This window comes from bacterium (assembly GCA_020444325.1).
In the GTDB taxonomy this organism is placed as follows: Bacteria; Bacteroidota; Ignavibacteria; order SZUA-365; family SZUA-365; genus BM516.
This window is the reverse complement of the sequence record JAHLLD010000018.1, coordinates 1-47,242: the sequence shown is the minus strand read 5'-3', so window position 1 is coordinate 47,242 and position 47,242 is coordinate 1. Positions and strand designations below refer to the sequence as shown.

35 protein-coding genes and 2 tRNA genes are annotated in these 47,242 nt (G+C 56.1%); 22 read left to right on the top strand and 15 right to left on the bottom strand.

The genetic code is table 11. From position 1 onward, the window contains the following. Positions 1–1,991 (bottom strand): S1 RNA-binding domain-containing protein (locus KQI65_17460; protein MCB2206534.1); only part of this gene is annotated, 1,991 nt, incomplete at its 3' end. A gap of 223 nt (positions 1,992–2,214) precedes the next feature. Beyond that, a complete protein-coding gene (locus tag KQI65_17455) occupies positions 2,215–3,039 on the bottom strand; it encodes a 2,3,4,5-tetrahydropyridine-2,6-dicarboxylate N-succinyltransferase (GenBank protein MCB2206533.1) in 825 nt (274 codons plus the stop codon). Between the two features lie 170 nt (positions 3,040–3,209). Between KQI65_17455 and KQI65_17450 the strand changes: the two genes are divergently transcribed. Genes KQI65_17450 through KQI65_17430 form a run of 5 tightly spaced genes read left to right on the top strand, consistent with a single transcriptional unit; the run spans position 3,210 to position 8,329 of the window. Then, complete coding sequence (locus KQI65_17450) at positions 3,210–3,995, top strand: hypothetical protein (GenBank protein MCB2206532.1); 786 nt, start codon at positions 3,210–3,212, stop codon at positions 3,993–3,995. A gap of 8 nt (positions 3,996–4,003) precedes the next feature. After that, positions 4,004–4,939: a hypothetical protein gene (locus KQI65_17445; GenBank protein ID MCB2206531.1), complete on the top strand. Its 936-nt coding sequence runs from the start codon at positions 4,004–4,006 to the stop codon at positions 4,937–4,939. Beyond that, complete coding sequence (locus KQI65_17440; protein ID MCB2206530.1) at positions 4,936–5,484, top strand: cob(I)yrinic acid a,c-diamide adenosyltransferase; 549 nt, start codon at positions 4,936–4,938, stop codon at positions 5,482–5,484. Before KQI65_17445 ends, KQI65_17440 begins: the two co-directional genes overlap by 4 nt. A gap of 1 nt (position 5,485) precedes the next feature. Then, positions 5,486–6,103, top strand: a complete 618-nt coding sequence (locus KQI65_17435) for a deoxynucleoside kinase (protein MCB2206529.1) — start codon at positions 5,486–5,488, stop codon at positions 6,101–6,103. A 3-nt stretch (positions 6,104–6,106) separates the two neighbouring features. Continuing rightward, positions 6,107–8,329, top strand: coding sequence for a TonB-dependent receptor (locus tag KQI65_17430; GenBank protein MCB2206528.1), 2,223 nt, complete (start codon positions 6,107–6,109; stop codon positions 8,327–8,329). Between the two features lie 258 nt (positions 8,330–8,587). Here KQI65_17430 and KQI65_17425 read toward each other — a convergent pair whose 3' ends face one another. The 3 genes from KQI65_17425 to KQI65_17415 all read right to left on the bottom strand — a co-directional run bounded on the left by KQI65_17425 (position 8,588) and on the right by KQI65_17415 (position 9,588). Next, on the bottom strand, positions 8,588–9,340 hold the full coding sequence (locus tag KQI65_17425) for a tetratricopeptide repeat protein (GenBank protein ID MCB2206527.1): 753 nt from the start codon (positions 9,338–9,340) through the stop codon (positions 8,588–8,590). A gap of 78 nt (positions 9,341–9,418) precedes the next feature. Further along, a tRNA-Leu gene (locus tag KQI65_17420) sits at positions 9,419–9,502 on the bottom strand. 11 nt (positions 9,503–9,513) lie between these two features. Then, a tRNA-Lys gene (locus KQI65_17415) sits at positions 9,514–9,588 on the bottom strand. A gap of 160 nt (positions 9,589–9,748) precedes the next feature. On the opposite strand from KQI65_17415, the gene KQI65_17410 reads away from it, so the two are divergent. After that, positions 9,749–10,387, top strand: coding sequence for an HAD-IA family hydrolase (locus KQI65_17410; protein ID MCB2206526.1), 639 nt, complete (start codon positions 9,749–9,751; stop codon positions 10,385–10,387). A 44-nt stretch (positions 10,388–10,431) separates the two neighbouring features. On the opposite strand, the gene KQI65_17405 is transcribed toward KQI65_17410, so the two are convergent. Further along, positions 10,432–10,971 carry a hypothetical protein gene (locus tag KQI65_17405; protein ID MCB2206525.1) on the bottom strand — a complete coding sequence of 180 codons (540 nt, stop codon included), beginning with the start codon at positions 10,969–10,971 and terminating at the stop codon, positions 10,432–10,434. A gap of 78 nt (positions 10,972–11,049) precedes the next feature. Between KQI65_17405 and KQI65_17400 the strand changes: the two genes are divergently transcribed. From KQI65_17400 to rsmB, 10 genes are all read left to right on the top strand, one after another. Next, complete coding sequence (locus KQI65_17400; protein MCB2206524.1) at positions 11,050–11,565, top strand: GAF domain-containing protein; 516 nt, start codon at positions 11,050–11,052, stop codon at positions 11,563–11,565. A 195-nt stretch (positions 11,566–11,760) separates the two neighbouring features. After that, positions 11,761–13,065 carry an oligosaccharide flippase family protein gene (locus KQI65_17395; protein MCB2206523.1) on the top strand — a complete coding sequence of 435 codons (1,305 nt, stop codon included), beginning with the start codon at positions 11,761–11,763 and terminating at the stop codon, positions 13,063–13,065. A gap of 73 nt (positions 13,066–13,138) precedes the next feature. Continuing rightward, on the top strand, positions 13,139–17,134 hold the full coding sequence (porU, locus tag KQI65_17390) for a type IX secretion system sortase PorU (protein ID MCB2206522.1): 3,996 nt from the start codon (positions 13,139–13,141) through the stop codon (positions 17,132–17,134). Positions 17,135–17,203: 69 nt separating this feature from the next. Beyond that, on the top strand, positions 17,204–18,376 hold the full coding sequence (gene porV / locus KQI65_17385) for a type IX secretion system outer membrane channel protein PorV (protein MCB2206521.1): 1,173 nt from the start codon (positions 17,204–17,206) through the stop codon (positions 18,374–18,376). A gap of 135 nt (positions 18,377–18,511) precedes the next feature. Further along, positions 18,512–21,790, top strand: a complete 3,279-nt coding sequence (locus tag KQI65_17380) for a hypothetical protein (GenBank protein ID MCB2206520.1) — start codon at positions 18,512–18,514, stop codon at positions 21,788–21,790. A 45-nt stretch (positions 21,791–21,835) separates the two neighbouring features. Then, positions 21,836–24,937, top strand: a complete 3,102-nt coding sequence (locus tag KQI65_17375; protein ID MCB2206519.1) for a biopolymer transporter Tol — start codon at positions 21,836–21,838, stop codon at positions 24,935–24,937. Between the two features lie 144 nt (positions 24,938–25,081). After that, on the top strand, positions 25,082–27,088 hold the full coding sequence (locus tag KQI65_17370) for a CHASE2 domain-containing protein (protein MCB2206518.1): 2,007 nt from the start codon (positions 25,082–25,084) through the stop codon (positions 27,086–27,088). Between the two features lie 107 nt (positions 27,089–27,195). Further along, on the top strand, positions 27,196–28,122 hold the full coding sequence (locus tag KQI65_17365) for a DUF928 domain-containing protein (protein MCB2206517.1): 927 nt from the start codon (positions 27,196–27,198) through the stop codon (positions 28,120–28,122). A 168-nt stretch (positions 28,123–28,290) separates the two neighbouring features. Then, positions 28,291–29,571 (top strand): hypothetical protein, encoded by a 1,281-nt coding sequence (locus KQI65_17360; protein ID MCB2206516.1) that lies wholly within the window; start codon positions 28,291–28,293, stop codon positions 29,569–29,571. A gap of 21 nt (positions 29,572–29,592) precedes the next feature. After that, positions 29,593–30,975 (top strand): 16S rRNA (cytosine(967)-C(5))-methyltransferase RsmB, encoded by a 1,383-nt coding sequence (rsmB, locus tag KQI65_17355; protein MCB2206515.1) that lies wholly within the window; start codon positions 29,593–29,595, stop codon positions 30,973–30,975. A gap of 78 nt (positions 30,976–31,053) precedes the next feature. Here the strand turns inward: rsmB and ftsH are convergent, their stop codons facing one another. The 7 genes from ftsH to KQI65_17320 all read right to left on the bottom strand — a co-directional run bounded on the left by ftsH (position 31,054) and on the right by KQI65_17320 (position 38,873). Next, positions 31,054–32,994, bottom strand: a complete 1,941-nt coding sequence (ftsH, locus tag KQI65_17350) for an ATP-dependent zinc metalloprotease FtsH (GenBank protein MCB2206514.1) — start codon at positions 32,992–32,994, stop codon at positions 31,054–31,056. A gap of 102 nt (positions 32,995–33,096) precedes the next feature. After that, positions 33,097–34,416, bottom strand: a complete 1,320-nt coding sequence (gene der, locus KQI65_17345) for a ribosome biogenesis GTPase Der (GenBank protein MCB2206513.1) — start codon at positions 34,414–34,416, stop codon at positions 33,097–33,099. Between the two features lie 143 nt (positions 34,417–34,559). Beyond that, positions 34,560–34,721 (bottom strand): hypothetical protein, encoded by a 162-nt coding sequence (locus tag KQI65_17340; protein ID MCB2206512.1) that lies wholly within the window; start codon positions 34,719–34,721, stop codon positions 34,560–34,562. A gap of 9 nt (positions 34,722–34,730) precedes the next feature. Further along, the gene (locus KQI65_17335; GenBank protein ID MCB2206511.1) at positions 34,731–35,984 is read right to left on the bottom strand and encodes an ABC transporter permease; all 1,254 of its coding nucleotides are present in this window, start codon (positions 35,982–35,984) and stop codon (positions 34,731–34,733) included. Next, complete coding sequence (locus KQI65_17330; GenBank protein ID MCB2206510.1) at positions 35,981–37,147, bottom strand: ATP-binding cassette domain-containing protein; 1,167 nt, start codon at positions 37,145–37,147, stop codon at positions 35,981–35,983. The genes KQI65_17335 and KQI65_17330 overlap by 4 nt, the downstream gene beginning before the upstream one ends. Before the next feature lie 103 nt (positions 37,148–37,250). Beyond that, positions 37,251–38,312 (bottom strand): tRNA-dihydrouridine synthase, encoded by a 1,062-nt coding sequence (locus KQI65_17325; GenBank protein MCB2206509.1) that lies wholly within the window; start codon positions 38,310–38,312, stop codon positions 37,251–37,253. A gap of 102 nt (positions 38,313–38,414) precedes the next feature. Then, positions 38,415–38,873: a DUF2147 domain-containing protein gene (locus KQI65_17320; GenBank protein MCB2206508.1), complete on the bottom strand. Its 459-nt coding sequence runs from the start codon at positions 38,871–38,873 to the stop codon at positions 38,415–38,417. Between the two features lie 130 nt (positions 38,874–39,003). Here KQI65_17320 and KQI65_17315 point away from each other — a divergent pair, with 130 nt between their 5' ends. The 5 genes from KQI65_17315 (at position 39,004) to KQI65_17295 (ending at position 43,320) form a co-directional block, all read left to right on the top strand. Further along, a complete protein-coding gene (locus KQI65_17315; protein ID MCB2206507.1) occupies positions 39,004–39,450 on the top strand; it encodes a transcriptional repressor in 447 nt (148 codons plus the stop codon). After that, positions 39,443–39,670, top strand: a complete 228-nt coding sequence (locus KQI65_17310) for a ferrous iron transport protein A (GenBank protein MCB2206506.1) — start codon at positions 39,443–39,445, stop codon at positions 39,668–39,670. Before KQI65_17315 ends, KQI65_17310 begins: the two co-directional genes overlap by 8 nt. A 34-nt stretch (positions 39,671–39,704) precedes the next feature. Next, positions 39,705–41,723 carry a ferrous iron transporter B gene (locus tag KQI65_17305; protein MCB2206505.1) on the top strand — a complete coding sequence of 673 codons (2,019 nt, stop codon included), beginning with the start codon at positions 39,705–39,707 and terminating at the stop codon, positions 41,721–41,723. Between the two features lie 45 nt (positions 41,724–41,768). Continuing rightward, positions 41,769–42,317: a hypothetical protein gene (locus KQI65_17300; GenBank protein MCB2206504.1), complete on the top strand. Its 549-nt coding sequence runs from the start codon at positions 41,769–41,771 to the stop codon at positions 42,315–42,317. Positions 42,318–42,402: 85 nt separating this feature from the next. Further along, positions 42,403–43,320: a hypothetical protein gene (locus KQI65_17295; protein ID MCB2206503.1), complete on the top strand. Its 918-nt coding sequence runs from the start codon at positions 42,403–42,405 to the stop codon at positions 43,318–43,320. Between the two features lie 84 nt (positions 43,321–43,404). Here the strand turns inward: KQI65_17295 and KQI65_17290 are convergent, their stop codons facing one another. After that, positions 43,405–44,646 (bottom strand): DUF1015 family protein, encoded by a 1,242-nt coding sequence (locus tag KQI65_17290; protein MCB2206502.1) that lies wholly within the window; start codon positions 44,644–44,646, stop codon positions 43,405–43,407. Between the two features lie 24 nt (positions 44,647–44,670). Continuing rightward, on the bottom strand, positions 44,671–45,672 hold the full coding sequence (locus KQI65_17285; protein MCB2206501.1) for a D-2-hydroxyacid dehydrogenase: 1,002 nt from the start codon (positions 45,670–45,672) through the stop codon (positions 44,671–44,673). A 208-nt stretch (positions 45,673–45,880) separates the two neighbouring features. On the opposite strand from KQI65_17285, the gene serC reads away from it, so the two are divergent. Beyond that, entirely contained in the window at positions 45,881–46,966 is a 1,086-nt protein-coding gene (gene serC, locus KQI65_17280; protein MCB2206500.1) for a 3-phosphoserine/phosphohydroxythreonine transaminase, read from the top strand. The last annotated feature ends 276 nt before the right edge of the window (positions 46,967–47,242 follow it).

Genomic DNA, 47,242 nt, shown 5'->3' with positions numbered 1-47,242 from the left:
GTCTCATCGGCAGCCGGGGTCTCATCGGCAGCCGGGGTCTCATCGGCAGCCGGGGTCTCATCGGCAGCCGGGGATTCTTCGGTCGGCTGATCGACAGCGGCAGGAGCGGCTTCGGCTGATGCTTCGACGATTTTCTCTGCGGGTGCTTCTTCCTTTGCAGAGGCGTCCTCGGCCGGTTTGTCGGTTTCGGCTGCAGAATTTCCGAACAGCTCTTTCAGACTGTCGAGCTCGTCACCGAGCGTGAAGCCGGATTCGCCGGTGTTGCCGTGGGGTACCTTGAAATCGGAACGGGAATGATCACGGTCACGCGGTTCCGGATCGCCGCCGTCTTCACGGACGATGGAGCCGATGAAGGAATGCTTCTCGGTGTCCATTTCGACGACCTTGATGCGCACTGCGTCACCCACATTGTAGGTTGGAGCGCTCTGACCACGACGGCGGCGTCCGCCCATCTTGCCGCGAGGAACGAAGCAGTCGATATCGAAGTCGAGTTCCACGATAGCGCCGGCTTCCATCAGCTGTTTGATTTTGCCATCGGCTTCGGTATCAGGGGGATAAATGTTCGCAAGGCGCGGCCACGGATCCGGCTGCGTATCTTTGAGGCTGAGTGCGATGCGGCGGTCTTTCGGCCGCACATCCATGATGCGAACTTCAATATCGTCACCCATTTTGACGACTTCCGTCGGGTGCTGAATGCGTTTGGTCCACGAAAGGTCTGAAATGTGCACCATGCCGACGATGCCGGGTTCGAGCTGCACGTAGACACCGAAATCGGTGATGTTCCGAATCTTTCCCGCTACCGTGTTGCCGACGCTGTAATGCTCCTCGGCGTGGGCCCAGGGCGATTCGGTAAATTCTTTCATACTGAGGGCGATGCGTTCGTCCTTCTCGTTAATGTCGACAATGCGCACCTTCACCGTCTCGCCCATGCTGACGACTTCGTTCGGCGTGTTTACGCGTACTTTGCTCAGACGGGAGATGTGAATGAGCCCGTCAACGCCGCCGAGATCGACGAAGGCGCCATAGCTTGTAATCGAAGTCACTTTGCCTTCGACGACCGAGCCTTTCTTGAGCTCGCGCATACGTTCTTTCTTGAGTGCGCGCTTGCGGCTGCACACGTACTTGCGTTTTGAGAAGTCCGTCATTTCGATAACGACGAGATTAACTTCCTGTCCTACCAGCGGTTCGATGTCCGACTGTTCCGCGCGCCCGGAAAGCAGGAACTGTGAACGCGGAACGAACCCTTCCAGACCCTTGTAGCTGACAATGGCGCCACCCGGAATGGCCCGGCTCACGGTAAACGTCAGCATGTCGCTTTCATCATGCGCTTTCTTGAGTTCATCCCAGATGGGCTGCGCTTCCTCGTCCGTCAGTTTCTTCTTGCGAGGTGCGGCCGACGCGGCGTCACTTCCTGCATCACCTTCCGCTTTCTCCGCATCACCTTCCGCTTCCTTCGTGCCGTCTGCAGCAACTGCTGCAGTGGCTCCGGCTGCTGCTGCTTCAGTTGCGGGAGCTGCCGGTGCTGCATCGTCTGTCGCCGCCTCCGCTGCGGGAGCGGTTGTGGCAGCCGTGTCGCCCTGTGCATCCGCGGTCTGCTCTGCGGTCACTTCCGGTTTCACACTTTCCTCCGCTGTGGGCTCGGAGCTCTCTGCAGGCTTTGCTTCTTCGGCAGCCGGGGTTTCTTCGGCAGCCGGGGTTTCTTCGGCAGCCGGGGTTTCTTCGGCTGGCTGGTCGACAGCGGCAGGAGCGGCTTCGGTGCTTGCTGCGGCTTCGGTGCTTGCTGCGGCTTCGGTGCTTGCTGCGGCTTCGGTGCTTGCTGCGGCTTCGGTGCTTTCCGCGGACTCTGCCGGTGTTTCCGGTGTGGCATTCTGCGGCTGGTCGGTGGATGATTCCGCTGCTTCGTTACCCTGGGGTGCGGCAGCGTTCTGATCCTGGTCGCTGTTGTCGGGGAGGTTCTCGGGAGTCTCGTTCCGGGTGGACTCGTCAGTCATTGTGGTTTCCGCTAATAGTGATAAAATCAGGCACCGAGTGCCTCTGTCCAGAGCTGCATCGATACGACGGATGGGAGTCCGTGCATCCTCATCCTTCACACCGATAGTGAACTGAAAAAGTAGTGAATTACTGTTGAAATGGCAATATGGAAATTGTCCGCTACAGTGTCAAGTATCGCCAGCGTCTGCGGTGCCGGGATACGGGTCTGAGGCAGCGTGGCACTCAGCGGAGGCTTTCCTCGAGCGCGGTGGCGGCGTCGGTCTTCTCATCCCTGTACTTGATGATCAGCGGGGTGTACATCTGTAATCCTTCCGTGCGGGCGAATTCGCCGCGCGCGGGACGAGAGCCGGCAACGACGACGGCGTTTTCCGGAATTTCGAGCGGACCATCATTGCTGCGCCGCAGTATGCGGCCGTGAACGCAATCGTATACCGGCGTGGATGCATTGAGAATCACGCCCGTTCCAATGACCGCGCGGCGGCGCACGATGGTGCCTTCATAGATCCCACTGTTTCCGCCTACCATGACGTCATCTTCTATCACCACAGGGACAGCACCGACGGGTTCGAGTACGCCACCTACCTGGACCCCGGCGCTCAGGTGGACACGTTTCCCTATCTGCGCGCAGGAGCCCACGAGGGCGTGGCTGTCGATCATGGTTTGCTCGTCTACATAAGCGCCGATGTTGACGTAGGCGGGCGGCATGATGATGACACCGGGAGCGAGATACGAAGCGTCGCGCACGGTGGTCCCGCCCGGGACAATGCGACGACCGCTCTCCGCGCTGAAACGTTGGACCGGCAATGTGTGTTTGTCGGTGAAATGGAATGTCTCACCTGCAGGAACATCCTGCAGCACTCCGGCACGAAATGCCCAGAGAATGACGTTCTTGACTTCCGTATTGGCGACCCATGCGCCTTCGATATTGCTGGCGGCGCGAATGCGTCCCTCGCGCATCGCATGCCAGACCTCGTCGAGCAGGGCGAGTTCCTTTGTACCGGCGTGTGACGGATCAGCAGCGAGCAGTGTCTGTATGGTTTCCTTCATGGCTATGCAGTCTATGTTGTTGGCAATGTCTTGATTCTAAATATCGCTTGCGGAACAACGCGGGACAAGCCCGGGTTTACAGGATATGCGCCCGTTTTCGATTGCAGGACAGCGCTCTGCATTGCGCCGCCAGAGGGCTTTTCGTAACTTGTTTCAATGGAGAAAACAGCATGAACATATTTCGACTGACACTCGCCGCAGTCTTCGCCGTGAGTCTGGTTTTCAGCAGTGTTGCCGGACAGGGTTCGCTCGAGTGGGAGGAAAACGCGCAATTCGGCGTGGAAATTGGTGGCGACATTGATATTTCCGCCCAGGTATTTCAGCCTACCAACTATCAGCCATACCTGATTCTTACCTCTGAGCGGCTGAAACATCCTGTGCTCATCGATCTCGGGAAAAAGAAAGTCTATCGTCTCAAGACGACTTCCATCAAGGTCGATGGCAGTTTCATTTCCACCAGCGGTATCCCGCGGGGAAGCTCAATCAGCAAGTACCGTATGCACGGTGGTGCCAGCACGTTCAAGGTGGATGGCAAAAAAGTGGCGATGACGATACGGCAAACATTGGTCGGCGAAACTCCTGCTGAAATTATCCTCGCGCACAGTCCCGACTATGCTGTGCGGAAGAAAGCGTACAAGCCCAACAGCAAGTCCATCAGCTTTCTCAAGTCGTACAAAAAGAAAACGGACGTCGTCGTGATGTTCGCCACCTGGTGCTCGACCTGCAAGGTCGTGCTTCCCACCGTACTGCGCGTCTTTGACGATGCCAACAACGAGGCATTCAACGTGCGGTATATCGGTATTGCGATGGGCGGGAACGAGCCGGCTGCGGAGCTGGAGAAATATGGTCACGATTATCCTGCGGTCATCATCATGCAGAATGGGAAGGAACTTGACCGCATTATCGGGGAACCGAACAACCCCATAGAGGACCGCATCGTTAACATTCTACGCTGATACCATTCATGCAGCTTTCATCCAACCGCGTGCTCTTCAGTATCGCACGTGTTCTTGAAATTATCGTGGCCCTGGTATTCCTGCTGGCCGCAGTGATGAAGGCCCTCGACCCACAGGCCTTCGTCGAACAGATTGCGGAGTATCAGATCCTCCCGGATCTCGCGCCGGTTGCGGCATGGTCACTGATCATTGTCGAATGTATCCTGGCCGCTGGTCTCATCGTCAACCTGTATCCGAAGATTGTGCCGCTGCTCACCGCGGGGATTCTCCTGTTCTTCATTGCCATCACCGTGTACGGGATGTCTATCGGACTCGGAGAAAACTGCGGCTGCTTCGGGAATCTGTATCACCGCGGACCCGAGATGGTGATCATTGAGGACAGCCTCATGCTCATTGCCGTCCTCTTTGCCGCCGTCGTGCTGTGGAAGCATAAGGTGGAACGTGTGATGCCGCGATTGGCCGTATCGCTCGCCGTTGGCCTGATTGCTGCCGGAGTCACGGCCGCGAGTCCGGCTATTCCCGCGGACGACCTCGTAACACAGCTGAGTCCGGGAAGCCATTTTGACACCTGGCCCGTCGATGGACTGTACGGAAAGGATCTGAACCAGGGGACGCATGTCGTGTTCCTCTTCACCGTCAAGGCAGACGATGTCGCCTCGCAGGTGCAGCATATGAATGACATCGCGCAGAAGGATGAAGTCGCCTCTGCGGTCGGACTCATTATCGACGGGACCGAGCATCTCACTTCGCTCATGTTCGAATACGCGGCCGCATTTCCCGTTGCGGCAATTGAGCCGCGATTTGCGCGTCCCCTTTACAGGACGTTGCCACGCGTATTCATCCTGCATAACGGCACGGTGGAAGCCACCTGGTCGGATATACCCACTCCGGCTGATGTGATTTCCGCACTCAAACCCTTCAGGAAGGAAGATTCCGCATCGTGAAAATCTACACGAGAACAGGAGACCAGGGCAAAACCGCACTCTTCGGGGGGCGGCGTGTGGGAAAAGACAGCGCCCGCATCGATGCCTACGGTACGGTCGATGAACTCAATGCGCTGCTCGGGTTCGCCCGCGCTTCGGCCGTACATGAGACCGTGCACGGCCTAATCGTGGCGCTGCAGCACGAACTGTTCACACTCGGGGCCGACCTGGCCACACCGCTCGACAGCGAGAATGTCAGCGTTCCGCGCATAGAGCAACAGCATATCGATACCATGGAGCAGCGTATTGATGGACTCGAGGAAGAACTTGAGCCCATTCGGTTTTTCATCCTTCCGGGCGGGACCGAGACTGCTGCCCGCCTGCACATGGCGCGGACTGTATGCCGACGGGCAGAGAGGCTGCTCGTGCATCTCTCCACGCTTGAGGACATCAACGAACTCGATCTGCAGTACGTCAACCGACTTTCTGATTTCCTCTTTGTCCTTGCCCGCTATGCCAACCACACCGCGGGCCAGAAAGATCTGCACTGGCAACAGGACGCTTGATATGTTTATCGCCATCGCCGGAAATATAGGCTCGGGAAAATCCTCACTCACCTCGCTTCTGCACGAGAAATTCGGCTGGGAGCCACATTTTGAATCGGTGGATGACAATCCCTATCTGCCCGATTTTTACAGGGATATGAACCGATGGTCTTTCCATCTCCAGGTGTATTTCCTTTCCAAACGCTTTACGCTGCACCGGGATATTTCTGAGCAGTCGCGTTCCGTGGTGCAGGACAGGTCGATTTACGAGGACGCGGAGATCTTCGCTGTCAATCTCCATAACCTCGGAAGGATGGATGACCGGGATTATGAAAATTATCGTGCCCTGTACGCTGCGATGACATCCTACCTTCGTCCCCCGGATCTCCTGATCTACCTCCGCGCCAGTATCCCGACACTGCAACGGCAGATACGGCTTCGCGGACGCGATTTCGAGCAGGGGATCGACCTGCACTATCTCGAACAGCTCAACGTGCTGTACGAGGACTGGATTTCACGCTATGACGCCGGGGAGGTGCTGACGCTTGACAGTGACGAAACGGATTTCGTGCACGACATGCAGAAGCAGGAAGAGATTCTCTACCGCATTGACCAGGCTGTGCGAAAAAACCGCAGGTAATACATGAAAACAATCCCTTTCAGGATAGCAGTCCAGCTTCTCGTCTGGACTGTGCTATTTCTGGCCACACTTCCCGCAGGCGCGGACGCGCAGAACGCAACATTGCAGGGAAGCGTTACCGATGCCGAGGGCTTGCCGCTGATCGGAGCCAATGTTGCGATCCGTGGAACTGTTCTCGGCGCCGCGACGGATGCGGAGGGTAAATATCGTATTACCCAGCTGTCCGCCGGAAGTTATACCGTGCAGTGCAGCATGATCGGCTATTCGCGCAAAACAGTAGTAGTCGATATCAGTGATGGCGAAACTGCGGTGCACAACTTCACACTGATCGAGAGTGTGATCGAAACCGGGGAGGTGATTGTCACTGCGGGGCGGCATGCGCAGAGTCTCGAGGAAATCCCGGTCAGCATTGCGATCTTCGACGCGGACGATATCGAAGCGCGCGGCATTTACCGGCTGGACAACGCCCTGCGCAAGGTTTCGGGCGTGAACATCACGGAAGACCAGGTGAATATCCGCGGTTCAAGTGGCTACAGCAGGGCCCTCGGGAGCAGGGTACTCCTGCTCGTCGATGGGGCGCCCGTGCTCGCAGGCGATGCCGGGGAAATCAAGTTCGATGTCGTGCCGATGTTTGCTGTTGACCGCATAGAAGTTGTGAAGGGGGCGGGATCCGCGCTGTATGGCTCAAGCGCGCTCGGGGGCGTCATCAACGTGCTGACGCGTGAGCCACGCGAACGCGTTACCAGGGTGCGACTGTACAGCGGGTTCTGGGATACACCGCAGTGGGAGCAGTGGAAATGGTGGGGTGAGAGTCCGCGATACATGAACGGGGTAGACCTCCAGCACGGCGATGCACACGGTGATTTCAGCTATCTGCTCACCGGTGGACTGCGGAACGATCAGTCGTATCGTCAGAACGCGGATTTTGTGCGATGGAATCTCAACGGACGGGCCTGGTACTGCATGTCGCCGTCAGGGAACCTCAATGTTTCCATCAATCACAGCGATGATGACCACGGCAACTGGGTATACTGGCGGGATCTCGAGCATGCACTTCAGCCACCGGTGAACGCGGACCTGTCCGAGCATATTCACAGCCTCAAAACGCAGGCCTCCGTGCAGTACCGTCATACACACAGCTCGCGTTTTGCCTCCATGTTTCGTCTCAACGCCTACCGCACCGCGTATGAGACTACCAGCGACACGTCGGATTTCCGTTTTCGTCCTACCGATCAGACGCAATCCACCGCGTGGCTGCTTGGCGGGGAATACCAGGGGAGTTACACACTCAACGAGGATAATTTCCTGACCTTCGGTGTCGATGCGTCCTACAGCACCGTGGATTCCCGCACCTTTGGCCTGCGTGACGGTGTGACGGTTGCCTGGTATGCACAGGACGACCTTTCCCTGGGGAAGGACTGGCATCTCTCGCTCGGTGCGAGGTATGACCTGACCGCAATCGACTCGCTTGATATCGATGCTCAGCTGAATCCACGTGTGGGACTCACCTACGTCCCGTGGAGCGGTGGACTCGTGCGCGCATCGCATGGCTGGGGCTTCCGGTCGCCTTCCATCGCCGAACGTTTTACCTCCGCCAGCGCGGGTGGCATTCTCACCAAACCGAATCCAGACCTGAAGGCCGAGCGCAGTACCTCATATGAACTGGGATTCAAACAGGACTTCCTCTTCGGAAGCAGTGTCGATGCCGCGCTGTTCTGGAATGATTACGAGAATCTCGTAGAGCCGCGCATTGATCCCGCAGACGGCCGCATCGCATTTCGCAACATCACGCGCGCCCGTATCATCGGATATGAAATCGCGCTTGACCTGCAGCCACTGCCTGATCTTTTTACGATGACCGCCAGTTACACCTACCTCTATCCCCGGGATTTGAGTACGGAGTCCATTCTCAAATACCGTCCACGCCATCTCGTGTATCTTTCGGGAAATCTCACCCTTGGTCCCGTCAGTCTCGGTGCGGATTTCCGCTATGTCTCACGCATGGAGAACATTGACCGCGAGCTGACCATCGTCATTCCGGATTCGGAGAAACGCGTGGCTGCTTACGTGACCGATCTGCGTCTCGCGCTGGAAGGCGGCTCGGTCGGACTCCCGCTGCGTCTGAGTTTCCTCGTCGATAACGTATTCCAGTATCATTACACTGAAGTCGTTGCCAACATCGCTCCCATGCGCCGTTTCCGCCTGATGCTCGAAGCAAGCATGTAGAGCTCGTCCCGCAAGCGCGGGACTCGCGCGTGAGCAGCTTCGCTGCGCTTGAGCGCCTTACGGCGCGCGGGAGTGCCTGGCGGCACGCATGAGCTCGTCCCGCAAGCGCGGGACGAGCGCGTGAGCACCTGCGGTGCGCGGGAGCTTCCCGGCTTCGTCTCGTCATACTCAACTACGCCGAGACAGGCGCCTACGGTGTTCCATAAAAAAAATCCCTCCGTGTTTACGGAGGGATTTTTTTGAAGCTCTGTGTGGGCTTTACTTGAGCATTTTCAGCTCGTAGTCGGCGTTTCGTGCGTAGGAGGGATCTTTTTTCGCGTTGGTAAACGCATCCTTCGCTTTCGCGGTGCTACCGAGGTTGCGGTAAGCGAGGCCGAGCTCGAAGTACGCGGCGCCCTTACGCGGGCTTTTGTTGTACTTGATCCCATTCTGAGCGGCCTTGATGGCGTCATTGTACTTGCCATCCTTGTTGTAAGCCTGCGCCATGATCACATACGCCTTGTCATAGCTTTCATCGTTCTCGACAGCACTTGCAGCCAGTTCGGCGGCCTTGCCGGTTTCACCTTTGGTGAGCAGCTGCTGAGCACGTGCCGTCTGTGCGGCCGCCAGACCTTTTTTCGCCTGACCGAGTGTGGGATTTTTCTTCAGTGCGAGTTCGTAGTTCTCGATGGCATCCTGATACTTTCCATCGGAAAAATAGGCGCCTGCCAGTGCAAAATAACCAATGGCCCATTCGGGATTGGTTTTGACGGCCGATTTGAATGCTTCAAGCGCTTCGTCGGTTTTACGCGACTTCTTCAGCGCGAGTCCCTTCTGGTAATAGTAGAACTCGTGTTTCTCGAGCTTCAGTGCAGCATCGTATTTCGTAATGGCGCCTGCAAAATCGCCGGACTTCAGAAGGGCATTGCCCTCGTTGAAGAGTTTCTTTGCCTCGTTATTGTCCTGTGCGAATGCCGATGTCGCGGCAATTGCCAGAATAATAATGGACAGGAACATGATCCGCTTGAGCATGATTCTGACTCCTTACGCCTTCTTGCTGTGGAACATTGAAGAGCAGTTCGGCGAGACTTGCAGTGTAAAAGAGAGTTGTGCGGAAGGCGGGACTTGAACCCGCATGCCCTTTCGAGCGCCACCCCCTCAAGATGGTGTGTCTGCCAATTTCACCACTTCCGCATTCAACTTTTTGGTGAGGCTGGATGGGCTCGAACCATCGACCCTCTGCTTAAAAGGCAGATGCTCTACCACTGAGCTACAGCCCCTCCACAAAAAGTGGTCTCTAAATCTAAATGATTTTTATCTGCAGTGCAAGTCTGACGCCGCATTCTCTTCGTTTTTTTATGAATAAGGGGGTGTTTCGTCGCGGCATATAGCTGTAACTTGCCAGAGAGGACGTTTGTTCCATAGCAAGAAGGGATGTTTGTGCCGCTTTTTTTGATGTTTGACCTCGATGGAACGCTGGTGGATTCGATGGGTGACATCCATATCGCCTCCAACCTGCTTCTGGCTGAATTCGGTTTGCCGGAAATAGATCTTGCGCGTCTGCGTCCCTGCATTGGAAGGGGAGTGGAATACCTTGTCCATGGCATTCTGCTTGCTTCCGGATGGAACGCGGACATCCCGGCGGGGGCCGTCCCACGCTACCGTGAACTCTATGCGGCGCATGCCCTTGATACCACCAAGCCCTATCCGGGCGTGCGTGAAACGCTTGATCGCCTGGATGTGAACATGGCGGTAATCAGCAACAAACCGGAGCAGGCGTCGCGTGCCATTCTCGAGGCGCTGCGACTCGACATGCACTTTGTACATATTGCGGGTGGAGACAGTTATTCCGCCATGAAGCCCTCGCCTGTACCGTTGCTGTCAATGATGGAACTGGTGGGTGCGCATGGGGAAGAATCCTGGATGATAGGGGATTCGGTGTATGACATCGAGGCGGGGAAGTCTGCCGGCGTGCGTACTGCGGCAGTAACCTGGGGATTCCAACCCGTAGAAAAGCTGAAGGCGCTGCATCCGGAGAGGATGTGCAGCGCCTTCGAGGAAATTTCTGATCTGAGATGATCCGGGGCTGTTGGTATCTGTCCCGTATCAATCGAATAGCCGTATCAGTCGAACAGGTAGTACAGGCCAACCTGCGGAAGCGGAAGGAAGGTCCCTTCAGAGAAATACGTAAATGCGATGCTTCCGGTGAAGATCAGCGTGTTCGAGATATCCCATTCATAGCCGAGACCGAGTCCTGCGCGGAACGGCGACACAAGGCGGGGATCTTCTTTTCCCGGTTCCCAGGTGCCGTCAGCCACGGTGAGTTCGTCTTCCCCGTTCGTATAATACCCCATACCAACGAATGCAAAGAAGCGGGAGCGGTGACGCCAGTCGAGATCGAACTGTCCTTCAAATCCGACGGATGCCATGGTTTTTTCACCGGCCAGCAGTCCACCTGCCAGCTGCACACCGAAGCGTCCGAGTGGGTGGAAACGCACGCCGACGCCCATGCCGGACATCAGTCCCGCCTGGGCACCCACGCCCCAGTGCGACTTGCTCATGTAATAGTGCCGTTCGCCTGAAGACTGTGCCTGAAGGCTGCCCGCAGCGATGAGAAGAAGTGCGGGGACGATCAACGAAATCGAAATGAAGCGGCGGTTCATGCTGAAGACCCTCATAGTTGTGAGAATAAGTAAAGCTAGGTATTTTCGGCTAATTGTCAAATCGGAGCATCCCACATCATGACCGACACTCCAGTATCACAGGATTCGACACCTGAAGCGCTGCTCGCACAGCTCGATGCGCTGATGCAGCCTTCGGAACCACTTCTGACACAGCTTGCGAACGCTGCAGCGTTTCTGTACTGGTCGATGGCGGAGGTGAACTGGCTTGGTTTCTATCTCGCTGAGGGTGATGTGCTCTATCTGGGGCCGTTCCACGGCAAGCCTGCCTGTACGTTGATCCCGATCGGCAGCGGAGTCTGCGGCACAGCGGCCGCAGATGGCCAAACGCAGCATGTCGATGATGTGCACAGCTTTCCGGGACATATCGCCTGCGATGCAGCGTCGAACTCGGAGGTGGTCGTGCCGCTGTTCGATGCGGAACAACGCGTCTGGGGCGTTCTTGATGTGGACAGTCCCCGTCATGCGCGTTTTTCAAACGAAGATGTTCGCTTTCTCGAGCACGCGGCCGAACTCGTGCAGCATCGCTGCATCGCGGCGGGGGGACGCATTTTCCCGCTTGACAAAACGTCGTGAATTCCCTAATTTCACTTATTACCGCCCATCTCAACTTTCCGAGAGTGCCATAGACAGATCGTTACCTGCTGAGAACTACGAATCACGCACCGTTTGGAACGGATGTCTACTGTACCTGTCGTATTTCGGAAAGTACTCCGAACACATTGGATATTTTCACGGCTCCCGCGTCATGCGAGCTTCGCACCCGTACGCATGATCGGACCACGTGACATACCCGCGCTTTTCCGCACGGAGCTGGGGAGGAAATCCTCCATGTACTTTGCGGCACTCGCGCTGAACATGGTACTGGGACTGCTGGTGTACATGATACTGACGCGGTCGATGGCGGTTGAGAGCTTCGGGACCTACAGTTTCATCGTGGCGGTATTCCTTTTCTCAGGCGTGTTTTTCGATTTCGGACTCGCTCCTGCCGGCATGCGCCTTATGGCGATGGTCGAGGATAAAGCTTCGTTCTCACTGCGCGCAGGTGCGCTGCTGATGCTTTCCTCGGGAATAGGCATTCTCTTTGCCGTTGCCGTGTTCGGTATTTCTTTCGGCATCGATGCCTGGTGGCCGCATGGGGAAGCAGGCAGCATCCTGCGGCTGGCCGCGCCGTTGGCGGCGGTGTATCCCCTGCAGGAAATGGTGCTCAGCATCAGCCAGGGCAGCAGTCGCATGAAACTGATGAGCGGTTTCCTCCTGCTTCCTCGAATACTGCTTCTCGCACTCCTGCTCGTGCTCGTCTGGCAGGGAGGGATAGACGTGCGCACGGCGGTGTTCGCCACACTGATGTCCCTCGGCGCCGCGATAGGTATCGCAATCAGTTTCATGACCCCGTCGTTCCGGGGACTGGGACAGGAATTCAAACGCATCCGCAGGGAAGTCCGGGAATTCGGCAGGGAAGTCTACGCGGGACGCGTGGTGGACGGACTCACCACGGGACTCGACAAGCTGCTGCTCGGTTTTTTCCACGGTATGAGTCCTGTCGGCTTCTATGCCATCGCCATGACGATGAGCACGCCGATAGGGATGTTCAGCAAGGCTGTTTCGCATAGTGCCTACAAGCGGTTCGTCGTCGAACAGCGCATCCCGGGCCGCCTGCTCGCCGCAACCGTGGCCTGGTCGACACTGGGTGCACTTCTTCTCTGGGCTGCCGCACAGGTGCTGGTACCGCTTTTCTTTACAGACCGTTACGACGAAGCTCTGACAGTGCTGCCATGGATAGCCGCGGGTTTCGGACTGGCGGGACTCAACCACCCGTTTCATTCCTTCCTGGCGGCGCACCGGCAGGGACGCGCCATCCGCATCATGTCCATCAGCAGTTCCTCGGTCAATATCGCACTCAACATTGTTCTGATCCCGATTCTCGCGATGACAGGTGCGGCAATCGCGTTCGTTGCGACCTACGCAGTGAACATCGTCATGAACCTGTATTTCTATCGGCGTACAGTCGGTGGGGGGGCTGCAGCGCCATCGGAGGCGTTTGCACACACGGAGGAGGATATGCGTCATGGATGAGTTTTGGAATTGTTTCATGTCAATTGATATGGCAGGTTGCGGGGTGTCGTCACAACGGAAAAAGCAGGTGCATATGCTGAAGTCTTTGCTCTTGGTCCTTCCCCTTTCCCTCGTCCTCAGCGGTCAGCTGGCCGCACAGGAAGTGGTCGTGCTTTCAGCGGATACTGAAAGTATGGTCGTGGAGTATCGTCCTGCAGTTTCCATGGATCACCCTGATGCGGATGGTGTGGTATTCACTTTCAACGGTTCCGTCACCGGCGACATTTCAAGGGCCGGCATGCCAGACCTTCGCTACAGGAAGGAACTGGTTGCACTGCCGTCCATGGCAAATCCCGACATTGATATTCTGCAGGTGGATTACCGCGAGGAAGGTCCTCTCAATCTTCTTCCCGTTGCGGACATTCGCCTGACACCAGAGGGGAAGGAAGAATACATCTACGAGGAGGGCCTCGGCTACCAGATTGACGGGCTTCTGCCTGCAAACTGCGTGCAGGTTGCGAATCTGGGCAGGTCCCGTTCGCATATCATCGCAGATCTTCAGCTGTATCCCGTGCGGTGGAATCCCGTAACCCGCATCGCCAGGGTGTACACGCGCATTCGCTTCCGTCTGCATTTCGGCACGGCCGAGAGCGGCCTCCAGCAGGGAAGCGCACCTATCGTGGATGTTCTCAATCCCGTACAGGCCGCAGCATGGAATGTCCCACGCCAGCACAACCTGTTGCGCAGCACCGCATCACCAACCATGGCGGACGGACAGTGGTATCGTTTTGAGATCGGGGAAACAGGAATGTACCGCATTTACGCGAACTGGTTCCGTGATGCGGGTATTGATCCCGGCAGCTTCGATCCGCGCACTTTAAAGATTTACAGTAATGGCGGAAAGGAAAGGAATCCTGACCTCGCTGCGTCCCGTCCCGATCCCCTGCAGGAAATTCCCATCGAAGTGATCGGTGAAGAAGACGGCCGGTTCGATGGTGAGGATTACATTCAATTTTACGGGCAGGGACTGAGCGGACTCGAATGGAATCCCTCTGAAAGGCGTTATGCACATTACATTCACCGTTTCGATGAGACGAACCGCTATCTGTTGACCTTCGGCGGAGCCGAGGGGCGGCGCATGGAATATGAGGACGTTCTCGATCCGCAGACCGAAGCCGCAACCCCGCAGAACTTTCCCGAAGTTCTGTTCGATGAATCCGAGGAAAACAATCTGCTGAATTCCGGGAGGCTCTGGGTCGGCAAGCGCCTCGTACCCAACGCGGGCAGTGCTTCCGATCTCGTCCTGACGCGGAAACTGCACGGACTTGTCTCCACCCGGCCGGTGGGGTATCGTCTGCGGCTCGTTTCGAGCTCCGAAGTCGAGAACAGCTTCAGTGTGCGTGCGAATGACCAGCCACTCAGCGTGATCGGAATGGGGACGGTCGATTTCGGCACCGAGACCGGATCTCTCGCAAAGATCGTGACGCGTGATCTCGAAGGGAGCGGGAATCTTGCCGACGACCGATCAACACTGACCATGACCTACCAGGCCGCAAACACAGAGAGCGTTCGAGGTGGATATGTCGACTGGGTGGAGTGGCATTATGCCCGGCGTTTTGAGCCACTCAACAACGAATTGCTGTTCTCATCGCCTGATACGGCCGGGAACATCGCTTTCGTGCTCAACGGCTATACCATGTCTGACATCATCGTCTACGATGTGACCGATTACCGGAATGTCCGCCGTATGTCCGGCGTGGATATCTCCGGCGGGACGGTGCGTTTTCGTGTTGCCGTTGACAATGGCGCGCCGCGACGCTTCCTTGCCGTCGCTTCGCCGGCGATGAAAACCCCCGGCGCTCCGGCACAGGTGGCGAACAACGATTTGCTGAGCAGCAGTGGCGCACGCTACCTGATCATCACCAACCGGGAGCTGGCACAGCCGGCACAGCGGTTGAAAACCCACCGCGAGCGCGCAGAGGATCCCATCAGCAGCATGGTCGTGACGGTTGAGGATATCTACAATTCTTTCAACAGCGGGGTGAAGGATCCGACGGCGATCAGGGATTTCCTGGCCTGGGCCGTCGAGAACTGGAGTACCGCTCCGGAATACGTGCTGTTGTTCGGTGACGGACATTTCGATTACCGTAACCATACGACACCGGAACCCATCATCGTTCCTGTCTGGGAGTCGGAAAATTCCACCAGCCGTATCGGCACCTATGCGAGTGACGATTACTACGCCATGGTGGTGGGGACGGACTCCAGGGTCGATCTGGCAACGGGACGCATCACCGTGCTGACCGTTGAAGAGGCCAATACGGTGATCGACAAGATCATTCATTATGAGACCGATCCCGATTTTGCGGTGTGGAAGAACAAAGTGACGTTCGTTGGCGATGATGGCTGGACGTCCACCGCCGATACCGACACCAATGAGCACACACGACAGTCAGAATCTCTCGCTGATATGATCCCGGCGGATCTCGAGCAGGAGAAAATTTACCTCGTGTCATACCGCACGGAAATCACCACGCAGGGAAGGCGCAAACCCGACGTCAATGCCGCGATTATCGATCGCATCAACGAGGGTACGCTGATCATGAATTACACCGGGCACGGCGCGCACGACATCTGGGCACATGAACGCGTGTTCGTATCCGATGTGACCGTACCGCAGCTCAATAACTATGATCGTCTTACTTTCGTGACCGCTGCGACATGCACCTTCGGACTGTATGATGCACCGGGAATCCGCAGCGGCACAGAGCGTCTGCTTCTGCATGAGCATGGCGGCTCCATCGGCGGGCTCTCCGCTCCGCGTGTCGTCTTCTCTTCCGAGAACAGCGCCTTCAATACGGAATTTTTCAAGCGTCTGCTCAATGAAGGAAGGGAATCGGACGGTCGGCCCCGGCGCCTGGGCGATGCCATTTATGCGGCGAAGGTCAACCTCGGATCCAGCGTGGATGGATATGCGAAATTCCATCTCTTCGCGGATCCTGGATTGCGGCTGGCGCTCCCGCGCTATCGCGCCCGTGTCGATCGCATCCTCATCAATGGCGTGCCGGCAGTCTCCGACACCGTGCAGCTTCGGGCATTGAGCAACGTCACGCTCGAAGGCAGCATACTGAAGCCTGACGACAGCGTATGGATGGATTTCGACGGTACCGCGGAAGTGAGTCTTTTCGATGCGCAGCGGCGCGTCGTGGTACAGGATCCCGGCTGGAATAATTTCACATACACCATGCCTGGGGGACTGCTGTATCGCGGACAGGCGAGTGTCGACAACGGCCGTTTCGCGGTCAATTTCATCGTCCCGAAAGACATCAGCTACGAGAACAACAACGGCCGCATCGCCATGTATTTCGAAAACGGCGAAGTGGACGGGGCAGGATTCAGTCTCGACCTCCGTGTCGGCGGCTCAGACAGCAGTGCCACCGCGGATAACGCCGGTCCGAATGTTTCGGTCTTCCTCGATACCCGCAGCTTCCAGCGCGACGATGAAACCGGCACGGATCCGCTGCTCATCGCCGACCTGTTCGACGAGAGCGGTATTAATACGACCGGTCTCGGTATCGGCCATGACATTGAAATCTGGCTGGATGGTTCGAGCAAGGGAACCGTGCTCAACAGCTATTACAGGGGAGACATCGACTCCTATCAGCAGGGGACGGTGGAGTTTCGCATGCGCGACCTCACGCCGGGATATCACACGCTGCGCATGCGCGCATGGGACATCTTCAACAACTCCACCACGGTGGAAACGGCGTTCAACGTCACGGGTGGCCTGTCATTACAGGATATCAGTAACTACCCCAATCCCGTCTCCAGTGGAACCACCTTCTCGTTCCGGCACAACGTGCTCGACCCGGTCATCGTCGATGTGCTGATCTACGCCACCAGCGGACAGCTGGTGAGGCATCTGCGCACCGGTGAGATAACCACCCGTGTGGTGGAAATTCCGTGGGATGGAAACAGCGTGGACGGTGTACCGCTCGCGAACAACCTGTACCTCTACCGTATCGTCTGCCGTACTGCCGATGGCGCACTGGGCAGCGAGGTGAGTGGCCGGCTGGTCGTGGTACGCTGAGATGTATTGAATTTGCAAGAAAATGGTAATAAATTAACTGTTCTGTCATAAGGTTTTACGAGGAATTACATGATTCGCAAGAGCAAATCCCTTCTTTGTTCCGTCGCAGTGCTTCTGCTGCTGCTTCCCCTGGCGCAGGATGCGATGGCACAAACGAACACGGCCGTGCCCTTCATGCTGATCTCCCCCAGCTCGCGCAACAGCGCCATGGGTGAGGCCGGTGTTGCGATCGCGGACGACGTTTCAGCAATTTTCTGGAATCCCGCCGGTCTCGGTTTCCAGAAAGGCCAGGAACTCAGTCTCAATCACTCGAACTGGCTCCCTCAGTTCCAGCAGAGTGATCTCTTTTTCGAGTACGCCGGCTACAAGATGGATGTGCCCTCCACCGGCGGTACGCTCGGTGCGGCGCTGACCTATCTTAATCTCGGTGAATTCGAGCGCCGTGATGAGGGTAACAATTCTCTTGGAACGTTCAAGAGCTATGAGATCGCCTTCACCGCATCCTACGGCACGCGTCTGGATGAGGACTTCGGTATCGGTGTCGGTCTTCGCCTGATCCACTCGAGTCTTTCCCAGATCGGTACCGCGCACGAATCCGGTTCCGGTACGGCGACGGCAGTTGCTGGCGATATCGGCGTGCTCTATCGTCCCTCGAAGCTCACGCTGCCGTTCAGCGATACGGATATCGGCAACAGGCTTGCGATCGGCGCCTCGATCACCAACATCGGTCCTTCGCTCAGTTACATCGACGAAGCGCAGTCTGATCCTCTTCCCACGGCACTCCGTATCGGCTTCGCGTACGATCTCGTGCATGAGAAGTACAATACGCTCACCTGGACGACGGATGTGACCAAACTTCTCGTCAGCAGGAACGACGAAGATCAGCCGGATCCCTTCTACAAGGCGATTTACCGCAGCTGGGATACACCGGGCAACGTGTTCAATACCTTTACGCTCGGTACGGGCTTTGAGTACTGGTACTCACAGCTCGTCGGTCTGCGTTTCGGATTCTTCCATGAGGATCCCTCCCAGGGCAACCGCCGCTTCCTGACTTTCGGTGCCGGCGTGCGCTACGACATTTACGGTTTCGACTTCAGCTACATTTCCACGGCGATTTCCGACGACGACACGCCGAGTCCGCTTTCGGAAACGCTGCGCTTTACGCTCACCGTCAACTGGAACCGCGCTGGCGGACCGGAAGACGACGGTACGCGTATTCCTGCTGACGACGCCGCGAACTGACAGAGCGGAGTGTATCCGCAGAGCATCACCTGAAAACGCGCTCACCCTCTGTGCAGGGGGTGAGCCGTTTTTCTTCCCCCTGAACGTGACGACAGGTTCAAGCACGACGCCAGATTTATTGCAAGGGATAACAGCATGTTCCGTATCCGTGGCTTTGGTTTCCTTCTCCTTATTCTTCTCGCAGCAGTCTCGCTGCATGCGCAGCAACAGCCGTTGCCCGAACGGGCGGTACCCCGGCTGAGCCATGCGTTCAGTCCCCATCGCACTGCCGATGTCGCGATGACTGCAGCGCTGCCTGATACCATCCGGCTTCTCGCCGTCATGGTTGAATTCCAGGAGGATGCGGATGACCGCACCAGCGGCACGGGGAAATTCGGAACGATATACCAGTACGATTATGGCACGGAAATCCTTGATCCCATGCCGCACGACAGGGCGTTCTTTCAGCAGCACCTGCTGTTCCTCGAAAACTATGTACGTAAGGTTTCCGGTCGTCGCACCATCCTCAAAGGAACTGTGCTTGACGGCATCGTGACCGTGGACAAGCCGCTCGGGGAATACAGCTTCAAGGATGGGGAATCGGAATCCCCGGTCGCGCAGCTGGCGGTCGATGCATGGACCGCAGCGGGACAGCAGTTTGCGTCCTTCCCCTTCGGCGCCTATGACATGTTCGTCGTCTTTCATGCCGGGCGGGGGAGAGACATTGACCTGGTAAGCATCCAGGGCTATGATCCCACACCGCTCGACATCCCGTCGCTTTCGTTTACAATGGAAAGTTTCCAGCGGCTGTTGGGAAGCAGCTTCAGCGGGATTTCCATGCCGGATGGATCGTCCATCAACAACTGCGCAGTGATTCCCACGACCAACAACAGGGAAATCCCGTTGATCGATGGATCGACGGGACTACTGGAGTTGACCACCAATGGACTGCTCGCCGCGAGTTTCGGTACCTGGGCCGGTCTCCCCGACCTCTTCGACACGGAGACCGGGAAGACGGGCATCGGACGGTTCGGACTGATGGATGGTGAAGGAATTTTCGCATACGGCGGCATTTGTCCCCCCGAACCCTCAGCCTGGGAAAAACAGCTGCTGGGCTGGACCATTCCCCGCGAAGCCATGCCGGGAAAGAACAATTACCTGATGACAGCATCCGACTCGCTGACCACGCCGGATGTGCTGCGTGTGCCGATCAGCGGCGACGAGTACTGGCTGGTGGAGAATCGTCAGCGTGATCTCGGCGGCAACGGACAGAGTGTGACCATCGTATCGGGCGGACAGACGCAGACGCTGCGTTTCCCGAAAGACACCACGGGTTTTCAGAACAGCGACGTCTCGCAGCTCAAGGGTGTCATCATCGATGTCGAAGATATTGACTGGTCCCTCCCGGGCGGACGCGTGCTGACCGACGACAGGGAAGCGCGGATTAACGGCGGACTGCTCATCTGGCATATCGATGAAAGTGTCATTACTGCGTACCGGTCATCGAACTCCGTCAACACGGGCGACCATCCCCGGGGCGTCGACCTTGAGCAGGCCGGTGGACCACAGGATATCGGTGAAGACATCGAAACAGTATTCGGTACCGAAACCGGGACCGGGTCGGCACTGGATTATTGGAGGCGAGACAATATCTCCCCGGTGTACACCAACAGTTTCGGCATGTTCACCGCCCCGAACACCCGCGCAAACAGCGGCGCGTTCACGCATGTGACCATGGACAATTTTTCGTCCAGTGCCCCCATCATGTCCCTCGATGTCGCGCTCGGCGACAACACCATCGCTCCCCTCGAAGGATGGCCGGTGGACCTGTCCACTTCTCTCGCCGAGAATCGCAGCGTGTCAATCACGACAGCGGATCTCGATGCGGATGGCATTGATGAGATTCTTGCCGTCTTCGCCAGTGATTCACTGCCTGGGGCGTCCACCACTGAACTACCGCCGGACAGTGTAAAACTGTTCGTTCTGCGGCAGGATGGGACGCCATTTCTTTCCACGGGTGCGCTGTGTTTCGTGGATTCCCCAGCGCGTGTCGCAACGACTCCCACAGTTGGAGATTGGGACGGCGATGGTGTCGCCGAAATTGCGTTGGTGACGAAAAATGATGTATTGACCGACGTTGATGCACATGTCTGGCTGCTTTCTCCGGATGATAGCGATAACGATGGCATGTTCGATATCGATCGGCAGTTTTTGTTCCCCGCGGAGAACGGGAATTATCTCCTCTGTCCGCCGACGCTTGTCGGTAATCATCTTCTGTTTCGCTCAGCGGGTGCGGACAACGACACGATGTATGTCGTTACCTCCGATATCACACGCTATCCCACAGCAGCGAGTCTGTGGTCTCCGGATCTGCCTCGCGTACGCACGCCGTTCGCGGGGCATCGCATCGTTGCGATGAATGAACACCTCGCATTGTTGATAGGCGGATATCCTACGGTGCTCTTTGATGTCACGAACGGGAGTGTCGTCGATGCGCATGATGATGTCGGTATTCAAACGCCGTACGCCCCGATCTTCTCGTACCATAGTTCAGCTGCAGCAGATTATGACGGGGATGGCAACATCGAAACGATGTACTTTGTGAGGGGAGATCCCGTATTGTTCAGCCGTCCAGATGACCAGAATGTCCGGACTTCTCAGGACTTCGGAACAAAACTTCCTTACAACGTTACGATCCCTCATGTCGCGGCGGCGGATGTCGACGGGGACGGCCGCATGGATGCGCTGCTCAGCAGTGGAACCGAATTGCGCGCACTGAATTATGCGTACTCGACCGTCAATAATTATCCCGTCTCAGAGGATATTCGTTTCGCACTTTCGGCGAATCTTGGATCACAGGAAGGTGACGCGGTGTTCGGCGTAGGCGAACGGCAGGTCTGGCAGTTCAGGACCGGTGCTCATCATGCCGACGGTTTTCCCGTACCGATTCCTTCACTGGCTGATGTCGCACTGCTGCGCACCGCCTCCGGAAAGCTCGGCATTGCCGCGGCTTCGCCAAACGGGAATCTCCTGCTTTTCGAGACGGCGAACGCTGTGACGGACGATCAGTTGCTGTGGCGCTCGCGTCAGGCCAATGCCGGAAACAACTGCGCGGTGCTTCAGACGACGAATGCCAGCAATCCCACCGAGGACTTCTTCCCCGAACAGCGTTGTTATCCCTGGCCGAATCCGACATACGATAATATCAGTTACATTCGCGTCTATGTCTCGGTTGACGCTGACGTCAACGTAAAAATCTATGATCTCGCCGGCGACAAGGTTGACGAGGTGAACGGTTCCGCCGTCGGTGGCGTGGACACGGATCTCGCCTGGGATGTCAGCGGCATCGAGAGCGATGTTTACCTCGCACACGTGAAGGTGACGGCCGGATCCCGCAGTGAAGAGAAAATCATCAAAATCGCAGTTGTCAAATAACACTGCTGTTCCTGGAATCAGCGCATCAGAGCAATACGGTCCTGCATGAAATTACGCACGTTTTTCCTGACCCTCCTTGTCATATCCCTCTCGTCCGCAACACTGCTGGCGCAGCCCGACAGCTACTCCGCGCCGGAGAAGGACTGGTTCACCATCACCACGAAGCATTTCTACGTGCATTACCACGAGGGCGCGGAGCGCACGGCGCGCGTCATCGCGAAGGTGGCGGAGGATGTGTACGGTCCGATCACCTCGCTGTATGATCATGAACCCGACACGCGCGTGAGTTTCATCGTCAAGGACATTTCGGATTACTCGAACGGCGCTGCGTATTTCTTCAATAACAAGATCGAGATTTGGGCTTCGCCGCTGGATTTCGACCTTCGCGGCACGCACAACTGGCTGCGGAATGTCATCGCGCATGAGTTTACGCATATCATCCAGATACAGGCGGCGATGAAATTCGGGCGCCGCATACCCGCGTTGACCTTCCAATGGTTTGGCTACGAGAAGGAACGACGGCGCGACGTGTTGTACGGCTATCCGAATCTACTCGTATCGTATCCCTTCCCGGGCGTCATCGTACCCCCCTGGATGGCGGAAGGGACGGCGCAGTTTCAGCGTGGACTCCTGGGCTATGAGAGCTGGGATTCGCATCGCGATATGATCCTTCGCAGCTATGTGCTCAGTGACAGCATGCTCACCTGGGGTGAGATGAGCGCTTTTGGAAAAACCAGTCTCGGCAACGAAAGCGTGTACAACGCGGGATACAATCTCACGCGCTACATTGCGCAGAAGTACGGGGAAGAGAAGCTGCCGGAAATCACACGTGACATGAGCGATCCTTTTGTCTTCACGGTGGATGCCGCCATCAAAGACGTACTTGGTGTCTCGGGGCAGGAGCTTTATGATGACTGGGAAACGCACCTTCAATCCGAATATGAAAAACGTATCGCCCCGGTGATGAGCAAGCGTGTGGAGGGCAACCTCATCGCGGATGTGGGGTTCGGAAACTTCTATCCCACCTGGGCGCCGGACGGGAAATCCTTCGCCTACGTCTCCAATAAGTACGCGGATTATTTCGGGCAGTCTGCCATCTATCTCCACGATATCGAAAGCGGGGAAGAGCGTATGCTCACGCCCGGCGTGTCGTCCACCGTCTCGTGGTCGCCCGACGGCAAGCGCCTGCTGTACTCGCGTTACAACGATCCCTCCGTCTACGGTCATCTCTACTACGATCTTTACGAGTACAATCTCGATTCGGAGGAAGAGACGCGAATTACTAATGGACTGCGCGCATTCAATCCGAGCTTCTCGCCGGATGGCAGCAGCATTGCCTTTGCCTTCGCAAATGACGGGACGGTGAATCTCGGGCTGGTGGATGCGGACGGCGGCAACTTCCGTAATGTCACCGGCTTTGTCTCGGGCGAGCAGATCTTCACACCGACCTGGTCGCCGGATGGGAAGTGGATCGTATTTGGCTATGCGCCACGCGTACAGCGCGGTATTGCCCGTGTGCATCCTGACGGAAGCGGCTTCGAACCACTCATCGCGGAAATGCATGCGGATGCCCGGAATCCCCATTTCAGTAAGGATGGCCGGTCCATCTATTACGCCTCGGACAGGACAGGGATTTTCAACATCTACCGCCATGAGCTCGGAGACCGCGGCGAGGATGCGGTGCTCACCAATGTTGTTGGCGGCGCCTTCATGCCGGCCGTCAATGCTGATGGCGATCTGCTGTATGCAGCATATACGGCAGGAGGATACCGCATCGCATCACTGCCCGACGCACAACCGCTGGACGTTGCGGGGCACACCTATCTTCCTTCCGGAATGTATTCTTCACCGATCGCTTCGGTCGATCCCACGGAATGGGATTGGGAGGCGCTTAACAGTTTTGACGATTCATCGGTGCCAAAGTACGAGGAGACCAGCACGTACGAACGGCTGTTCCAGAGCATGATGTACTTTCCGACGATTCGCATCGATGAGTTCAATCCTGACAACAGCGGTGTTGAACTGCTCAAGCCCGGACTGATGATGTACTCGTCCGATGTACTGAACCGTGTGGAATTCATGGCCAGCGGTTCCATCAACATCAAAGGTGAACGCGACCTGTACCTGAATATCACGTTCCGCGACGACCTGCCGCTGTTCAGCAGTATGGGACTGTATCCTGATCTTTCACTGGAAGTGTTCAACGTCACGCGCGGCACGTCCACCGATATCGAGCTTCGAAGCAGGGATACCGTCGGTGTCGACGCGGATTTCAACCTCCTTGCATTTTCCGCGAAACTCGGGCACAACCTCTTCGACAATCATATGCGGCTCGAGGTGGGATACACGCACAGCCGCTATACCAGCACCATCGGCCAGTTCCGCCTGCCGACCACGGACCAGCTCGTCCCTGCCTCTGACAACCTGTATTTTGTCGGCAATGACCTGAGCGCGGTGTTTCGCTACCGCAATCTCGTACCGACACGCGACCGCGAAATCAATCCCGTCGGTGTGCGTTTCACACTGTATTACGATTACGAGTTCAATAATTTCAATCCCAATGGGGATTCCGAAGTTCGCAACGGCATTCTTGTTCCCATATACACGGACTTCAATTTCCACCGTTTCGACGGACATTTGATGCTCGCCGCGGCAATGCCATGGCAGGGACATTCCGTTACCCTCCGGTTGCGTGGCGCGAGTATTCTCGGGCCAGAGGTTGACGACTTCTTCAATTATTACGCGGGCGGTATTACCGGGATGCAGGGTTACACCTATTACGCACTCGGCGGCAACGAACTCGCCACCGCGCAGGTGACCTACCGTTTCCCGATTGTATCGAGCATGGATCTTCGACTCGGTCATATCCTGTTCGACAAGCTATATGGAGGCGTGTTCGCGGACGTCGGCGATGCCGTGATGGCTCCGGATCAGTTCACCGTCTCAGGTATGAAGAAGGACGTAGGCTTTGAACTACGGCTCGAGACGTTCAGCTTTTCCATGTATCCGACGCGTATTTTTTTCAGCGGTGCCTACGGCATTGATGAGTTTACACGCGAATTCCAGCTTGCCAACGTGACCTATGGGAAGGAATGGCGCTGGTACTTCGGCATGCTGTTCGGATTTGACCTCTCCGACGGATTCTGATCAGTTGCAAGGGGGGTGCTGGCGCTCCGGGCTGCGACAGGTGTGCAGGCATTCGATTCCCGTTACACCTCTGCTCGCCTTGGATTTGCTGGGGGGAAATTCTATACTGGGTCAATTCTGCCGTTGAACCCATGTTGATGCGGGATGCGTAAGCGCCTGATCCAGTATTTCTTCCGACTGGAATATCTGGCGGCCTCACTGCTTGTGCTGCTGCTCGTGCAGGTCATGATCATGATCTCGCAACAGTTGCCCGATGCGGATGAAACCTCCTTTCTCAATCCTATCCTCGATCGTATCGACTTCCTCAATATTGCGGACGTCAGTCTCGACGCCATCTTCGCTGTGCGTTACGCCGAGTTTCCGGACAAACGCATCAAGGTTGTGAATATCGGGGAGGTGGCTCCGACGCCAGATGGCAAGATTGCTGCGCTGCTGTACCGGTTGCAGGATCTCGGCGCGGCGGTTGTGGGACTCGATATCATTCTCGATGATTTACACGTCGAACGCTTCCCAGAGGATCGCCTCATGGAGGTTGAGGCCCTGCGTCTTGCGCTGCAGAATGTGCCGAATACCGTCCTTGTAAGCGGCATTGATCTCGAGACCTGTGAGCCCACGTTCGAAATAATACCACCGATTCGTGCTGCGTGCGACAATTATGGCTTCGCGAACCTCGTGCCCGATCGCGATGGTGTCATCCGCCGTTTCCTTCCATGGGCGGAAGTGGACGGTGAACGCTGGATGAGCTTCCCGGTCAAAGTGCTGGACATGGTGCAGCCCTCCGCTACAGAGGCTGTACTCTCGCTGCCTTCAGAGCCGCAGGTGATATACTACAGCTCGACATTCACACAAATCCCCAGTGTCCCCATCGACGATGTGCTCCAGGGAAACATGTATGATTCATTTTTCAAAGATGCGATCGTTCTCGTGGGGTATGTCAACGAAGGCGGACTGTTTTTTCTCGATGATACGCATAAGACACCGATGGGGAAGAAAGTCGGCATTGAAGGTCCCGACATGCCGGGTGTCCTGATTCATGCCAATGTCATTGACATGCTGCTCAAGCACCGTTTCATTCATCCCGTGGCTCCATGGGTAGACTGGCTGTTGACCTTCCTGCTCTCATATATCAGTATCGCCCTGTACCGCATCCTGCGCACCAAGCCACCGGGTCGCTTTGGCGTTGCGGTCTTGATCACGACGGTACTGTTTACCGAAGCGGTGATCGTCTTTTTCCTGCCGCTTATCGCGTTTTTCTACTTCGATCTGAAGATCAGTTACAACCTCATGGCGACTGCCGTACTGCTGTTTATCCCGGCTAATGCGTTTACGACGTGGCTGCGTTTTCGCATTCGGGAATACAGTACACGGCGCGCGCTGTGCCACACGGCAAATCCGCTGTCCGAAGTCATGTGTGTCGCTTTTGAAGACAACGAGCCATTCATCGCACACACGCGGCTGCTGCATGCAGCGGAGGTGTTGCCGGTGTTCGCACATGCCGTTTGTCTCGCAGAAGCCGAAGCACGTGAGGATTGGAAACCGTCCGCATTGCATTCCAGGCTCGATGACTGGCAGCAGCGCATCCCGGAGCTATCGGCACGTTTGCAGGCAGATACCGACATGGCGCGGGAACTGCGACATTTCCTGCTCTTTCTCGATGGAAAGAAAGAGGAACGTATGCGGGAAAGTGCAGTGAAGGAGGCCTTTCTTTCCACTGAGCTGCAGACATTCAATGAATTCGTAGTGTTCGACGAATGGGAACTGCTGCTGCCACGCGTACGCATGCTCTGGGAGCAGCTGCTTCGTAGTTACCTGGATGTGCCGCTGTTCACGGTTGATGATAATGGGCGCTCTCATGGACTCGGTACACTCACCCTGTCCCCGGAGGAAGAGGGCATTTTTCGGGAACTCCGTGCCGGTGTCTATCGTAAAGGAACACATCAATCGCATCCAGTCCGTCTTTCACCGCTCTGTGTCCACGCGGAATGCAAACTTCACAGAAAAAACGAGCTCTTTGTTCTGGGCGGATTGATGCGAAAACAGCACGGATTGCAGCCTTATCCCGCGTATTTCGGTGTCGGTCCCAACTGCGAACCCGTTTTGTCCCGGTCGACTGTAGTCGAAATCCTGGATTTTTATGCAGAAACTGCATAATTCCATTATGAGGAGAGCAATTATGCAGAAACTGCATATCGGGATTTGATGAAATGAAGAAGACGAGCTTCCACGGAACTTGACGTACACTGCTTGGAGAGAATAGAATGAAACGTTTGAGAATTAGTCTGATACTTGTTGCAGCACTGTTGTTCGTGCAGCATGCGATGGCACAGGATTCCTTTCTCGTGATGAGCGTGAAAGGAGATGTGACGTTCAAGAAAGGTGGGAAAGGTGAATGGAGCAAGGTGCGCGTCGGTGATGTGCTGGGGAAGAGTGACAGGGTACGCACTGCCTACGCGAGTTATGTCAAGCTGATGATGGACCAGACCCGGCTGGTCAGTATTGATGCGCATGAGGAACGGGTTTTGAAGGATTTCAAAGCCATCAAGGGTAGAAATGCCGGCGAAATGGCAACGGGATCCATCATGCAGTACGCGGCCCGGCAGATGAAGAAATCCCGTGACAAAAAGGATGCTCCGGTGTATGGCGCCGTACGTGGCAATCTCGATGTATTTTCTGCAGTATTTCCCAAATACGCTGTCATGACCCCTGAGCCTCTGTTTCAGTGGGTGGATGCTGAAGATGCAAAGCAGTACGAGTTCATTCTGCTTGATGATGCGTTCAATATTATCGCGCGCTCACGTTTTGGGGACGACCGCTTTCGCTACATGCCGTCTGAGCTTCCTCCCCTCGAACCCGAGAAACACTACCACTGGCGTATTACCCGTCTGAGTGATGGTATGGAAAGCGATATCCAGAGTTTTCGCATCCTCGCAAAAGACACCGTGGCGGCAATCAACCAGGAACTGAAGAATCTCGATACCGAGCTCAACTCCATGGGAGCAGACGAGGTCACACTTCATCTGATTCGCGGCATCTATTTTGAGCAGCGCGGACTCTACACCGATGCGTTTCTTGAGTACAAGGAGACCATTCGCCTCGCGCCAGAGGTGCAGGAGTATCGCGAAATCATGCGAAATCTCCTGTTCACCATGAAACTGTACTCCGAGGAAGACTATCTCCTCGATTGAGCAGTCTCCCCCGGGATGCTGCAGTAGCAGAGCATGCACCACCGCCTTTCTGTTTGTACACAGGAAGGCGGTGTGTTGTTGGGGGGCAGGGGAGAATGGAGCTATCTTGCTGTTGTCATTACGCTTACAGATGCTTACATTTCTTTCTCACAGAACCGCGTAACCCCCATGGCCATCTGTCTTTTCGAAGACGTTTCTATTTCAACACTGCTGCCGCTGACACACGTCAATCCTGATTTTGATCTTCGCAGCGGGATATTCACGTTGCGTGAGAGAATCGCAAAGTACTTCGGGAATGAAGAACTTCGCCTGTTCACCCGTATGGGCCTGCGGGCGGTGATGGAGGAACGGAGCGGTCTGCCGGTGAATGCGAAAACAGATGCGGATCTCTATATCAGTGGCTCCGCCATCCTGCGCCCCGCTCTTGTCACGCGCATTGAAAAACATCGTGACAAAGACAGGCTCTTCGTTCACGGGCAACGGCTGGTTGCTGCAACCGTGGTAAGTGATGCACTGCGGGAAAAGCTGCACGCATGGCTCACATCCGGCCTGCTGCGTGAAGAACTCGCGCATGATTCCGGTACGCTGCCGGCACTCGATACTTTCGATACGGTGACGGAGGACGTGGAGGAAGCGCCGTTTACCTGGCCCTGGGATCTGCTACTCAATAATGTTGCGTTGCTCAGGGACGATGCTGCGCTCTTTCCGATCGGAAGCGTCGACAGTTCGGCCCGGGTCGCAGCATCGGCGGAGCTGGTTGAAGCCGGCAGCATCTGCATTTCACGAGGTGCGAACATCGGTGCGGGAGTCATTCTTGATGCCAGTGACGGTCCCATTGTCATAGATGAAGACGCAGTGATCATGCCGCAGGCGCTGATTATGGGTCCCGCCTACATCGGCGCGGGCAGCCGCATCAAGGCCGGCGCCAAGATATATGAAGGCAGCAGTATCGGTCCGGTCTGCAAGGTTGGCGGCGAAGTTGAGGAATGCATTTTCCATTCGTACGCAAATAAGCAGCACGATGGATTCGTCGGTCATTCCTACTTCGCGCAATGGACGAACCTCGGGGCCGACACGAATACCAGCGATCTGAAGAATAATTATTCTCGCATACGTGCGACGCTGGAAGGAGAGTCCCGCGATACTGGATTGACTTTTCTCGGCACGATCATGGCAGATCACAGCAAGTGCGGGATCAACACCATGCTCAACACCGGTACCGTTGCCGGCGTCGGCTGTAACATTTTCGGTGGTGGTTTCCCACCCAAGTTCCTTCCCAGTTTCAGCTGGGGGGGAGCGGAAGGACTGCAGGAATACGAATTCGCCCGCTTTGCAGAAACCGCGGCAGTCGTTATGCAGCGCCGTAACATCTCGATGACCGAAGCAGAAACCAGGCTGCTCCGCGACGTATTCGTTCGCACCTCCGGTCAGCGCAGTTCAGCACCATAAACCCAGAGCGATATAGTACCTATGACGAACGATTCACATTCCCTGCCCCCACTTTACACGGGGGTGCGCGGCATCGCCGTGAAAATCCTTACGCGGGTTGAGCGTACGGATGCCTATCTGGACAAACTGCTGGATATCGAACTGGAAACCGGCGATCTCAATCCCCCGGACAAACGTCTGCTCAACGAACTCGTGCACGGTGTGCTGCGCAATCAGTCGAAGCTCGACTGGGTGCTTACGGGTTTCTATCACGGACAGTATTCGAAAGTCGCACCGAACGTGCGCAATGCTCTGCGTGTGGCTCTGTACCAGATCCTCTTTCTCACGCGCATTCCGCATCATGCGGCAGTGAATGAGGCGGTTGAATTCGTGAAGAAATACCGTGGCCAGCGCCTGGCAGATACGATGAACGGACTTCTTCGGAACATCGCCCGGAATGTAGAGAACATCCGCTATCCGCTGGCGACAAACGACGAGGTACAGTATCTCTCCGTTGTTCATTCGCATCCATCCTGGATCGTCAAGCGGTGGCATGCACGCTACGGGTTCGAGGAAACGGAATCACTGTGCAAGGCAAACAACATGCGGCCGTTCCTCACTTTGCGCCCGAACCGTCTGAAGACGAACTACAAGGAGTTCGTCAACGAGTTGGTGGAAGTCGGTATTGACTACCGTCGCTGTTTCTACATGCGTGATTATGTGACCGTCCGTAATCTCCCCAATATCCGCCACGCGCGGCTGTTCACGGAAGGACTGTTCAGCATTCAGGATGAGAGTGCCGGACTTGTTGGGACGCTTCTGGATCCGAAGCCGGGAGAGACCGTCATAGACCTTTGCTCTGCTCCCGGAGGCAAAGCACTGCATGCCGCGGAGAATATGCAGAACAATGGACGCATCATTGCTGTCGATCGTTATGATGTGCGCCTGAACCTCGTCAAGCAGTATGCCGAACGCATCGGTGTTGGAATTCTTGAGACAGTGGAAGGAGATGCCACGACGATCGAGCTTGAACCTGCGGACAAGGTTCTGGTCGATGCTCCATGCTCCGGTCTCGGGACGCTCAGCAAAAAGCCGGATATCAAGTGGAAACGTGATTCCGACGATATCGTCAACCTGACGAAGACGCAATCGGCCATTCTCGACAACGCGGCGAAACTCGTCAAGCCCGGTGGCGTGCTCGTCTATAGTACCTGCACCGTCGAACCGCAGGAGAATCACGAGATCGTCCGCGCGTTCCTCAAGGCGCACCCTGAATTCTCCCTCGTGCATGCCGCGGAATTTGTCCCCAACAGGGTTGTCGATCGCGACGGTTTCCTTGCCACCTATCCGCACAAGCACCGCATGGACGGCGCGTTCGGCGCCCGCATGGTGAAGCGCAGCGATCAGGAATCGCCCAGCGAATAAAGTCTTTTCTCTGCCAGGCAAACAAAAAGCGCATCCTTTTCGGGGATGCGCTTTTTGCAAATGCAGATCAATGCACGGTCAGTCGGACGCCTTCTCAGTCCCGTGCCCGTTCTCACCGAAATGCGGAGGGATGGCTTTCTCCCGGATGATGTACTCGAGTTCCTCGCCTTCGAGTCCCTCCTGGATAATGAGGGCTTCGGCAATCAAGTCGAGCGTGGCACGATCACGGGTCAGCAGCTCACGTGCGCGGTCATAGGCTTCCTTGATCATTCTGCGCGTTTCCCCGTCGACGAGCTGCAGCGTCTCCTCACTGAAATTGCGCTGCGAAAAGGGATTGTCGTTGATATATGATTCGTTGCCGTCCATCAGCGACATATGGCCGAGACGTTCGCTCATCCCGTATCGTGCGACCATGTTGCGTGCCAGTGTCGTGGCGTGCATGAGATCGTTTTCCGCACCCGTACTGATCGTGCCGAACACGATATCTTCTGCTGCGCGACCGCCGAAAAGTACGGCAAGGCGTGAGAGCAGATAATCCTCTGTATAGTTATGTCGTTCGTCAAGCGGGGTCTGCATCGTAACGCCGAGAGCGCGTCCCCGTGGCACGATGGAAACCTTGGTGACGGGATCGGAGCCAGGGGTGAGCTTCGCGATCAGCGCATGGCCACCTTCATGATAGGCCGTCCGTCGTTTCTCTTCATCACTGAGGATGATACTCGAACGCACGTGTCCCAGAATGATGGTGTCGAGTGCGTTCATGAAATCTTCCTTCTCAACTTGGTCCTTCCGCTTCTTTGATGCCAGGATGGCCGCCTCGTTGACAAGGTTTTTCAGGTCTGCCCCGGAATTGCCCGGAGTGCTGCGGGCGATATCTTTCAGATTGATATCCTCGGACAGAGGCACTTTGCGTGTATGCACACCGAGTATCTGCTCGCGCTCCTGCAGGTTGGGGAGGTCAACGGTGATGCGGCGATCGAAGCGTCCGGGACGCAGCAGGGCGGGATCGAGCACATCGGGCTGGTTGGTTGCCGCCATGACGATGACATCCTCATTCGGTTCGAAGCCGTCCATTTCCGAGAGCATCTGGTTCAGTGTCTGTTCCATCTCGCTGGCACCGCCGCCATAAAATCCCTGTATGCCCCCACGGCGGCGACCGATGCTGTCGATCTCATCGACGAAGATGATGCACGGTGCGTTTTTCTTCGCCGTGGCGAAAAGGTCGCGAACGCGGCTGGCCCCGACGCCGACGAGCATCTCGAGGAAGGCGGAACCGGAGACATGATAAAACGGCACTCCGGCCTCACCTGCAACGGCGCGGGCAAGCAGCGTTTTCCCTGTACCCGGGGGACCTACAAGCAGCACGCCTTTCGGTGCACGTCCGCCGAGACGATGGAAATCCTGCGGCCGCCGCAGAAAATGGATGATTTCGTACAGCGCTTCTTTCTGCTCTTTTGCGCCGGCAACATCATCAAACGTCGTTTTGACTTTTTCCTTGGTGTAGGATTGCGCGTTCATTTTACCCATCGACAACAGTCCGCCGGCTCCACCGCCTCCGCCGCGGAGGCGTGAGCTCATGAACATGAAAAAACCGAGCATGATGACGATTGGGAGGATGAACCAGATGATCGTTGTCCATACGCCACTGTTGTCCTGCACCGCGACGACGGTCACATCGTGCTCATCGAGCAATTTCATAAGATTGTCATCAGGGATGGACGTGGGAATAACCACAGTGTATGCAGGGGTGGTGGTGTTTTCCTTCTTGTCGCCCTTGTTTTCCTTGTACGCGGCCAATACTCCCTGATCGATTTCCACTTTTGCAATCTTGCCGCTGGCCACAAGTTCCTTGAACCGACTGTACGGCAGTGTCGAACCCTGCTGCGACCAGTTCCAGAAAAATTGCAGGCCGAAAATGAGGATGAGGGCGATGAGGAACCAGCGATACATGTTCATTCCCTTCATCGGGAACTGTGGTCCCTGTTGTTCCTGCTGTTCGCGTTGCTGCTTCTCTTTGCTCATGCTGTACTCTTGTTCTCATACATACAGCCGGGTCGTGTTGCCCCGGCACTCCCGTCCCCATGATGCAACACCAAAACGTGCCAGGAAATTTCCTCGAAAGAATTATTCCGGTGTGGTCTTGCGGAATTGCACCGTGAGTGGAACCCCTTTGAATGTCCAGATTCCGCGAATCTGCCGTGTTACGAAGCGCCTGTAGCTCTCCGGGATGTATTTCGGCTCGTTGGCAAACAGCACGATGACAGGGGGAGATTCACGGACCTGCGTGGCGTAGCGGATTTTTACCTGCTTCCCGGTTGGTGTTGCCGGGGGAGGTGTCGCCCGGAGGATCTCCAGAATGCGATCATTCAGCTCTGAGGTTGGGATGCGCTTGTTGCGTTCCTCGTAAACCTCGAGGCAGAGGTCCAAAGCTTTGAACACGCGCTGCTGCGTCATTGCGGAAACGAAAATCACCGGGATGTAATCGAACATCTTCACACGGGCATAGATGTCTTTCGTGATCAGATCGGCGGTGCGGTGATCCTTTTCCACCAGGTCCCATTTGTTGACCACGATGACGACACCCTTGTTGAAGCGGACGGCTTCGCTCAGAACGTCAATGTCCTGATGCGTCATTCCTTCCGACCCATCGAGCAGACAGAGGGCGACATCGCAGCGTTGAATGCTTTTGATGGTACGCAGGGTGGAGAAAAACTCCACGTTCTCCCGCACCTTGCTCTTCCGGCGCAGTCCGGCCGTATCGACAAGTGTGATGCGCTTCCCCTTGTAGTCAAGTCGGGAATCGATCGCATCGCGCGTGGTACCCGGCACGTCGGTTACAATGGAGCGTTCCCTGCCGAGCAGAGCGTTGGTGATGGACGATTTCCCGACATTGGGCCGCCCGATGATGGCGAGCTGAAGATGTTCCTCCTCCTCCTCCTCAACGGGAGGAGGGAAGCCCTCGACAATGATGTCGAGCAGATCGCCCGTGCTGCGTCCGCTGATCGCGCTCACGGACTGCGGGTCTCCCAATCCGAGGGAATAAAACTCAGTATGATTCAGCGCGTACTTCTGACTGTCAATCTTATTGACTGCGAGGACGACTTTCTTGTTGCTCTTGCGAAGCATGTTCGCCAGTTCCATGTCGATGGGATACAGCCCTTCCTGTCCATCGACGAGAAATACAATCACGGCGGCTTCCTCGATGGAGATGCGCACCTGCTCACGGATGGCACGCTCGAATACATCGTCTGATTCGGGAACATACCCACCGGTATCAATCAGAATGAAATCGCGTCCCGCCCAGTCGGATTCGCCATAGTGGCGGTCACGCGTTACGCCCGGCTGGTCCATGACAATGGCCTTGCGTCCCCCGATGATGCGGTTGAAGAGGGTGGACTTCCCGACATTCGGGCGTCCCACGATGGCCACAATGGGTTTGTTCATCTGCTTGGCTCCGTAAAAACATAGGACAGGGTTGCTGTCCTACGAATGATCACCGGGGAAATCCCGATGTAACCTATGCAACATACGATTTTCAATCGCACGAAGCACCTGGGGAGAGGTATTTCCACCTGGCGGCTGCCCTGTCAGGTGCCCTTGCGCTTCCGTGCGGTGACGATGCGAAATACGATATACACGACGGCAGCGAAGATGGCGATGGTAATCGCCTTGCTGATGGTCCAGAAGAGAATCTTCAGCGCGACGATAATGAGTACGATCAGTGCGACAATAAACAGGAGATCTTTCATGAGTGAGCCTCAGGAGCGAATCCAGCGAAAGATCTCCGTAAGGCCGGGGCGCTTGCCTGTGAGCAGAATGCCGGTTCGGAAGATCTTCGCTGCGATCCAGATGGTAAAGACAATTGCTGATATGAGGACGAGAAGGCTGAGCGCAATTTCCCAGGTCGGTGGCGATGTAATGGGCAGGCGCACGAACATCATCTGCGGTGTGATCAGGGGGATCATGGTGAGAACGACGAGCAGGGGAGAGTTCGGACTCTGTGTGGCCATCACCGCAATGACGATCGGCAGCATCAGCAGCATCGAGAGATATCCTGTCATTTGCTGCGCTTCCTGTTCGGTGGAGGCGAGACTGCCGAAGGCCACAAATATCCCGGCGTAGAAAAGGAAGCCGAGGAAGAAATACAGCATCATCAGCCAGAGATTGTCGAGCGGCAGGTTTGAGATATCCGCTGCCATCACGAGCGTGACCCCGATCGAGGTCCAGAACAGCACCTGCACAAGCGCCAGCATGCTGATGCCGACAATTTTTCCGAACATCAGGTCCATCGGAGAGCAGGAAGAAATGAGCACCTCCACGATTCGGTTGCTCTTTTCCTCGACCATGCTGCGGACAAGCATCTGTCCCGACGAAAGGATCATGATGAGCATGAAAATCAGGAAGACGTACGAGAGGCCGAACGATTCAAGGAAACCGGATTCCTCCTCGCCTTTTTCAGAAATTCGTACGGTTCGCATGTCGGTGGATTCGCTCAGTTCGCGTACGCGATCGGGATCGAGTCCGGCATGCGCAATCTTGTACTCGGAGACAATTGTGCTGATGCGCCGTTCCAGCCTTCTTATGCCTTCGATGTCGGAAACGTTCATCGATCGATACTCGATACTGTGCGAATCGGTGACGTCCTCCGGGATCAGAATGGCCGCAACAAGACTTTCACGTAGGAGTGCGCTGTCGAGGTCGGCCTTCACGCCCTGCAGGCTGCGGCCTGCGGCTTCAACGCGCTCGAGCTCGTAGCGCGGTTTCCCGTTGTTGAGTTTTGGCGAATCGGCCAGCGAGGCGGCCAGCGTGTCGTAGACGATGCCGCTCATATCATATACTGCAATACGCTGGGGTTCTTCGTGCTCCAGCGAATCTTTGAGCAGAGCTGGCCCCGCGGCGAAGAGCACCATGATGCCAGGAGTGAGAAACAGTCCGATCAGAAAACTTTTCGTCTTTACACGCTCGATGAATTCCCATCTGGCAACGCGCAGTGCCTTGCTGGTGAGTCTCATTTCCCATCCTCCTGTCGGTCTCCATTGCCCCCCTGCTCAGCTTCCTTTTTGAATCTCTGGAAACGGATGAAGGAGTAACCGGCGGCGGCGACAGCAAGGAGCACGAACACCCCTTTCATCGGCTCGAAGCCATTGCGAAAATCGAGCATGATAACGACGGCGACGGTGAGGAAAATCAGCATGTTTAAAAACTGTCTGCGCACACGGGGCTCCTTTGTTTTCAGTCGCGGAGGAGGGGGGACATGAGTATCGGACGCGGGCCGGACCGGGTCATCCTGCTGCGCTGCCACCTGCAGAAATATTGCGTGAAGCGAAGGCTCGATGCGGGCGATGCGGTGAATATCCGCATGCGGGAGGAGAGCGCTGATGATGTCGTTCGTGCGCACGCCTTCGTCGAGTTCCAGTTCAGCGTAATTGCGTGCGCGATCCGTAATACGTACACCGTCGAGCTGCTGGAGGACGCCGGCGTCACCGGTGTATTCAACATGGACGGCATTCCTTCCATGCACGCGCTTGATCTCGGCAGGGGTTCCATGAAGCACTGTGGTGCCATGATTGATCATCAGCAGTTCGTCGCAGAGCTTCTCCGCCTGTTCCATCTGATGCGTGGAGAAAATGATGGCGCGATTTTCCTCACGAAGCTTCAGCAGGGCCTCTTTCATCAGCTCCTGGTTGACCGGGTCGAGACCCGCAAACAGCTCATCGAGCACGAGCAGGCGGGGCTGATGCAGGATGGATATGATGAACTGCACTTTCTGTTGATTGCCTTTCGACAGTTCCTCGACGTTGCGTTTTTCGTATGGAAGCAGGGAGAAATGCTCGAGCATGGGACGCGCCGCTTCGCGTGCTTCAGCCTGCGACATCCCCTTGAGGGAACCGAAGTACGAAATGACATTGAGAAGTTTGTTTTTCCGGTACAGCCCCCGCTCCTCCGGCAGATAGCCGACCATGTTTTTCATCTCTTCACGCATCACCGTACCGTCGAGAAGCACCTGGCCGCGGTCAGGCTGAATAATATCCATGATCATGCGAATCGTCGTAGATTTCCCTGCACCGTTCGGTCCGATAAGACCGAATATCTGTCCCGGGCGGACCTCAAACGACACGTCATCCACAGCGGTGACGCTTGAAAATTCCTTGTGGAGATGCGATACCTGAAGCATGAAGTTCCCAGTTGTTGTCACTATTGCAGGATGCGAGATGTAATCCGTGCTGTGCTATACGCAAACCGCACGGCGGAGTTGCGTTGCGTTAAACCGTAACCTGTTACCCTTCCGCACGGAGAACGCCACGTGCCCAGAACAGCACCCGCTCGCGAAAGGCTGTTTCCCTTTCGAGCAGGAGAGTGCTGTCCGCAGGAAGCGGCGTTGCGTTTTCAAAATTCTCCATAGCACGCGCTATGATATTCTCTGCTGTATCGGTCTGGAACACGTCGCGCCTGATCTCATCAAAGCCTTCGTATGGCCTGGCGTACCAGAGGACATGTTTTCGGATGCGGGGGAGAGCGCGTACCTCGCCGAATTCCCTCAGCAGGTGCTCGAGATGCCTGCGCACGACGCTGACCAGCTCGTTGTTGGGAGGTGGAGCCTCGTGCACGGTATTGCGCTGCTGCAGGTTGATGTCGCGAAAGATCCATGGCGTGCCCAGGCTTCCGCGCGCCACCATGACGGCGTCCACTCCGGTTTCCTCCATCATGCGAAAGGCGTCATCGGCGGAAAATATATCGCCATTGCCCACCACGGGAATGGATGCCACCGAGGCCGCGAGGCTGAGCATCTCCCAGTTCGCCGCTTCGCTGTATTCCGCGTTGCGTTCGCGTGCGTGTATTGTGATAAAGGATGCGCCGCTGTCTTCGGCGGCGCGGACGATGCTCCGTACATCGGTCTGGGCTTGCAGCCCCTTCATCCGTACTTTCACTGTCACAGGAATATCCGTTGCACGAACACTCGCTTCTATGACCGCGGCGAAGCGGGGGAGGTCATCGAGCAGCTGCGCGCCGGCGCCGGCTTCACAGATGCGTTCGTTCGGACACCCGCAATTGATGTCGAAGAGGTCGGGCTGCATCGGCTGCAGCAGCCGCAGCGCGGCTCTGGCAAGTTCAGGATCCGCGGCCACAAGTTGCAGTGCCACGGGATGTTCATCCCCGGGAAAGACTGCGTTGCGGTAGCTCTGCGAAGAGGAGTTCACGATGCCTGCCGCGCTGACCATCTCGGTATAGGTAAGCGCAGCTCCGAACGTCCTGCAGATGGACCGAAAAGGGATATCCGTAACGGCCAGCATCGGCGCCAGCAGTGCTTTCCCTTTGATAATATTAGAGATATGGTCCATTCTCTGCATCCTGCAAAATACGCTCCCCGGCAAATACTGGGCAAGCGTATCTGTTTTTCCTGCAGCGAGGGAAGACTATCGCCACCCAGAGACGTTGCGCGGCTATTTTTTCCCGTCGATGCGCGTCCATGTCTGGCTGCGGCCGATAAAGCTGAAACCGATGTATCCGCGCACATCCAGTGTATTGCCGTCTTCGGAAAGTGTCAGCTCGCAGGAATAGGTCTTCCCGTTTTTCGGGTCATAGATCTCACCATCCTCCCAGACATTATCCTCATCGTATTCAAACCCGTGGAGCAGTACGAGTCCCATGATCGGCTTGCTGCGCAGGTTCTCTTCGGGATTTTCCTTGTCCAGTTTCGGATTTCCCCGGGCATCATTTGGTTCTTTCAACCAGACGATTTTCCCATGATATTTCCCGGCTTTGTTGTAAATTTTGATCTTGGCCTTCCCATCCTGCACCAGCCAGGTGCCAACGATGCCATCCGCTTCATTTGACTGCGCGTGCATGTCCGCAGTACATGCCATCAGAAAGAGGATAAGAAGGAAAAATCTGCGTATCATGGCTGATCCTGGCTAGTGGAAGATGGAAAAATATAGCAAAAAGGATTTTTTTCGCACAGTATTATCGCTTTTCTCTTGACCTGAATTAAAATTTGCCGTATGTTCTATTTAGATTTTATCTAAATAAATTATGAAAAAGACAGATCCCAGAGAGTTTTTCACACAGTATCTTCGACGCAACAAGTACCGCGTCACACCGGAACGTTTTGAAATTCTGGATGCGGTACTCGAGTGCAACGGTCATTTCGACGCGGATGAGCTCTTTCTCAAAATGAAATCGCTCGGAAGCAAAGTATCCCGTGCCACGGTATACAACACGCTCGACAAGCTGACCGAGTGCGGCATTGTTTCACGTTACCGTTTTGGTGAGCGTCTCGCACGCTACGAGATCATGTTCGGTAACGAGCATCATCATCACGTCATCTGCAGATCCTGCGGTACGATCGAGGAATTCGTGGACAAGCGCGTTGAGCGTCTCGCGAGAGATGCCGCACGTTCGTTGAATTACCAGTTCCAGGATGCCGTCCTTCACATTTACGGACTCTGTGAAAAGTGCAGGAAGACGAAAGATGACTGACATGAAATTAAGTGCCCTTGGCAAGGGCGGCCGCGCGAGAATCGCACAGCTCCCTGCCGGGGAGATGCGCTCACGTTTTATCCGTATCGGACTCATGGAAGGTGCCGTGGTATCCTGTCTCGAGAAACTCCCCGGGGGAACCATCGTTCTTGTCTTTCACCATCAGGAAGTGGCACTGAGCGGTGAACTCGCCTCGACGATTGAGGTGAGTCCACTCTGAACTGCCGGAAAGCGATCCCGCTGTTATGGATGAAGTGACGACCACACACAGACCGCATAAGCATCTCCGTACGGAACCCCTTCCGACCGATCCTCTTAAACCGCGTATCGTGCTCGTTGGAAATCCGAACGTCGGAAAATCCGTAGTATTCAACTATCTGAGTGGACTCTACGTTGACGTTTCGAATTTTCCGGGTACGACTGTCGAAGTATCCAAAGCCAGCTACCTGAATTATGAGCTTTTCGATACGCCGGGCATTTACGGCGTGTCGTCCTTCAACGACGAGGAGCGCGTCGCCCGCGATATCATCCTCAATGGTGACATTATCATCAATATCGTGGATGCGGTACATCTTGAGCGCGACCTGTTCCTGACGCAGCAGCTCATCGATATGGGAAAGCGTGTCGGCGTGGTCGTGAACCTGCTCGATGAAGCCCGGCGGCAGAAAATCGCCGTTGATCTCGAGCGGCTCGAGGCGGATCTCGGTGTGCCGGTGATCGGAACGGTCGCCGTGAAGAACAAGGGCCTTGACGCCGTGCATGAACTGGTCGTTCGTGCCCGGGAAGGCTCGCAGAACCGCAAGCTGCACGCGCAGTTGCACGAAGCGCTCAGCACGGTCGGCTCGCAGGGCGAGGCGCTGTTGCTTCTCGAAGGCGATGAGGTGATCGCGGAGCGTCATGGCGTGCCGCCTGCTGATATCAGCGAACGCGAGGCCATTTACATTGACAGACGAAATCGTGTCAACAGGATACTGCAACACGCGGTGTCGGATCGCGAAACCGGAAAACGCCTTGCCGTTATGCTGGGACGCTGGTCGGTGAGTCCATGGTTCGGGTTTCCCATTCTTGCCGTGGTGCTGTACCTCGTATACCTGTTTGTAGGTGTACTTGTCGCGCAGGACCTGGTTGAACTTACCGAGGGACGAATTGGAAAAGGCATCGTCGAATTCCACATGAAATCGTGGGTGGCCGAACATGCGGCCACGACAGTGACTGTCGACGTTCTTGACGCGGAAGGAGAAGTGGCGGAGAGCAGGTCTTTCCGTTTTGATGAAGGATTGCGGGGGAACCCGGCACTGTGGAAGGAGGCGCGTGCACTGCCGGGAGATCGGGACGCGGAATATCATTTTTCCTTCGATAATCCCTGGCTCGTCATCATGTTTGGTGAATTCGGAGCAGTGTCGATGACACTGACATATCTGCTGTTCCTGCTTCTGCCGCTTGTACTGGGCTTCTACTTCGCCCTGAGCGTGCTGGAGGACAGCGGGTATCTGCCGCGTCTTGCCACACTGGTGGATCGGGCATTGCGTTTTGTCGGACTCAACGGCCGGGCAGTCATCCCCCTTATCCTGGGTTTTGGCTGCGTGACCATGGCAACCATCACGACGCGCCTGCTCGGGACGCAGCGGGAAAAGACCATCGCCACCACCATCCTTCAGCTCGCCATCCCATGTTCCGCACAGCTCGGTGTGATCGCCGCTTTGCTGGCAACTGCGGGACCTCTTGCGACCGTTATCTACACAGCCGTCATCTTCAGTTTCCTGGTCGCTGTTGGTACGGTCATGCACCGCGCATTGCCCGGCGAGACATCACCCCTTCTCATTGACCTGCCGCATATGCGCTTGCCGCAGCTGAACAACGTCACCAAGAAAACCCTGTTCAAGACCTGGTTTTTCATGAAGGAAGCCAGCCCATGGTTCTTTATCGGCGCGCTCGTCGTAAGTGTGCTGCAGGTTACCGGTGCGCTTTCCGTGATCATGGATGCACTGCAGCCACTGGTGGTTGACTGGCTGCAGCTCCCCCGTGAGGCTGCGACGGCATTCGTCATGGGACTGGTGCGCAGGGACTTTGGCGCCGCCGGACTTTACCACCTCGACCTTTCTGCCTTTCAGATTGTTGCCGCATTGATTACCATTACACTGTTCGTGCCCTGTGTCGCCTCGCTTATGGTGATGCTCAAGGAGCGTGGACTGCGTGAAGGCATGCTCATCTGGGTGGGCAGCCTCGTGCTTGCGCTCTTTATCGGTGGTGTGGTCTCACAGGTACTGATCTGACAGTTTCGCCGCCAGAGGCGGCCGCCACATGTTCTGGGGATAATTATGCGACATATCGCAATGACAGCGCTGTTGCTTGTGATGTTCATGTCCGGCTGTGCGCATGCGCAGCAGGAAGAGCCACAGGTCGTTCAGCCACAGCGCTTCGATCCTGCCGTATTTCTCGGTTCCGTTCATATCAATCAGCGTTTCGGTCATGGGAATGTCCGTGTGCCTGGCAATATGCACATGGAGATGGTAGACAGTCTGTTTACCGGATCTTCCTGTATCGGGTTCAGCATGCGTCTGTCGCCTGACAGCGGGGATGGCTGGACGATGTGGCTCGACTATGACGTCGACCGCTACTATCGTCCCTTTCTCATGCGCGTTTTCGCACAGCGGCCCGTAGGGGAAAATGAGTCCGACGCGTTTCCGGAATACAGGGATTTCGTTGCAAAGGTGCAGAAGAGCAACCTCGGTGAGATGAAGGAAAAGGGAGAGAATGAAGTCGCCTGGCAGTGGATGCGCAGAACTGCATACGAACTTTCCATTCAGCGCGTGCAGAAAGAGGGCGGACAATGGCTCACGCTCTCGCTTGCACCGATGAGTCCGTGAGATAGTGATCGTCAAACCCTTGATCTGCGTTGAAATTTTGACCCGTGCTCACTAAGTTGCGGTCTCACACACTGGTGCTCCGTTCATGAGAAAAGGCCGTTATCACATTTTAATCGGGTCCTTCCTGGTCGCGGCGATGTTCTGGTTTTCCGTCACCATGGGAGGTTCATTCCGGACACGTCTCGACGTGCCGCTTTCCGTCAGCAATATGCCGAAAGGATTGGCGCTCGTAAAGCCGCTGCCCAGGGAGATCAACGTCCTGCTTGAAGCACGCGGCTGGCAGCTTCTGTGGCTGTCCGCCGGCAAGCAGCTGCGGTACGAGATCCCGGGTAGCAGACTGCGATCAGGAGTGATCCAGACCAACCGTTCACTGACCGAAAGCATGGTACTTCCCGTAGGTGTGAAAGCAATTCGTGCGTATCCGGAAACACTCTTCGTGCAGGTCGATCGCTTTGTCAAGAAAAAGGTCCCTCTGCATTTCCGTTCTCTGAGTGTTTCCTTCAAACCGGATTTTGGCCTGATGCGGGATATTGAGATTTCTCCGGATTCCATCGTCCTCGAGGGCGCGGAACGTGTGTTGCGCGGTATCACCTCCTGGCCCATTGCAGCTCGCAGTTATGAAGATCTCGCGTTGCCGGTGGCGGAGGAAGTTCCCGTGCTGGATTCCCTGCCCGGGGTGGTTCGACTGAGTACAGACAAAGTAAATCTGCACATCGCCACGGAACAGCTTGCGGATGTGAGCTTCGACGACATCCGTGTTGAAATCAAAGGGGTCCCGCCAGACAGGGAAGTGCTGCTCGGACAGCAGAGCATTACGGTGTCGGTGCGGGGTGGGGTGAATTATCTTTCCCTGATTTCGGCTGATGACTTCAGTGCAGAAATTTCATTCAGGGACATCGTGGCGGATACCTCCGGAACGATCATGCCAACGGTGCACTTCCCGGCGGGACTTCGGTTGCTGAAAACCGATCCTGAAGAAATCCGCTATACCATCCGTAAGTAATTCCTGGCAGGCAGGATACAAAAATGAGGGGCGATCATGACGATCGCCCCTCTGCGTTTCTGGTCGAAGATACGGCGTTGAACGTCAGTCGAGAAAATGGACAAACAGTCCGTCACGCAGTTTGGGCTCAAACCAGGTGGACTTCGGCGGCATGACTTTTCCGGCATCCGCGATGGCCATGAGTTCTTCGATGGACGTTGGGAACATGGAAATGGCCAGTTTCATTTCGCCTGAGTTCACACGACGCTCAAGCTCATCGAGGCCACGAATGCCCCCCACGAAATCGATGCGTTTGTCCGTGCGCGGATCCTGGATGCCGAGAATTGGACTGAGCACCTTATTCTGGAGGATGGCCACGTCGAGACGTTCGACGGGATCCGCCGTGTTGAGCAGTTCGTCATTGGCCCGCAGGTGATACCACTTGCTGTCCATATACAGCCCGAAGCTGCCCTTGGCTTCAGGACGAACCTGGGCGTCGGCGGGAGTGACGGTGAACAGTGTTCCGAGTTTTTCGAAGAACTGCTCCTCCGACAGACCGTTGAGATCCTTCACCACGCGGTTGTAATCCATAATACGGAGCTGACCTGCGGGGAAGTACACCGCGAGGAAGAAATTGTATTCTTCGTCGCCGCGATGCTCGGGATTGGCTTTCGCGCGCTCGCGTCCCACAATCGCCGCGGCAGCGGAACGGTGATGTCCGTCTGCGACGTAAAGATTGGGAATGGTTTCGAACAGCGAGGAGAGCCGTGCGACCGTATCCGCGTCGTTGATCACCCAGGTCTGGTGACGAATACCATCCGCCGCGACGTGGTCGGTGACGGGAGGCTGTGCGCGCACGCCGTCGACGATCGCATCGACATCCGGATTGTCGGGATACGTGAGGAAGATGGGACCGGTATGTGCATTCGTCACGCGGACGTGGTTGCAGCGATCCTCTTCCTTATCCTTGCGCGTGTATTCATGTTTCTTGATCGTGTCGTCCCAGTACTCTTCCACGGCGGCACAGCCGACGAGTCCGTACTGTGTATGCTCACCCATGGTCTGGGCGTAGAGATAGAGGCTCGGCGCAGCGTCCTCGACGAGGACCTCGTCGCTGATGAGCTTCTGGAGATTCTCTCGGCCTTTTTCATACACGGCGGCATCATGGATGTCGAGGGAGGGATCGAGATCGACTTCCGGTTTCCCGATATGCAGGAAGGAAAGGGGATGTCCCTTGACTTCCTCACGGGCTTCGTCGGAGTTGAGCACGTCATACGGTTTCGCGGCGACTTCCGCGGCGAGTTCGGGTTTGGGGCGATAGGCCTTGAAGGGTCGAAGCGTTGCCATGAATATTGTCTTTCCTTCTTTGCGTTATGATTTCAATGCATCGATGACACGTTCGGCGATTTCAATGCCGACACGGGCCTGTCCCTCAACGGTGGAGGCGCCGATATGCGGAGTCACGGAGACGTTTGCATGGTTGATGAGTGCGGTCTGTGCGTCCGTCACCGGTTCGTTTTCGTAGACGTCGATTCCCGCAGCGCGGACCTTGCCGCTGTTGAGGGCTTCGAGCAGGTCGCTTTCCGCAACGACGCCGCCACGCGCGCAGTTGACCAGCACGACACCATCCTTCATTTTTGCGAATTCAGCGGCGGTAATGGTCGGCCCCTCTTCCTTGATGAAGGGGATATGGAGGCTGATGTAATCAGCTGCTGCGAGCAGATCGTCTTTGCTCATCAGGGTCACGTCCATATCGGTTTCCTTTACAAAAGGATCATACGCGACGACATTCATCCCCAGTCCCAGGGCGCGTTTCGCGGTTTCGCGGCCGATATTGCCGAAACCGATGAGTCCGAGAGTCTTGCCCGTCAGTTCCATGCCTTTGCTGAAGGCCTTCTTCGGCCATTCGCCGTTGCGCATTTCGATATTGCTGGCAGGCAGGAAGCGGCTGACAGCGAACATGTGGGCGACAGCCAGCTCGGCGACGGAAATTGAAGATGCGCCCGGCGTGTTTACGACGGCAATGCCTTTCTCTTTGGCGTAGGCAACGTCGATATTGTCGAGCCCCACACCGCCACGGCCGATGACTTTCAGCTTGCTTCCGGCGTCAATGACATCCTGACGCACCTTGGTGGCGGAACGGACGAGGATGGCTTCATATTCACCGATCTGCTGCAACAGCTGATCGGGATCGAGTTTTTGCTGGACGACCTCATGTCCGGCATCCTGGAGCATTTTGGCTCCGGCTTCGGATATTCCGTCAGTGATCAGGATCTTCATAACGAACTCCGTATTCTGCGTTGTGATAAAGGATCGAATTGAAGCCGGGAAATCGGACTCCGCACCCTGTATGCAGAGGCGTTTCGGGTCCATTTCCCGACTGTCCAACTAAATTAGCGAAAAGGGAATGCAGGCACAAACATCGTCCTTTCTGCCTTGTACTCGGGGTAGACCGAAGCCGCGCAGTCCCTTACGGGAGTAGTGTATGGCGAATTCGGGAATTAGTTGTATGTTTGTGTTTAAGCCGCCGTGCGCGGCGCCAACTACGTAGCTTTCCGCACATTACATTCAGGAGTTTCACATGCCTATGCGTTCTCACAACTTCTTTGCCGGCCCGGCCGTCCTGCCTCTGCCCGTGATCGAAGCGGCACGCGACGCCGCATTCGATTTTGCCGGAATGGGTATGTCCATCATGGAGATCAGTCACCGTTCGAAGGAGTTCGACGCGGTCATTCAGAAAGCGCAGAGTGATACGCTGAAGATCATGGGACTGTCTGCGGACGACTACGCCGTGCTTTTCCTCGGCGGCGGTGCTAGTACGCAGTTTGCCATGGTTCCGATGAATTTCCTGCATGGCAAGGCCGACTACATCAACACCGGCGCATGGTCGAAGAAGGCCATCAAGGAAGCGAAGATGCTCGGTGCATGCAATGTCGCAGCCACGTCCGAGGATCAGAATTTCAACTATATCCCGAAAGAGATGCAGCTCACCGCGGATGCGGATTACGTGCATTACACCTCGAACAACACCATTTTCGGCACGGAGTTCAAGAGTATTCCGGATGTCGGAAACGTGCCGCTTGTCTGTGATATGTCTTCTGACATGCTCAGCCGCGAGATGGATTACAGCCGTTTCAACCTGATCTATGCCGGTGCACAGAAGAATCTGGGTCCTTCGGGCGTGACTCTCGTCATCGTGAAGAAGTCCTGGATTGAAGAGAAGGCAAAGGGAGACATCCCGACCATGATGCGCTACGGTACGCATGTGGATAAGGATTCCATGTTCAACACGCCGCCGGTGTTCCCGATTTTCGTGCTGGGGAAAACGCTCGAGTGGATCCTCGCGGAAGGCGGACTCGGTGCCATCCAGGAGCGCAACGAGAAGAAGGCAGCGCTCTTGTACGATCTCTTTGATGCGCACGCAGACTTTTACAAGGGTACTGTGGCCAATCCGGATGATCGCTCGCTCATGAACGTGACCTTCCGCCTCCCGAGCGAAGAACTCGAAGCGAAGTTCATTGCCGAAGCGAAGGAGCAGAAAATGTTTGGACTCAAGGGCCATCGCTCCGTTGGCGGCTGCCGCGCGTCCATTTACAACGCCTGTCCCGTCGACAGTGTCGAAGCCCTCGCCCGTTTCATGGAGCAATTCTACACCGCAAACAAATAGTCCTGCCACCGCTGGTGACAGGACGCGAGAGTACAGCTTTCGCTGCACGCAGGAACTCAAAAGCCCGATACGGTTGATCCGTATCGGGCTTTTTCGCGCATGAATCTCGCTACGCGAGACGCGTGTTCTTCCCCGCGTGCCGAAGGCACTCCCGCTTGCCGCAAGGCACTCCCGCGTGCCGCAGGCACTCCCGCGTGCCGAAGGCACTCCCGCGTGCCGCAAGGCACTCCCGCGTGCCGCAGGCACTCCCGCGTGCCGCAGGCACTCCCGCGTGCC

Excerpts from the sequence above, each read along its gene's own strand:
- rsmB (MCB2206515.1), top strand. The coding sequence starts at position 29,593 with ATGACGAACGATTCACATTCCCTGCCCCCACTTTACACGGGGGTGCGC.
- KQI65_17360 (MCB2206516.1), top strand. The coding sequence starts at position 28,291 with ATGGCCATCTGTCTTTTCGAAGACGTTTCTATTTCAACACTGCTGCCG.
- KQI65_17285 (MCB2206501.1), bottom strand. The coding sequence starts at position 45,672 with ATGGACCCGAAACGCCTCTGCATACAGGGTGCGGAGTCCGATTTCCCG.
- KQI65_17380 (MCB2206520.1), top strand. The coding sequence starts at position 18,512 with ATGTTCCGTATCCGTGGCTTTGGTTTCCTTCTCCTTATTCTTCTCGCA.
- KQI65_17290 (MCB2206502.1), bottom strand. The coding sequence starts at position 44,646 with ATGGCAACGCTTCGACCCTTCAAGGCCTATCGCCCCAAACCCGAACTC.
- KQI65_17330 (MCB2206510.1), bottom strand. The coding sequence starts at position 37,147 with ATGCTTCAGGTATCGCATCTCCACAAGGAATTTTCAAGCGTCACCGCT.
- porV (MCB2206521.1), top strand. The coding sequence starts at position 17,204 with ATGATTCGCAAGAGCAAATCCCTTCTTTGTTCCGTCGCAGTGCTTCTG.
- KQI65_17450 (MCB2206532.1), top strand. The coding sequence starts at position 3,210 with ATGAACATATTTCGACTGACACTCGCCGCAGTCTTCGCCGTGAGTCTG.
- KQI65_17435 (MCB2206529.1), top strand. The coding sequence starts at position 5,486 with ATGTTTATCGCCATCGCCGGAAATATAGGCTCGGGAAAATCCTCACTC.
- KQI65_17400 (MCB2206524.1), top strand. The coding sequence starts at position 11,050 with ATGACCGACACTCCAGTATCACAGGATTCGACACCTGAAGCGCTGCTC.
- KQI65_17370 (MCB2206518.1), top strand. The coding sequence starts at position 25,082 with ATGCGTAAGCGCCTGATCCAGTATTTCTTCCGACTGGAATATCTGGCG.
- porU (MCB2206522.1), top strand. The coding sequence starts at position 13,139 with ATGCTGAAGTCTTTGCTCTTGGTCCTTCCCCTTTCCCTCGTCCTCAGC.
- KQI65_17320 (MCB2206508.1), bottom strand. The coding sequence starts at position 38,873 with ATGATACGCAGATTTTTCCTTCTTATCCTCTTTCTGATGGCATGTACT.
- KQI65_17445 (MCB2206531.1), top strand. The coding sequence starts at position 4,004 with ATGCAGCTTTCATCCAACCGCGTGCTCTTCAGTATCGCACGTGTTCTT.
- KQI65_17365 (MCB2206517.1), top strand. The coding sequence starts at position 27,196 with ATGAAACGTTTGAGAATTAGTCTGATACTTGTTGCAGCACTGTTGTTC.
- der (MCB2206513.1), bottom strand. The coding sequence starts at position 34,416 with ATGAACAAACCCATTGTGGCCATCGTGGGACGCCCGAATGTCGGGAAG.
- KQI65_17405 (MCB2206525.1), bottom strand. The coding sequence starts at position 10,971 with ATGAACCGCCGCTTCATTTCGATTTCGTTGATCGTCCCCGCACTTCTT.
- KQI65_17395 (MCB2206523.1), top strand. The coding sequence starts at position 11,761 with ATGATCGGACCACGTGACATACCCGCGCTTTTCCGCACGGAGCTGGGG.
- KQI65_17300 (MCB2206504.1), top strand. The coding sequence starts at position 41,769 with ATGCGACATATCGCAATGACAGCGCTGTTGCTTGTGATGTTCATGTCC.
- KQI65_17425 (MCB2206527.1), bottom strand. The coding sequence starts at position 9,340 with ATGCTCAAGCGGATCATGTTCCTGTCCATTATTATTCTGGCAATTGCC.
- KQI65_17340 (MCB2206512.1), bottom strand. The coding sequence starts at position 34,721 with ATGAAAGATCTCCTGTTTATTGTCGCACTGATCGTACTCATTATCGTC.
- KQI65_17325 (MCB2206509.1), bottom strand. The coding sequence starts at position 38,312 with ATGGACCATATCTCTAATATTATCAAAGGGAAAGCACTGCTGGCGCCG.
- KQI65_17295 (MCB2206503.1), top strand. The coding sequence starts at position 42,403 with ATGAGAAAAGGCCGTTATCACATTTTAATCGGGTCCTTCCTGGTCGCG.
- KQI65_17310 (MCB2206506.1), top strand. The coding sequence starts at position 39,443 with ATGACTGACATGAAATTAAGTGCCCTTGGCAAGGGCGGCCGCGCGAGA.
- KQI65_17335 (MCB2206511.1), bottom strand. The coding sequence starts at position 35,984 with ATGAGACTCACCAGCAAGGCACTGCGCGTTGCCAGATGGGAATTCATC.
- KQI65_17375 (MCB2206519.1), top strand. The coding sequence starts at position 21,836 with ATGAAATTACGCACGTTTTTCCTGACCCTCCTTGTCATATCCCTCTCG.
- KQI65_17315 (MCB2206507.1), top strand. The coding sequence starts at position 39,004 with ATGAAAAAGACAGATCCCAGAGAGTTTTTCACACAGTATCTTCGACGC.
- KQI65_17455 (MCB2206533.1), bottom strand. The coding sequence starts at position 3,039 with ATGAAGGAAACCATACAGACACTGCTCGCTGCTGATCCGTCACACGCC.
- ftsH (MCB2206514.1), bottom strand. The coding sequence starts at position 32,994 with ATGAGCAAAGAGAAGCAGCAACGCGAACAGCAGGAACAACAGGGACCA.
- KQI65_17430 (MCB2206528.1), top strand. The coding sequence starts at position 6,107 with ATGAAAACAATCCCTTTCAGGATAGCAGTCCAGCTTCTCGTCTGGACT.
- serC (MCB2206500.1), top strand. The coding sequence starts at position 45,881 with ATGCCTATGCGTTCTCACAACTTCTTTGCCGGCCCGGCCGTCCTGCCT.